At 72.7% G+C, this 57,671-nt stretch carries 47 protein-coding genes (1 of these 47 running past the window's edge); 24 read left to right on the top strand and 23 right to left on the bottom strand.

Annotated features, from left to right (window positions below):
* Positions 1-638: the 5' portion of an oligopeptide:H+ symporter gene (locus ACIPRD_RS21915; RefSeq protein WP_356406104.1), read on the bottom strand. Its footprint begins 868 nt before the window's first position; 638 of the gene's 1,506 nt are visible here — the first part of the coding sequence; it begins with the start codon at positions 636-638; the stop codon falls past the left edge of the window.
* A gap of 487 nt (positions 639-1,125) precedes the next feature.
* Between ACIPRD_RS21915 and ACIPRD_RS21910 the strand changes: the two genes are divergently transcribed.
* Both ACIPRD_RS21910 and ACIPRD_RS21905 read left to right on the top strand, forming a co-directional pair.
* Positions 1,126-1,803, top strand: coding sequence for a response regulator transcription factor (locus ACIPRD_RS21910; RefSeq protein WP_020940464.1), 678 nt, complete (start codon positions 1,126-1,128; stop codon positions 1,801-1,803).
* Positions 1,804-1,919: 116 nt separating this feature from the next.
* Positions 1,920-3,191 (top strand): ATP-binding protein, encoded by a 1,272-nt coding sequence (locus ACIPRD_RS21905; RefSeq protein WP_356406101.1) that lies wholly within the window; start codon positions 1,920-1,922, stop codon positions 3,189-3,191.
* Positions 3,192-3,422: 231 nt separating this feature from the next.
* Here the strand turns inward: ACIPRD_RS21905 and ACIPRD_RS21900 are convergent, their stop codons facing one another.
* Positions 3,423-3,959 (bottom strand): GtrA family protein, encoded by a 537-nt coding sequence (locus ACIPRD_RS21900; protein WP_356406099.1) that lies wholly within the window; start codon positions 3,957-3,959, stop codon positions 3,423-3,425.
* Between the two features lie 206 nt (positions 3,960-4,165).
* Between ACIPRD_RS21900 and ACIPRD_RS21895 the strand changes: the two genes are divergently transcribed.
* The 4 genes from ACIPRD_RS21895 (at position 4,166) to ACIPRD_RS21880 (ending at position 8,350) form a co-directional block, all read left to right on the top strand.
* Positions 4,166-5,305: a 5-(carboxyamino)imidazole ribonucleotide synthase gene (locus tag ACIPRD_RS21895; RefSeq protein ID WP_356406097.1), complete on the top strand. Its 1,140-nt coding sequence runs from the start codon at positions 4,166-4,168 to the stop codon at positions 5,303-5,305.
* Positions 5,302-5,823, top strand: coding sequence for a 5-(carboxyamino)imidazole ribonucleotide mutase (gene purE / locus ACIPRD_RS21890; RefSeq protein WP_356406095.1), 522 nt, complete (start codon positions 5,302-5,304; stop codon positions 5,821-5,823). The genes ACIPRD_RS21895 and purE overlap by 4 nt, the downstream gene beginning before the upstream one ends.
* A gap of 5 nt (positions 5,824-5,828) precedes the next feature.
* Positions 5,829-7,007 carry a dipeptidase gene (locus tag ACIPRD_RS21885; protein ID WP_401565244.1) on the top strand — a complete coding sequence of 393 codons (1,179 nt, stop codon included), beginning with the start codon at positions 5,829-5,831 and terminating at the stop codon, positions 7,005-7,007.
* A gap of 194 nt (positions 7,008-7,201) precedes the next feature.
* On the top strand, positions 7,202-8,350 hold the full coding sequence (locus tag ACIPRD_RS21880; protein WP_401565241.1) for a dipeptidase: 1,149 nt from the start codon (positions 7,202-7,204) through the stop codon (positions 8,348-8,350).
* Positions 8,351-8,468: 118 nt separating this feature from the next.
* On the opposite strand, the gene ACIPRD_RS21875 is transcribed toward ACIPRD_RS21880, so the two are convergent.
* From ACIPRD_RS21875 to ACIPRD_RS21860, 4 genes are all read right to left on the bottom strand, one after another.
* Positions 8,469-9,422, bottom strand: coding sequence for a hypothetical protein (locus ACIPRD_RS21875; RefSeq protein WP_401565238.1), 954 nt, complete (start codon positions 9,420-9,422; stop codon positions 8,469-8,471).
* 104 nt (positions 9,423-9,526) lie between these two features.
* Positions 9,527-9,952 (bottom strand): hypothetical protein, encoded by a 426-nt coding sequence (locus ACIPRD_RS21870; RefSeq protein WP_356406087.1) that lies wholly within the window; start codon positions 9,950-9,952, stop codon positions 9,527-9,529.
* A gap of 230 nt (positions 9,953-10,182) precedes the next feature.
* Entirely contained in the window at positions 10,183-10,542 is a 360-nt protein-coding gene (locus ACIPRD_RS21865) for a VOC family protein (RefSeq protein WP_401565237.1), read from the bottom strand.
* 312 nt (positions 10,543-10,854) lie between these two features.
* A complete protein-coding gene (locus ACIPRD_RS21860; protein WP_356406083.1) occupies positions 10,855-12,198 on the bottom strand; it encodes a UDP-glucose/GDP-mannose dehydrogenase family protein in 1,344 nt (447 codons plus the stop codon).
* Positions 12,199-12,376: 178 nt separating this feature from the next.
* On the opposite strand from ACIPRD_RS21860, the gene ACIPRD_RS21855 reads away from it, so the two are divergent.
* Positions 12,377-13,534, top strand: a complete 1,158-nt coding sequence (locus ACIPRD_RS21855; RefSeq protein WP_356406081.1) for an acyl-CoA dehydrogenase — start codon at positions 12,377-12,379, stop codon at positions 13,532-13,534.
* 73 nt (positions 13,535-13,607) lie between these two features.
* Here the strand turns inward: ACIPRD_RS21855 and ACIPRD_RS21850 are convergent, their stop codons facing one another.
* The 6 genes from ACIPRD_RS21850 to ACIPRD_RS21825 all read right to left on the bottom strand — a co-directional run bounded on the left by ACIPRD_RS21850 (position 13,608) and on the right by ACIPRD_RS21825 (position 20,172).
* Positions 13,608-14,789: an ABC transporter permease gene (locus ACIPRD_RS21850; RefSeq protein WP_401565234.1), complete on the bottom strand. Its 1,182-nt coding sequence runs from the start codon at positions 14,787-14,789 to the stop codon at positions 13,608-13,610.
* Positions 14,790-14,890: 101 nt separating this feature from the next.
* On the bottom strand, positions 14,891-15,601 hold the full coding sequence (locus tag ACIPRD_RS21845) for an ABC transporter ATP-binding protein (protein WP_356406077.1): 711 nt from the start codon (positions 15,599-15,601) through the stop codon (positions 14,891-14,893).
* Positions 15,598-17,076 carry a peptidoglycan-binding protein gene (locus tag ACIPRD_RS21840; protein ID WP_401565231.1) on the bottom strand — a complete coding sequence of 493 codons (1,479 nt, stop codon included), beginning with the start codon at positions 17,074-17,076 and terminating at the stop codon, positions 15,598-15,600. The genes ACIPRD_RS21845 and ACIPRD_RS21840 overlap by 4 nt, the downstream gene beginning before the upstream one ends.
* 22 nt (positions 17,077-17,098) lie before the next feature.
* Complete coding sequence (locus tag ACIPRD_RS21835; RefSeq protein WP_356406073.1) at positions 17,099-18,058, bottom strand: hypothetical protein; 960 nt, start codon at positions 18,056-18,058, stop codon at positions 17,099-17,101.
* An 88-nt stretch (positions 18,059-18,146) separates the two neighbouring features.
* On the bottom strand, positions 18,147-18,593 hold the full coding sequence (locus tag ACIPRD_RS21830; RefSeq protein ID WP_356406071.1) for a hypothetical protein: 447 nt from the start codon (positions 18,591-18,593) through the stop codon (positions 18,147-18,149).
* 271 nt (positions 18,594-18,864) lie between these two features.
* The gene (locus ACIPRD_RS21825; RefSeq protein ID WP_356406069.1) at positions 18,865-20,172 is read right to left on the bottom strand and encodes an LCP family protein; all 1,308 of its coding nucleotides are present in this window, start codon (positions 20,170-20,172) and stop codon (positions 18,865-18,867) included.
* A gap of 119 nt (positions 20,173-20,291) precedes the next feature.
* On the opposite strand from ACIPRD_RS21825, the gene ACIPRD_RS21820 reads away from it, so the two are divergent.
* Positions 20,292-20,840, top strand: a complete 549-nt coding sequence (locus tag ACIPRD_RS21820) for an acyl-CoA thioesterase (protein WP_356406067.1) — start codon at positions 20,292-20,294, stop codon at positions 20,838-20,840.
* A 223-nt stretch (positions 20,841-21,063) separates the two neighbouring features.
* Positions 21,064-22,050: a LytR C-terminal domain-containing protein gene (locus ACIPRD_RS21815; RefSeq protein WP_401565229.1), complete on the top strand. Its 987-nt coding sequence runs from the start codon at positions 21,064-21,066 to the stop codon at positions 22,048-22,050.
* Between the two features lie 184 nt (positions 22,051-22,234).
* Here ACIPRD_RS21815 and ACIPRD_RS21810 read toward each other — a convergent pair whose 3' ends face one another.
* Positions 22,235-23,623, bottom strand: a complete 1,389-nt coding sequence (locus tag ACIPRD_RS21810; protein ID WP_356406063.1) for an LCP family protein — start codon at positions 23,621-23,623, stop codon at positions 22,235-22,237.
* Positions 23,624-23,939: 316 nt separating this feature from the next.
* Here ACIPRD_RS21810 and ACIPRD_RS21805 point away from each other — a divergent pair, with 316 nt between their 5' ends.
* Positions 23,940-24,971, top strand: coding sequence for a glycosyltransferase family 2 protein (locus ACIPRD_RS21805; RefSeq protein ID WP_401565227.1), 1,032 nt, complete (start codon positions 23,940-23,942; stop codon positions 24,969-24,971).
* 115 nt (positions 24,972-25,086) lie between these two features.
* On the opposite strand, the gene ACIPRD_RS21800 is transcribed toward ACIPRD_RS21805, so the two are convergent.
* The 4 genes from ACIPRD_RS21800 to ACIPRD_RS21785 form a co-directional block, all read right to left on the bottom strand.
* Complete coding sequence (locus tag ACIPRD_RS21800) at positions 25,087-26,727, bottom strand: LCP family protein (RefSeq protein WP_401565782.1); 1,641 nt, start codon at positions 26,725-26,727, stop codon at positions 25,087-25,089.
* A 345-nt stretch (positions 26,728-27,072) separates the two neighbouring features.
* Positions 27,073-28,758, bottom strand: coding sequence for an LCP family protein (locus ACIPRD_RS21795; protein ID WP_401565224.1), 1,686 nt, complete (start codon positions 28,756-28,758; stop codon positions 27,073-27,075).
* Positions 28,759-29,000: 242 nt separating this feature from the next.
* Positions 29,001-30,203, bottom strand: coding sequence for an LCP family protein (locus ACIPRD_RS21790; RefSeq protein ID WP_401565222.1), 1,203 nt, complete (start codon positions 30,201-30,203; stop codon positions 29,001-29,003).
* Between the two features lie 494 nt (positions 30,204-30,697).
* Entirely contained in the window at positions 30,698-31,453 is a 756-nt protein-coding gene (locus ACIPRD_RS21785; protein WP_356411804.1) for a TIGR03089 family protein, read from the bottom strand.
* Positions 31,454-31,582: 129 nt separating this feature from the next.
* On the opposite strand from ACIPRD_RS21785, the gene ACIPRD_RS21780 reads away from it, so the two are divergent.
* Complete coding sequence (locus tag ACIPRD_RS21780; protein WP_401565220.1) at positions 31,583-32,965, top strand: peptidoglycan recognition protein; 1,383 nt, start codon at positions 31,583-31,585, stop codon at positions 32,963-32,965.
* 248 nt (positions 32,966-33,213) lie between these two features.
* On the top strand, positions 33,214-34,296 hold the full coding sequence (locus ACIPRD_RS21775) for an NDP-sugar synthase (protein ID WP_356411802.1): 1,083 nt from the start codon (positions 33,214-33,216) through the stop codon (positions 34,294-34,296).
* 609 nt (positions 34,297-34,905) lie between these two features.
* Here the strand turns inward: ACIPRD_RS21775 and ACIPRD_RS21770 are convergent.
* The 4 genes from ACIPRD_RS21770 to ACIPRD_RS21755 form a co-directional block, all read right to left on the bottom strand.
* Positions 34,906-35,925 carry a DNA-3-methyladenine glycosylase family protein gene (locus ACIPRD_RS21770; protein WP_401565218.1) on the bottom strand — a complete coding sequence of 340 codons (1,020 nt, stop codon included), beginning with the start codon at positions 35,923-35,925 and terminating at the stop codon, positions 34,906-34,908.
* An 89-nt stretch (positions 35,926-36,014) separates the two neighbouring features.
* A complete protein-coding gene (locus ACIPRD_RS21765; RefSeq protein ID WP_401565780.1) occupies positions 36,015-37,388 on the bottom strand; it encodes a coenzyme F420-0:L-glutamate ligase in 1,374 nt (457 codons plus the stop codon).
* Between the two features lie 104 nt (positions 37,389-37,492).
* The gene (cofD, locus tag ACIPRD_RS21760) at positions 37,493-38,476 is read right to left on the bottom strand and encodes a 2-phospho-L-lactate transferase (protein WP_401565216.1); all 984 of its coding nucleotides are present in this window, start codon (positions 38,474-38,476) and stop codon (positions 37,493-37,495) included.
* Positions 38,477-38,567: 91 nt separating this feature from the next.
* Positions 38,568-39,074, bottom strand: coding sequence for a cysteine dioxygenase (locus ACIPRD_RS21755; protein WP_401565214.1), 507 nt, complete (start codon positions 39,072-39,074; stop codon positions 38,568-38,570).
* A 679-nt stretch (positions 39,075-39,753) separates the two neighbouring features.
* Here ACIPRD_RS21755 and ACIPRD_RS21750 point away from each other — a divergent pair.
* The 3 genes from ACIPRD_RS21750 (at position 39,754) to ACIPRD_RS21740 (ending at position 45,438) form a co-directional block, all read left to right on the top strand.
* Positions 39,754-40,017: a WhiB family transcriptional regulator gene (locus tag ACIPRD_RS21750; RefSeq protein WP_003975777.1), complete on the top strand. Its 264-nt coding sequence runs from the start codon at positions 39,754-39,756 to the stop codon at positions 40,015-40,017.
* A gap of 223 nt (positions 40,018-40,240) precedes the next feature.
* Positions 40,241-43,918, top strand: coding sequence for a glycosyltransferase (locus ACIPRD_RS21745; protein ID WP_401565211.1), 3,678 nt, complete (start codon positions 40,241-40,243; stop codon positions 43,916-43,918).
* A complete protein-coding gene (locus ACIPRD_RS21740; protein WP_401565208.1) occupies positions 43,915-45,438 on the top strand; it encodes a DUF5719 family protein in 1,524 nt (507 codons plus the stop codon). Before ACIPRD_RS21745 ends, ACIPRD_RS21740 begins: the two co-directional genes overlap by 4 nt.
* A 127-nt stretch (positions 45,439-45,565) precedes the next feature.
* Here the strand turns inward: ACIPRD_RS21740 and ACIPRD_RS21735 are convergent, their stop codons facing one another.
* Positions 45,566-46,021: a metallopeptidase family protein gene (locus ACIPRD_RS21735; RefSeq protein ID WP_401565206.1), complete on the bottom strand. Its 456-nt coding sequence runs from the start codon at positions 46,019-46,021 to the stop codon at positions 45,566-45,568.
* A gap of 346 nt (positions 46,022-46,367) precedes the next feature.
* Here ACIPRD_RS21735 and ACIPRD_RS21730 point away from each other — a divergent pair, with 346 nt between their 5' ends.
* The 8 genes from ACIPRD_RS21730 (at position 46,368) to ACIPRD_RS21695 (ending at position 55,005) form a co-directional block, all read left to right on the top strand.
* Entirely contained in the window at positions 46,368-46,742 is a 375-nt protein-coding gene (locus ACIPRD_RS21730; RefSeq protein ID WP_356411784.1) for a DUF3499 domain-containing protein, read from the top strand.
* A 150-nt stretch (positions 46,743-46,892) separates the two neighbouring features.
* Positions 46,893-48,257, top strand: a complete 1,365-nt coding sequence (locus tag ACIPRD_RS21725; protein ID WP_401565205.1) for a phosphomannomutase/phosphoglucomutase — start codon at positions 46,893-46,895, stop codon at positions 48,255-48,257.
* A gap of 266 nt (positions 48,258-48,523) precedes the next feature.
* Positions 48,524-48,694 (top strand): Trm112 family protein, encoded by a 171-nt coding sequence (locus tag ACIPRD_RS21720; protein ID WP_351812221.1) that lies wholly within the window; start codon positions 48,524-48,526, stop codon positions 48,692-48,694.
* Between the two features lie 89 nt (positions 48,695-48,783).
* Positions 48,784-49,911 carry an SIS domain-containing protein gene (locus ACIPRD_RS21715; protein WP_356411776.1) on the top strand — a complete coding sequence of 376 codons (1,128 nt, stop codon included), beginning with the start codon at positions 48,784-48,786 and terminating at the stop codon, positions 49,909-49,911.
* 139 nt (positions 49,912-50,050) lie between these two features.
* Complete coding sequence (gene manA / locus ACIPRD_RS21710) at positions 50,051-51,202, top strand: mannose-6-phosphate isomerase, class I (RefSeq protein ID WP_356411774.1); 1,152 nt, start codon at positions 50,051-50,053, stop codon at positions 51,200-51,202.
* A 131-nt stretch (positions 51,203-51,333) separates the two neighbouring features.
* The gene (locus ACIPRD_RS21705) at positions 51,334-52,314 is read left to right on the top strand and encodes a cation diffusion facilitator family transporter (protein WP_356411771.1); all 981 of its coding nucleotides are present in this window, start codon (positions 51,334-51,336) and stop codon (positions 52,312-52,314) included.
* 418 nt (positions 52,315-52,732) lie between these two features.
* Positions 52,733-54,190, top strand: coding sequence for an adenosylhomocysteinase (gene ahcY, locus ACIPRD_RS21700; protein WP_356411768.1), 1,458 nt, complete (start codon positions 52,733-52,735; stop codon positions 54,188-54,190).
* Positions 54,191-54,390: 200 nt separating this feature from the next.
* Positions 54,391-55,005: a hypothetical protein gene (locus ACIPRD_RS21695; RefSeq protein ID WP_401565200.1), complete on the top strand. Its 615-nt coding sequence runs from the start codon at positions 54,391-54,393 to the stop codon at positions 55,003-55,005.
* Between the two features lie 65 nt (positions 55,006-55,070).
* Here ACIPRD_RS21695 and ACIPRD_RS21690 read toward each other — a convergent pair whose 3' ends face one another.
* Complete coding sequence (locus ACIPRD_RS21690; RefSeq protein ID WP_401565197.1) at positions 55,071-56,126, bottom strand: RDD family protein; 1,056 nt, start codon at positions 56,124-56,126, stop codon at positions 55,071-55,073.
* Positions 56,127-56,269: 143 nt separating this feature from the next.
* Here ACIPRD_RS21690 and ACIPRD_RS21685 point away from each other — a divergent pair, with 143 nt between their 5' ends.
* Positions 56,270-57,277, top strand: coding sequence for a stage II sporulation protein M (locus tag ACIPRD_RS21685; RefSeq protein WP_401565194.1), 1,008 nt, complete (start codon positions 56,270-56,272; stop codon positions 57,275-57,277).
* The last annotated feature ends 394 nt before the right edge of the window (positions 57,278-57,671 follow it).

Below are 57,671 nucleotides of genomic sequence, written 5' to 3'. Positions count from 1 at the left end.
TTCTCGCTCAGGTGGTGACCGCCGAGCAGGAACTGACCCAGGCCCAGTGCCATGCCGACCGCGGCGAGCGCGAAGCCGAGGTGCCAGTTGACGTTCTCGCCGACGGTGCCGATGACCAGCGGAGCGGCGAAGGCGCCCACGTTGATGCCGACGTAGAAGAGGGTGAAGCCACCGTCACGGCGCGGGTCGTCCGCGCCCTTGTACAGGTGGCCGACCATCGTCGAGATGTTGGCCTTCAGCAGACCCGAACCGATGGCGACGAGGATCAGGCCCACGTAGAAGCTGGCGGAGAACGGAACCGCCAGGCACAGGTGGCCGATCATGATGATCGCGCCGGCGACGGCCACGGTCTTGCGGGGACCGAGGAAGCGGTCCGCGATCCAGCCGCCGGGCATGGCGAGCAGGTAGACGAGCGACACGTACACCGAGTAGATCGCGGTGGCCGTGCCCGCGTTCAGGTGCAGGCCACCGGGGGCGACCAGGTACAGCGGGAGCAGAGCCCGCATGCCGTAGTAGGAGAAGCGCTCCCACATCTCGGTCAAGAAGAGAGTGGCCAGGCCGCGGGGGTGGCCGAAGAAGGTCTTCTCGGGACCGGGGGTGCCCGGTCGGACCGAGTCCTTAGTCAGGCTGGACGCCATGGTCGTTCCTTGCTGGTCTGGACGCGCGATGGAGCGCTGCGCGCCCGATGGGGGCCGGCACCGGCAGGGTCGGTCGTCCACCCCCACGCCCAGGGGGAGCCCGCACCGGCGACCGGGGCGGAGGACAGCGACCACCGGGATCCACGCCCCGGACGCTTCACTGCGTCCGGAGCCCGGCCAGAGGTCATTCCTTTCAAGGCTGACCTTCGTCAGCCCACACACGGGAGAAAGACCTTCAGCGTCACTGCCAGCCGAAGGTCTCCGGTGTGCTACAGGCGTTCAGATCACCATACGGCAGTACACCGCCGGATATGGAAGGACTTGAGACGCGGATCACAGGCATTCGGGGAACCGCAGCGACTGTTTCGGAGGCATCTCCTACGATCGCATCCCCAAGGCAATGGTTCGTACCAGCGGCACGCCAAGGTAAGAATCCGCGGAACCGGTCACACCCCTGGACCACGCGCGGGCGGTCTACCATCACCTCATGACTCGTGTACTGCTCGCCGAGGACGACGCGTCCATCTCGGAACCGCTGGCTCGCGCCCTGCGCCGGGAGGGTTACGAGGTCGAGGTACGCGAGGACGGACCCACCGCGCTCGACGCCGGCATGCAGGGCGGTGTCGACCTGGTCGTGCTGGACCTCGGCCTGCCGGGCATGGACGGCCTGGAGGTCGCCCGCCGGCTGCGTGCCGACGGTCACACCGTGCCGATCCTCATCCTGACCGCGCGCGCCGACGAGGTGGACACCGTCGTCGGCCTGGACGCCGGCGCCGACGACTACGTCACCAAGCCCTTCCGGCTCGCCGAGCTGCTCGCCCGGGTGCGGGCCCTGCTGCGCCGCGGTGCCGCCGAGCCGCAGCAGCCGCCCGCCACGCACGGCGTGCGGATCGACGTCGAGTCGCACCGGGCCTGGATGGGGGACGAGGAACTCCAGCTCACCGCGAAGGAGTTCGACCTGCTGCGCGTGCTCGTGCGCGACGCCGGCCGCGTGGTGACCCGGGACCAGCTCATGCGGGAGGTCTGGGACACGACCTGGTGGTCGTCGACCAAGACGCTCGACATGCACATCTCCTGGCTGCGCAAGAAGCTCGGCGACGACGCGGCCAACCCCCGCTACATCGCCACCGTGCGCGGCGTGGGCTTCCGGTTCGAGAAGAGCTGAACCACCGGGGCACGTCCTCCCGGGGCCCGCGCCCGCGCCCGCTTCGGGGCGGGCGTGCCCCGCATCCCCGCGGGGTTGCCACACTGGTGTCGTAGAGCCACCCCCGGAGGGCACCCGTGCGTCGTCGTCTCATCCAGTCCACCCTTGCCGTCGTCCTCGTGGTGATCGCCGTCTTCGGCGTGTCGCTGGTGATCGTCGAGACGCGGACGATCAGCAACAGCGCCCAGGAGCGGGTGGAGTCCGAGGCGATCCGGCTCGCCAGCATCGTGGACAGCCGGATCCTCGCGGCGGAGAACGTCAACGCCGACGTGCTGCGCAATCCGGTCAGCAAGGAGCAGTACGCGGTGATCCGCGTCCCCGGCCGCCCGCCGATCGAGATCGGCACCCGGCCGGAGGGGGACGTGATCCACTCCACGCAGCACGGCGAGGAGGGCGAGACGGTCACCGTGCAGGAGCCGCGCTCCGCCGTGACCCGCGAGGTCGGCCGCACCCTGCTGATCATCGGCCTGGTCGCGCTGCTCGCCGTGATCGCCGCCGTGCTGCTCGCCGTGCGCCAGGCCAACCGGCTGGCCTCCCCGCTGACCGACCTCGCCGAGACCGCGGAGCGCCTCGGGTCGGGCGACCCGCGCCCGCGGCACAAGCGCTACGGCGTCCCCGAGCTGGACCGGGTCGCCGACGTGCTGGACTCCTCCGCCGAGCGCATCGGCCGGATGCTGACCGCCGAACGGCGCCTCGCCGCCGACGCCTCCCACCAGCTGCGCACCCCGCTGACCGCGCTGTCCATGCGGCTGGAGGAGATCACCCTCACCGACGACCCGGACACGGTGAAGGAGGAGGCGACCATCGCTCTGACCCAGGTGGAGCGCCTGACCGACGTGGTGGAACGGCTGCTGACGAACTCGCGCGACCCGCGCACCGGCTCCGCCGTCACCTTCGACCTCGACGAGGTCATCCAGCAGCAGCTCGCCGAGTGGCGTCCCGCCTATCGCAGCGTCGGCCGGGCCATCGTCAGCTCCGGCAAGCGGCATCTGCGGGCGGTCGGCACGCCGGGCGCGGTCGCGCAGGTGCTCGCCGCGCTGATCGAGAACTCGCTCATGCACGGAGGCGGCACCGTCGCGCTGCGCACCCGCGTCACCGGCAACCAGGCCGTCATCGAGGTCACCGACGAGGGGCCCGGGGTCCCGGCCGACCTGGGCGCGCGGATCTTCGAGCGGACCATCAGCGGGCGGAACTCCACGGGCATCGGCCTCGCCGTGGCCCGGGACCTCGCGGAGGCGGACGGCGGCCGGCTGGAACTGCTCCAGACGCAGCCGGCGGTCTTCGGACTGTTCCTGTCCCGCACCGCACCCGCCCGTAAGCAGGACGGCGAGCACCCGACCGTCCGCTGAGGAACCCTCCGCGCCCCCGTGAGCGCCCGCGGGGCCTGCGGCTCTCCGCCGGGCCTGCGAGGCCTGTGGGGCGTACGAGCCTCCGCGGGGCCTGTGAGGCCTGTGAGGTCTGTGGGGCGTACGAGGCCGGTGGGGCGCCGACTGGACCCCGTGCGGCTTGCGAGAGGGTCGCTGGACCCTGTGGGACGCGCGAGGGGCCGGTGAAGGGGGCCGTGCCGCCCCGCCGGGGCGTCAGACGCGCTGGCGGGCCTTGGAGCGCTTCTGCTGACGGGCGACCGAGTGGCGCCCGCCGGCCGGGGCCGGCCCGGTGGTCACCTCGGTGGCACCGGCCACGGCGTCCCCGGCGGGCATCGCCTTGAAGACCCAGCTGCGGTACGACCAGAAGCGGAACAGGGTCGCCACGCCGATGCCGACGAACTTGAAGACGTTGCTCTGCAGCGGCGTGTCCCAGCCGAGGCCGTAGGTCGCGAGGAACAGCACGCCGTTCTCGATGACCAGGCCGATCGCGCTGAACACCAGGAACAGCACGAGCTCGCGCGTGCGGCCGTTCTTGTCACGGTCCCGGTACGTCCAGTAGCGGAACCCGACGTAGTTGAAGACGATGGCGACGACGGTCGCGATGATGCTGGCGCGCACCACCGGCAGGTCGGAGACGTGCCGGACCAGGTTGAACACGCCGAGGTTGACCAGGACACCGGCACCGCCGACGGCACCGAACTTGGCCAACTCGCGTACGAGCCGTTGCAGCCCCGAGGAACGAGGTTCCATGGCTGTGCAGCTCCCGTCGGTAGGTTTCGTCGGCCAAGCCATGTTAGCCAGGTGATCCCGTTCACGCCTGCGGACCCCGCCACAGCGTGGAAACAGGTCGGAAAGAGCCGGGAAAGCACGGGGAAAGCACCGGCAGGGCACCGGGCGCGAGGAGGCGGCCGGGGACGGGCTCCGGACCTGGTGCGCGCGGCCGATACGCTAGGGGGGTGACGTTCCCGGTAGTCGGCATGGTCGGCGGGGGGCAGCTCGCGCGTATGACGCACGAGGCGGGCATCCCGTTGGGCATCAGGTTCAAGCTCCTCAGTGACACTCCCCAGGATTCCGCGGCGCAGGTCGTGAGCGATGTCGTCATCGGCGACTACCGCGACCTCGACACGCTGCGCGAGTTCGCGCGCGGGTGCGACGTGATCACCTTCGATCACGAGCACGTACCCACCGAGCACCTCCGGGCCCTGGAGGCGGACGGCATTCCCGTCCGCCCGGGGCCCGACGCGTTGGTGCACGCCCAGGACAAGGGCGTCATGCGTGCGAGACTCACCGAGATCGGGGTGCCCTGTCCGCGCCACCGCATCGTGGCGGATCCCCAGGACGTGGTCCGCTTCGCGGCCGAGGGCGACGGCTTCCCCGTCGTCCTGAAGACCGTCCGCGGCGGCTACGACGGCAAGGGGGTGTGGGTCGTGGAATCCCCGGAGGAGGCCGCCGAGCCCTTCCGCGCCGGAGTCCCCGTCCTCGCCGAGGAGAAGGTCGACTACGTCCGCGAGCTGGCCGCCAACGTCGTGCGCTCCCCGCACGGGCAGGCCGTCGCCTACCCGGTCGTCGAGTCGCGGCAGGTGAAGGGCGTCTGCGACACCGTGATCGCCCCCGCGCCCGGCCTCGACGAGTCCCTCGCGCTCGCGGCCGAGGAGATGGCCCTGACCATCGCCAAGGAGCTCGGCGTCGTCGGCCACCTCGCCGTCGAGCTGTTCGAGACCCGCGACGGACGCATCCTCGTCAACGAACTGGCCATGCGCCCGCACAACTCGGGCCACTGGACCCAGGACGGCGCGATCACCTCGCAGTTCGCCAACCACGTCCGCGCCGTCCTCGACCTCCCCCTCGGCGACCCGCGCCCGCGCGCCCGCTGGACGGTCATGGCCAACGTGCTCGGCGGCGACTTCCCGGACATGTACTCCGCCTACTTGCACTGCATGGCCCGCGACCCCAAGCTCAAGATCCACATGTACGGCAAGGACGTGAAGCCGGGTCGCAAGGTCGGGCACGTCAACACCTACGGCGACGACCTGGACGACGTGCTGGAGCGCGCCCGTCACGCAGCCGGATACCTGAAGGGCACGATCACCGAATGACCCCTGTTGTAGGCATCGTCATGGGGTCGGACTCCGACTGGCCCGTCATGGAGGCCGCCGCCCAGGCCCTCGACGAGTTCGAGATCCCCTACGAGGTGGACGTCGTCTCCGCGCACCGCATGCCGCGCGAGATGATCGCGTACGGCGAGCAGGCCGACGGACGCGGCCTGAAGGTGATCATCGCCGGGGCGGGCGGCGCCGCCCACCTGCCCGGCATGCTCGCCTCCGTCACCCCGCTCCCGGTCATCGGCGTGCCCGTCCCGCTGAAGTACCTGGACGGCATGGACTCCCTGCTGTCCATCGTGCAGATGCCGGCCGGCGTGCCGGTCGCCACCGTCTCCGTCGCCGGCGCCCGCAACGCCGGTCTGCTCGCGGCCCGCATGCTCGCCGCCCACGACGAGGAGCTGCTCCAGAAGATGCGCGAGTTCCAGCAGGACCTGAACGACCAGGCCACCGAGAAGGGCAAGCGTCTGCGTGCCAAGGTCGAGGGCTCCAGCGCCTTCGGCTTCGGGAAGTGACGCCCGTGAGCTCCCTCGAAGAAGCCCGCGCCCTGCTGCGCGAGTTCCCCGTCGTCGACGGCCACAACGACCTGCCCTGGGCCCTGCGCGAACAGGTCGCCTACGACCTCGACGCCCGCCCCATCGACGCCGACCAGAGCGCCTACCTGCACACCGACCTGGCCCGGCTGCGCGCCGGCGGCGTCGGCGCGCAGTACTGGTCCGTGTACGTCCCCTCCGACGAGCCCGGCGCCGCCACCGCGACGCTGGAGCAGATCGACTGCGTACGGCAGCTCATCGCCCGCCACCCGGCCGAGCTGCGCGGCGCGCTGACGGCCGCCGACATGGAGGCCGCGCGGGCCGAGGGCCGTATCGCCTCGCTCATGGGCGCCGAGGGCGGCCACTCCATCGACGACTCCCTCGCCGTCCTCAGGGCCCTGTACGCCCTGGGCGTCCGCTACATGACGCTCACCCACAACGACAACAACGCGTGGGCGGACTCGGCCACCGACGAGCCGAAGGTCGGCGGTCTGTCCGCCTTCGGCCGTGAGGTCGTCCGGGAGATGAACCGCGAGGGCATGCTCGTCGACCTCTCCCACGTGGCCGCGACCACCATGCACGCCGCGCTGGACACCACGGCCGCACCGGTGATCTTCTCCCACTCCTCCGCGCGCGCCGTCTGCGACCACCCGCGGAACATCCCCGACGACGTGCTGGAGCGGCTGCCCGCCAACGGGGGAGTGGCGATGGTGACGTTCGTGCCGAAGTTCGTCCTCCAGGCGGCCGTCGACTGGACGGCGGCGGCCGGCGCCAACCTGCGCGCCCACGGCTTCCACCCCCTCGACACCACGCCCGAGGCGATGAAGCTGCACCAGGCCTTCGAGGAGAGCACCCCCCGCCCGATCGCCACGGTGTCGACCGTCGCCGACCACCTCGACCACATGCGCGAGGTCGCCGGCATCGACCACCTGGGCATCGGCGGCGACTACGACGGCACCGCGTTCACGCCCGACGGCCTGAACGACGTCTCCGGCTATCCCAACCTGATCGCCGAACTCCTCGACCGCGGCTGGTCGAAGACCGACCTGGCCAAGCTGACCTGGCAGAACTCGGTCCGCGTGCTCGGCGCGGCGGAGGACGTGGCCCGGGGCCTCCAGGCCACCCGCGGCCCGTCGAACGCCACGATCGGCTCGCTGGACGGCTGATTCACCCGTGCGGCGGTACCCGGGAGCGGTGCCCGCTCGGCACCGTTCCGGTACCGCCGCAGCAGCCCGGAGGCCGCGGGCGCCGTACCCCCGAACGCCCCGTCCGCCAGGAAATACCCTTCCGCTCCGTGCGACCGTGACCCTACGCCCGCCACAAGCACGACGTGGCTCACGACGACGCACGGAGCCCGCGCATGGCCGACCTCCACGACGACGCGCCCACCACGACCGAGGTCGCCGAGCTCCCTGACGACCCCTTCCCCGCCGAGCCCGGCGCCCGCGGGGCCGGGGACGGCGCAGAAGGCCTGGACGGCCGGGACGACGGGGACGAGGAACTGGGCCACGCCCGTGCCCTGCTCGCACGGCACCCCGTAGCCGACGGCTACAGCGGGCTGCCGTGGGCGCTGCGCCACCTGGACCGCTACGACCTGGAAGCGGGCGAGACGGCCGTCGACACGGACGTGCCCCGGCTGCGCGAGGGCCGGGTCGGCGCCCTTTTCTGGTCGCTGCACCAGCCCGAGGGCCCGGCCGCCGGCCGCGCGGTGGCCACCGTCCTGGACCAGCTCGACCTGGCACGCGCCGTCATCGGGTCCCACCCCGACGGCCTGCGCCCGGGAACCACCGCCGGGCAGATCATCGACGCCCGCAACTGCGGCCGCGTCGCCGTCGTCCTCGGCCCCGCGCCGGCCGCCGCGCTCGACGGCTCCCTGGGCGTCCTGCGCTGTCTGCGCGCCCTCGGCCTGCGCGTCCTCACCCTGACCGGCGCCGCCTGGGCGGACGGCCCCGGGCTGAGCCGGTTCGGCGAGGAGGTCGTACGGGAGATGAACCGGCTCGGCGTCGTCGCCGACCTCTCCGGCGCCGGGGAGGCCACCGTCCTGCAGACCCTGGCGGTCTCCAGGACCCCCGTCCTCTGCACCCGCTCGGGGGCCGCCGCGCTGCGCCCGCACCCCGCCAACCTGTCCGACGCCCTGCTCGCCGGGCTGGGCGAGGCCAGGGGGCTGTGCATGGTGCCGCTGACCGCCGAGCAGACCGGCCCGGCCGTCGCGGACGTTGCCGACCACCTCGGTCACGTCCGTTCGGTGGCCGGCCCCGAGTGCGTCGGCCTGTCCGGCACCTACGACTCCGGGGTCACCCATCCCCGCGGTCTCGCCGACGCCTCCCGCTACCCGCACCTCGTCGCCGAACTCCTCCGCCGTGGCTGGTCCGACTCCGAGCTGTCCCTGCTGACCTGGGGAAACGTCCAGCGGGTGCTGCGCAGCGCCGACTTCGCCGCCAAAGCGGCCCAGGACCGCCGGGAGCCGTCGACGGCCCGGACGACGGAGTTCGACGCCCGGTCCCGGTAGGAACCGCCGCCCGCGCCGGGCCGGCGTGCGTGCCCGGCCGGGCCCGGCGCGCAGGCCCGTCACTTCCCGGATGCTCCCGTCGCTCCCGGCCGTTCCTGTCGCTTCCGGGCGGCTCCCGTCACTTCCCGGCGGCCTCCGTCGCGGCGGCGTTCTTCAGCGTCACGTCGATGCTGCGCCGGACGCGCGCCATCCGCCCGGCCCCGGCCTGGATCTCACGCTTCTCGTAGGCCGACTCGACGGCGAACCACGTCCCCACGACATTGGTCTTCCGCTTGCACCGGGCGTCCGCGGCGGCCGTGTCCCGCTCACGCTTCGACGGCGCGGGGGAGCGCCACGCGGGATCCTTCACGGCGGCCTCGGGGTTCGGGTAGCCGAAGCCCTCGGCCTTCATGCACGCCGACCACTCGGCGAAGACGGACTTCAGCCGGGCATCGGCCATGGACCGCACATAGCCGTCGAAGTTGATGTCGACCGCCGCCTGGGCGTCCTGGATCGTCCCGCCGCCCGCCGTCAGCTTCGCCTCGGCCTCGCCCACGCAGCCGCCCTTCGGGACCGTGATGCCGTGGTACTCGGCACCGGGCGGCAGAGCGCCCGCGCCGGGCAGCGACGGCGCGTTCCTGCCGTGCCCCAGCACCCTCTCCATGTCCGGGGACAGCGGCTTGCGCGACGGACGCGCCGCGCCCCGCGCCTGCTCCTGGGCTCCGTGATAGCCGGTCACCGCGGCGACGGCGGGGTCGGTGGGGTCGTACCGGTGGGAGGTCTGGTTCTGCTTCTTCCCGAGGTTGGGGTTCTCCGCGTCGAAGTCGAAGCCGAACCGCTTCATGCACGACGTCATGAGCGCCGACCTGGCGCGCTCGATCCGGACGTTCTCCTCCGGGCTGATCAGATACTTCTCGATGGGAAGCCGCTGGTCACGAGTGCTGTCGAGCTTCGGCGCGGCGCCCACCCGGGGCGGCGACGGCGCCCGCTGCGGCAGGGTGTCGGTCGTCGCCGGCGCGCAGCCGGTCGACATGCAGCTCAGCGCGGCGAGAACGGCGAGGACCGCGAGCGCGGTCGGACGTGCCGAGGCCATGTGTGGCGTCCTTCGGGGATGGTGCTCTGACGACGTACGCGGTGCAGGGGCACCCCGTCCTGACGAGATGCCCCTGCGCCCGATGCTGGTCCTGCGGCGAGGCCTTACGGGCACACGGCGTAGAAGTCGAAGCACTGCGACGCGTTGTTGTTCTTCAGCGTGGAGTTCAGGTTGGCCCCGGTCTGGCGCTTGATGTACTGGCTCGGGCCGCTCATGTTCGAGTTGTAGTAGATCGTCACGCTGTAGGAGCTGTCGTAGTTGTAGACGGACGCGGCGTTGTTCTTGACGTAGATGCCGGAACCGTTGCCGCCCGAGAAGGTGTACCAGTTGGGCTCGCCGTAGTTGTCGGCCCCGTGGCTGGTGCCGTCGGGGTCCCAGAACGTGGCGCCCTGGAAGTTCGAGTTGTAGAAGATGCAGGCTCCGACACTGCTGTTGCAGCCGGCCGCCTCCGCGGCGGGAGCCGCGACGAGAGCGACACCGAGTGCTGCCGCGGCCACCGCGCCGGCGGCGACCTTGTTGCGCATGCCCATGGAATTCCCCTTGATCAAAAAGCAGTAGACAAAAAAACTGGGGCGACCACGGAGATGACGGAACATCATCTCTGTGCTCGCCCAGTCCTCTTGAGAGGTGCTGACATCAACTGCACTCATGTGCTGCACAGTTGACGTTGCAGAGTATTGAAGACGGAGTTGATCACGTCAAGCAGACGGACAGGGCCCAGGAACCCCGCGGGAGATCCGCCCCGCCCGGCCCGCCGCGCTCAGCCCGTGCACAGGCAGAAGGGGTGGCCCGCCGGGTCGGCGTAGACCCGCCAGGTGCGTGACCGGTCGGCGGTGTCCAGCGGCCGGGCGCCCAGCTCCAGCACCGCCTTCTCGGCGGTGTCCAGGTCCGCCACCGTCAGGTCCAGATGGAACTGCTGGGAGCCGTCCTGCGCCGGCCACCGCGGCGGGACGTAGCCGGAGGACTCCTGGAAGGCCAGCGTCCGGCCGTCGGGCAGCAACAGGTCGACCCAGTCCTTCTCCTCCACCGGCGTGCCGCCCAGCAGCCCGGCGTAGAAGCCGGCCAGTGCGCGGGGGTCGGGACAGTCCAGGACGACGGCGCCGAGCTCGGCGAGGGCCATGGGTTCCTCCTCGGGTGTCGGAATGCTTCCGACACCCGGCTACCCATGCGGACGGCCGCTCAGTACGGACGGCCGCTCAGTACGGACAGCCGGTCGGTACGGACAGCCGCTCGGTACGGACGGCCGGTCGGTGCGGCCGGCCGGAGGAAAGGCAAGCGCTGTACCAAGGAGCGGTAAGGCGGGGGGAGTTCCGCGGCCGCCGGGCCGCCGCGTGGTGCAGAATGCGGGAAGACGCCGGTTCGGCCGACTGAGCCTCGGCCGAACCGGCGTCCCCGGTGAAGTGTGCTGGTCCCGCGCCCGGCGCGGGGGCGGCTACGCGGTCGGGCGGCCCATCGCCCGGTACGTCCAGCCGGCCTTCCGCCACAGGGCGGGGTCGAGGGCGTTGCGCCCGTCCAGGAGCACCCGGGCCGTCACGGCCTCGCCCAGCGCCTCCGGGTCCAGCTCGCGGAACTCCTGCCACTCGGTCAGGTGCAGGACGACATCGGCGCCCCGGACCGCCTCCAGCGCCGAGTCGGCGTAACCGAGCGTCGGGAAGAGCCTGCGGGCGTTGTCCATGCCCTTCGGGTCGTAGACGGTCACCTGACCGCCCTGCAGGTGTATCTGGCCGGCCACGTTCAGCGCGGGCGAGTCACGCACGTCGTCCGAGTCGGGCTTGAAGGTGGCGCCCAGCACCGCGACCCGCTTGCCCAGGAACGAGCCGCCCCCGAGCGCCTCGCGGGCCATCTCGACCATCTGGCCCCGCCGGCGCATGTTGATGGAGTCGATCTCGCGCAGGAAGGTCAGCGCCTGGTCGGCGCCCAGCTCACCGGCGCGGGCCATGAACGCCCGGATGTCCTTGGGCAGGCAGCCGCCGCCGAAGCCGATGCCGGCGCGCAGGAACTTCCGCCCGATCCGGTCGTCGTGCCCGATGGCCTCCGCCAGCTTCGCCACGTCACCGCCGCCGGCCTCGCAGACCTCCGCCATCGCGTTGATGAAGGAGATCTTGGTGGCGAGGAAGGAGTTCGCGGCCGTCTTCACCAGCTCGGCGGTCGGGAAGTCGGTCACCACGAACGGCGTGCCCTCGGCCACCGGCGTCGCGTACACCTCGCGCAGCAGCTTCTCGGCCCGCTCGCCGCGCACACCGACCACGATCCGGTCCGGGTGCAGCGTGTCCTGGACGGCGAAGCCCTCGCGCAGGAACTCCGGGTTCCAGGCCAGCTCGGCGTCCGCGCCGGCCGGCGCGTGCTCGGCCAGGTAGGCGGCCAGCCGTTCGGCCGAGCCGACCGGCACCGTCGACTTGCCGACGACCAGCGCCGGGCCGCGCAGGTGCGGGGCGAGCGAGGCGATCGCGGAGTCGACGTAGCTCATGTCGCAGGCGTACTCGCCGTGCTTCTGCGGGGTGTTCACGCAGACGAAGTGCACATCGCCGAACTCGGCGACCTCGGCCCAGTCGGTGGTGAAGCGCAGCCGCCCGGAGGAGCCCTCGATGCCCGCCACGTGCCGGCGCAGCAGCTCGTCGAGCCCCGGCTCGTACATCGGCGTCTCGCCGCGTTCCAGCATCGCGATCTTCTCGGGCACGACGTCCAGGCCCAGGACCTCGAAACCGAGCTCGGCCATGGCCGCGGCGTGGGTGGCTCCGAGATAGCCGGTGCCGATCACGGTGATCTTCAGGCTCATGGATGCTCCAGCAGGTGGACGTCGGTGGTGCGGTGCCCGAGCATAGTCGGGGTGGGAGCCGGGGATTTTCCGGCTGTCGCCTACCTCACGTAGGCGTGCGCCGCGCCGACCTCTAAAATTGAAGTTACTTAACGGTAATTAGCGTCATTATCACTGCGTCCTTGGAGCGTGAGAGACCTTGGCCGGATCGGCTGACTTCGACCTGTACCGCCCGTCCGAAGAGCACGGCATGCTCCGTGACGCCGTCCGCTCGCTGGCCGAGGCGAAGATCGCGCCCTTCGCCGCCGCGGTGGACGAGGAGGCCCGCTTCCCGCAGGAGGCCCTGGACGCGCTGGTCGCGGGCGACCTGCACGCCGTGCACGTCCCCGAGGAGTACGGCGGCGCCGGCGCCGACGCGCTCGCCACGGTCATCGTGATCGAGGAGGTGGCCCGCGCCTGCGTCTCCTCCTCCCTGATCCCCGCGGTGAACAAGCTGGGCTCCCTGCCGGTGATCCTCTCCGGCTCCGAGGAGCTGAAGAAGAAGTACCTGGGCCCGCTCGCCAAGGGCGACGCGATGTTCTCCTACTGCCTCTCCGAGCCGGAGGCGGGCTCGGACGCGGCCGGCATGAAGACCAAGGCCGTCCGCGACGGCGACCACTGGATCCTCAACGGCGTCAAGCGCTGGATCACCAACGCCGGTGTCTCCGAGTACTACACGGTGATGGCCGTCACCGACCCGGAGAAGCGTTCCAAGGGCATCTCCGCCTTCGTCGTCGAGAAGTCCGACCCGGGCGTCTCCTTCGGTGCCCCGGAGAAGAAGCTCGGCATCAAGGGCTCGCCCACCCGCGAGGTCTACTTCGACAACGTCCGCATCCCCGCCGACCGCATGATCGGCGCGGAGGGCACCGGCTTCGCGACCGCCATGAAGACCCTGGACCACACCCGCATCACCATCGCCGCCCAGGCGCTCGGTGTCGCGCAGGGCGCCTTCGACTACGCGAAGAACTACGTCCAGGAGCGCAAGCAGTTCGGCAAGCCGATCGCCGACTTCCAGGGCATCCAGTTCATGCTCGCCGACATGGCCATGAAGATCGAGGCCGCCCGCGCCCTGACCTACCAGGCCGCGGCCAAGTCCGAGCGCGGCGACAGCGACCTGACCTTCCAGGGCGCCGCCGCCAAGTGCTTCGCCTCGGACGTCGCCATGGAGGTCACCACCGACGCCGTCCAGCTCCTCGGCGGCTACGGCTACACCCGCGACTACCCGGTCGAGCGCATGATGCGCGACGCCAAGATCACGCAGATCTACGAGGGAACGAACCAGGTCCAGCGGATCGTCATGGCCCGCAACCTGCCGTAGTCCTGACTCCCGGTCCCCGGGAGAAGCGGAAGGCGCCTCTTCGGAGGCGCCTTCCGTCGTTCCGGGAGCGCGGTCACTGGCGCAGGGCTTCCAGCGGTTCGATGCGGGCGGCGCGGAGCGCGGGGTAGAGGCCGGCGAGGAGCCCGACGACGGAACCCACCAGCGGAGCCGGCAGGACCGTCAGCGGGTCGACGATCGCGGTCCAGTCCTGGACCACCGCGACCACCACGACCGTGCACACGCCGATCGCGGTACCGACCAGACCGCCGAGCGTCCCCAGGGTGGTGGACTCGGTGAGGAACTGCGCCGCGATGTGCCGGGGCCGCGCCCCCAGCGAGCGGCGCAGGCCGATCTCGCCCGTGCGCTCCAGGATCGCCACCAGCGTGGTGTTCGCGATGCCGAGCGCGCCGATCACCAGGCAGATCGCGGCCAGCAGCAGGAACAGACCCGACAGCGAGGTGTTCACGGCGTCCCGCAGGGCGTGCGGGTCGGGCGGCGGGGAGGCGTGCAGCAGCCGGGGGTGTTCGGGCAGCAGCGCGAGGGGTGCCTGACGGGCGACCAGGTGGGCCGCGCCGACCCGGGTGTGGACGATCATCTCGGCGGGCTCGTCGGCCGGTGCCCCGTACGCCCTCAGCGCCGTCGTGGTCGGCAGCATGGCGCCCATCAGCGCCTCGGGCCTGCGCTGCGCGTCGGAGATGATGCCGAGGACGGTGTAGGCGCTGTTGTTGATGAAGACGACGGGCTGGTTGTCCAGCCGGGAGATGCCGAGCGCCCGGGCCGCGCCGCTGCCGAGCACACACACCGGTTCGCCGCGCCGCTGATGGAACGCGTTGTAGAGGGTGCCCGCCTGCAGCGTCGGCTGGATCGCGCGCAGGGCGCCGGGAGACGCCGCGAACACCGACACACCGGTGCCGGGGTCGTCGCCCGGCGGCAGCGGCTGGGTGCCGATCTTCGGGTTGCGCAGGGGCACCGACCACCACACCCCGGCCGCCACCACGCCGTTGAGCCGCTCGACGCGCTGGTCGGAGTCGGCGGGGAAGTGCATCGCGGGCGCCTCACCGGACTTGGGCGCGGCGTCCTCGACCGTCACCGTCGTGGCCCGCAGGACGTTGAACGAGGCGCTGATCTGGCCGGCGGCCGTCGAGGTGAGGCCCAGCACGGCCACGAACGCGCCCACTCCGAGCACCGTGCCCAGCATGGTGAGCACCGAGCGGCCCGGCCGCTGCACCAGGCCCGCCACGGACTCCGCCAGCATGTCCCGGATGAGCAGCCCGGAGGGCGGCACCAGGTCTGGGCGCCTCTCGCGCCTGCCGCGCCACCGCGGGATCCGGGCGGGACGTCCGGTCGGGGGTACGGTCACGCGGCGGCCCGCCGATCGGTGTCGGAGAGGATGCGGCCGTCCCGGATGGTCAGGACGCGCCGGGCGCGTTCGGCCACGGCGTGGTCGTGGGTGATGACGACGACGGTGAGTCCGGCCGCGTGCAGTTCTTCGAGCAGTCTCATCACGTGCGCCGATGTCGCGGAGTCCAGGTTGCCGGTGGGCTCGTCGCAGAGGACCAGTTCGGGGCGGTTGACCAGCGCGCGGGCGATGGCGACGCGCTGGCGTTCCCCGCCGGACATGGTGGGGGGCAGCGCGTCGAGCCGGTGGCCGAGGCCCACGGTCCGCAGTGCCCGTACCGCCTCGTCGGTGCGCGCGCCGCGGTCCGTGGTCACGTACAGCTGGGCGAGGGCGACGTTCTCCGTGGCCGTGCGGTGCGACAGGAGGTGGAAGGACTGGAAGACGAACCCGACCTTCCGTCCGCGCAGCGCCGTGCGCTCCCGCTCCTTCAGGGCGGACACGTCCGCGCCGGCGAACTCGTACGTGCCCGACGAGGGGCGGTCCAGCATGCCGATCAGGTTGAGCAGGGTGGACTTCCCCGACCCCGACGGGCCGACCACGGCGACGAAGTCCCCGCGCTCCACGTCGAGATCGGTGGGCTGGAGGGCGTGCACGGCCACGGCGCCCGGGTAGGTCCTGGCGGCGCCCCGCAGCCGGATCACCGGAGCGGACGTGCTCAGCCCGCTCACTGGCCGACCACCACACGGTCGCCCGCGCGCAGCCGGGCCGTGCCCTCCGGGGTGACCTGCACCCGGCCGTCGGCCGCCACCCCCACCGTGACGGGCACCCTGTGCTGGGACCCGTCGGAGCCCAGCACGGTGACGCTGGTGCGGGCGTTCGCGCCGGCGTTGATCGCCGCCTCGGGAACGGTGAGGACCGCCCCGCTGGTGGCCGCGGCGGTGAGGGTGATGCGCACGTTCTGGCCGTCGAGCCGGTTGTCCCACTTGCCGGTCCGGGCGATCTGCATCGGCAGGTACGGGATGCCGCCGTTGGCGAGTCCTCCCGCGCCCTGGTCCGGGGCCGCGCCGTCGGAGGACCGGTCGCCCGACTTGTCGCCGGGGGTGACCAGCGCGCCCACCGAGGCCACCGTGCCGGAGGCGGTCAGGCCGAGGGACTCCGAGGTGATCCGTACCTTCAGGCCCTCCTTGACCAGGTCGTGGTAGGAGGGGTCGAGATAGCCGGTGAGCTTCAGACCGCCGGTGGCCAGGGTGACGGCCGGACCGGTCACCTTGTCGCCGACGGACGCGGGCAGCGAGACGACCCGCACCGGCACCGAGGAGACGAACGCCATCTCGGAGGCCGGTACGAAGGGACCGCCGGCGGCGCCGTTCCCGCCGCCCGTGCCCGCCGTCCCGGCCGGGTCGGCGGCCTGGCCGGTGCCGTCGCCGCCCCTGGTGACCGGCACCGGGTAACCCATGCGGTGGTACAGCGCGGTGACGGCTTTCCCGGTCGCCGCGCCGAAGGAGCCGCGCTCGTCGCCCCCGGCGTACAGACCGAGCCCGGCCAGCGCGTTCTGGAGCTGGGCGACGTCCTGGCCGGACTCGCCGGGGAGGATGTCACGGTAGACCGGGATCCGGCCGGGCAGGACGTAGACCGGACGCCCGGAGAACTCGGCCATGGGCCGGGCGGCGGCGACCGTGTCGCCGACGTGCGCCAGCTTCCGGGTGAGCACGGGCGGCATGCCGCCGGGGTTGGTCCCGCCGCCCAGCGCACGGGTGTCCGCCACCGAGGTGGGCGTGATGGACAGGGTCGAGCCGCTGGTCACGTCACCGCGCAGGACGGCGGTGCGGGCCAGGCGCTCGGAGTTCACGGTCGCGCTGATGACACTGGCCTCGGGGGCGCGGGTGTCCGCGGCCGCCTGGGCGGGCGACTTCACCAGCAGCGCGCCGCCGAGCCCGCCGACGGACAGCAGCGTGGCCGTGGCGGCCACCGCGAGCACCGCGCGGCGCCGGCGCGCGAGCGCGGACCTGCGGGTGAGGGGCGCCGGGGCACCGGGTCCGGCGGGCTCCCGCTCGGGGGTGCTGTGTTCCGCGGCAGGTGCGATGGGGTCCGTCCCGGGGGTGCCGGGGTCCGCCGCGTGTGCGGCGGGGTCCGTCCCGGGGGCACCGGGGTCCGGTGCCGGTGCGACCGCTTCGGCGACCGCGCTCTTCGTCAGGTCTGCCATCAGTTCTCTTTCCCCGCCCCGGTCAGGAACCGGACGGCTTGCCGCCGGACAGCACGGCCGTCACCCGCTTCACCTGGTTCCGCAAGCCCTCCCGGGCCTGCTGCAGTTCCTCGGCGTGCGCCTCGATCTGGGTGTTCTGGTAGGCGCTCTCCACCGCGAACCAGGTGCCCACGAGGTTGACGCGCTTGGCGCACTGCCAGTCCGCGACCGCCACGGTGATCTCCTGGGACGTCGCGGCCGGTGTGCTCCAGCGGTCGTCGCCCGCGGCGTCGAAGGTCTTCTTGTAGTTCGTGTAGCCCTGGGCGCCCATGCACTTCTTCCAGGCGCCCTGCGCCGCGATGACGCGCGGGTCCAGCTGCGAGTACTCGAAGGAGTGCGCCCGGATCTCCTCGGCCAGCGGGGAGTGTCCCGCCCGCTGCACCTCGTCGCCGCCCGTGATGGCCCGGTCCGCCTCGCTGACGCACCCGCCCTTGGGCAGCTTCTCGCCGTGGTACGAGGTGACGAGTCCCTGCGGGGACGTGGCCGTCAGGACCGTACGCACCTCCTGCGAAGGAGGTGTCCCCAGGTGTGCGGGCAGGCTCCGGGGGTCGTTCTTCGTCATGTGGAAGCCGAAGCCGCGCGCGACGTCGAGGGACTCCGGGACGCCGTAACGGCGGCCGTTCTTCGTGAAGTTCGGCAGGCGCGCCTCGGTGGGGACGTACCTGAGCCCGAAACGGCTGACGCAGCGCTGCTCCAGCGTCGTCATGGCCTCGGTCGTCAGCAGCAGGTCGTGTCCCGCCGGCATGTACGAGTCGACGGGCAGGTCCATGTGCGCGGTGTCGGTGAGCGACGGGATCGCGGTGACGCCGGGAATCCTGGAGACCACCGGCTTCGGGGGCTTCCCGACGGCGGGCGAGGCGTTCTGCGAGCAGCCCGCGAGCAGGCTGATGCCGGCGACCGCGCAGATCAGTGCGGCGCCCGCGCGACCAGAGGTGATCGTCATATGGGTTCTCAGTCAAAAGGCCTCGCTGCCGGTCCGCGGACCGGCAGCGAGGGAGTGGTGATCCGGCAACCTCCTACGGTCGCGCGGGTCAGCCGACGCCGATACCGACCTCGGTGGCGGCGTCGTTGTTCCACGTGTAGTTGAGCGGGCCGCCCTTGCCGTCGTAGGCCCAGTCGTAGTTGCCGTTGTAACCACTGTTGAACCAGACGGTGCCACCGCGGTTCTCGTAGTACTCGGACTCCATGGCGGTGGCGTTGTTCTTCACGGCCTGACCGGCACCCTGGCCGCTGCCGCTCTTGAAGGTGTAGCCGGAGAGGTTGGAGACGCTGCCGTCCTGGCCCCAGATGGCGCCGGAACCGTCGTGCACGTAGAAGAGGCAGAGCGGCTGGTAGTTGCCGCCGCCCAGAACCGAGTTGCCGCAGCGCCCGGTGGCATTGCCGGAAACCTGGCTGCTGGCCGCCTGCGCGGGCATGGCGAGACCGAGCACCGCGACGCCGGCGGCGGCAGCGGTGAAGAGCTTGGCCTGGATACGCACAAGGACTCCCTTGATGTGTGTCATGTGAAAGGCGGCAACCCGAGTTGACGACGGAAGTGGACCATGGTGTCTGATCTTCCGTCAATCCTCTTTTCATGACTGAAGATTGCGTTCCAGGTGAAGGAAATTTGCGGGTGCCATGACTACGGCAGCGGCTGTGGACCGCCCCTCACGGGAGCGGCCCGGCGGGCGGGCGGTGTCGTCACGCCTCCCGCCGGGCCGCCCCGGCACGCCTCGCCGGGCGGTCCCGGCACGCCCCGCAGGGCGGCTGCTAGTTGCCGGAGACGGTGACCGGCTCGTCGTTGTTCAGCTCGGTCACGAGCGTCTTGACCTTCGCCTTGTCCCAGACGAGGTTGCCGCCGACGGAGCCGGAGATCGGCATGTTCAGCGACTTGCCGTCGCCGCCGCTGACGCCCTTCATCGCCCAGAACATGGAGCCCAGGTCCCACAGGCCCATGTCCTTGTCGACGGTCAGCGAGTCCAGGCCCGCGCCCATGGTCGGGTAGAACGTGAACGGGTTCAGCACGGTCGAGGGAGTGGCCACCTGGTGGGCCAGCGCGGACAGGAACTTCTGCTGGTTCTTGGTGCGCTGGAGGTCCTGCGCCGCGAACGCGTGCCGGGTGCGGACGAAGGCGAGCGCCTCCTCGCCGTTCAGCGTCTGCTTGCCCGACTTGAAGTCGGCGCCCGAGTCCTTGTCCTTGAAGCCCTTGTCGATGGTGATCTCGACACCGCCGACCGCGTCCACGATCTTCGCGAAGCCGCCGAAGCCGATCTCGACGTAGTGGTCGATGTGCAGGCCGGTGTTGAACTCGATGGTGCGCACCAGCAGCGTCGGGCCGTCCTCCGCGTAGGCCGCGTTCAGCTTCGTGTGCCGGCCCGTGCCCGGGTAGACCTTGCCGGAGCCCGAGCCCTGGTAGGACGGGATCTCCACGTCCGAGTCGCGGGGCAGCGATATGAGCGTGTCGCCGTTGTCACCGACGTGCAGGATCATCATCGAGTCGGTGCGCTGGCCCTCGGCGGAGCCGGTGTGCAGCTTCTTCTTGTCCTCGGCCGTCATGCCCTTGCGGCTGTCGGATCCGACGATCAGGTAGTTGGTGCCGTCGCCGGCCGCGGGCCGGTCGATGACCTTGGAGAGGTCGACGTCCCGGTGGAGCTTGGAGTCGGCCCAGAAGTACGTGGCGACCGAGGTGACGATCAGCACACTCGCCAGCGTGATCGCCGTCCACTTGATCCGCTTGCGCCAGTTCGGCGCGGGACGGGACGCGGGGGCGTACCGCTCGCCCGGCCCGCCGGGGCCTCCGGAGCCGCCGCCGTAGACCTGGCCCGTGTTGTAGCCGCTGTCGTAGCCGTCGTCGTACCCGCGGCCGTCGGTGTACGACGGCTGCTGCGGGACTCCGGCGCCGTACGGAGGCGCGGACGGCCCCTGGTCGCCGTACGACGGGCCCCGGCCGGGCGGCACCGTCGGGCCGCGCCGCACCTGGCGCATCGAGCGGGCACCCTCCGGCTGCGCGCCGGCGCTACCGCGTCCGTAGCGCGGGCCGCGGTTGTCGTCGGACCATCCTTCGGGCCAGTTATTCATGCGCCCCAGTGTGCAGTGACCGGCGGTGTTCCTCACAAGGCCTGGGGACAAATCACAGCGGCCCTGTTGCCGAGCTGTCACAAATTCCGTGATTGTCACTTCGGCATAAGGTGGAGGCCATGACAGACCAGGCCCCTGACGTGGAACCGGACATCCCGGGTAAGCCCACGTCCGCTTCCCGCACCACGCTCAGCCACATCATGACCCACAACGACACCAACCTTCTGGGCACGGTGCACGGTGGAGTGATCATGAAGCTCGTCGACGACGCGGCGGGCGCGGTGGCGGGCCGGCACTCCGGCGGCCCCGCCGTCACCGCGTCCATGGACGAGATGGCCTTCCTGGAGCCGGTCCGCGTGGGCGACCTGGTGCATGTGAAGGCGCAGGTGAACTGGACCGGCCGGACCTCGATGGAGGTCGGCGTCCGCGTCCTGGCCGAGCGCTGGAACGAGTCGAACCCGCCCACCCAGGTGGGCTCGGCGTACCTGGTCTTCACGGCCGTGGACGCCGACGGCAAGCCGCGCCTGGTGCCCCCGGTGCTGCCCGAGACCGAGCGGGACCGCCGCCGCCACCAGGAGGCCCAGATCCGCCGCACCCACCGCCTGGCCCGGCGCCGTGCCATCCGCGAGCTGCGCGAGAGGCGTGTCGCCGAAGGCTTCACGGACTGAGGTCCGCTCCCACGTCCGCTCGGCGGACGTCGGTGAACGTTGGCAACTCGCCTTCGTTTCAGATGAGTTGTGTGAATGTGGGAAGTGTCACCGCGTGTCGCCCGCGGGCGGGCGGGGTGGATAGTCTGGGCGGTCCGGTGCGCCGGCCCGCGAGGCCGCTCACCGTTTCACGGACCGGGAGATTTCCGGGGCGCCGCCGGTGCGCCCCGACCAGGGTGGAGACATGGACACGGAAGGCCGTGGCCGGGGCGAGGACATCGACCCCTCGGACCAGTGGGTGCTGAACCCGCGGACGGGTGAGTACGAGCTGCGGCTGCACACGGCCCCGGCGTACCGGCCGGAGCCCGCGCCCGCACCACCCTTCACGGCGGAGCCCGCCGTGCCCCCGGCGCCCGTTCCCCGGTCCGCCGGCCGGGCGGCCCGGCAGGCCCCCGCCACGTCCCAGGCTCCCCCCGCCTCCTCCGCGCAGCCGTCCGCGCCCGCGTCCTCCGGCCGCCGTGCCGCCCGCTCCGGGAGCGGGGCTCCGCAGGCGCCGTCGCGCCGGCGCGGCCGTGAGCCCGCCCCCGCCGCCGCCCCGGCGGGCCGGCGCCGGTCCCAGGGCCGCGGCAGGAGGAAGGCCGGCCGGGTGGCCCCGCTGTGGACGGCCGGCGTCCTGGCGTCCCTGATGGCCGTCGGCGGGACCGGCGGCTACCTCTATCTCCGGTCCGCGTCCGCCGCCCCGGCCTGCGAGGCGCGTCCCTCCGGTGACGCCGGGACGCGGCTGGCCCTGACCGCGGGCGGCGAGGACACGAAGGGCAAGGCCGAGGAGGAGGCCCGGCTGAAGGGCAGCCGTTCGGCACCGGCCGAGGTCCGGGTCGACATCTACAACGCCGGGGCGCCCGACGGCTCCGGCCAGAGCGTGCTCACCTGGCTGCAGAACGAGAAGGGCGTGCTCAAGTCCAGCCAGCTCGGCAGCCGCGGCGCGCCGCGGCCCCTGACGACCCTGGAGTACGCGCCGGACCAGGCCGCCCAGGCGCGCGAGCTCGCTGCCCTCATGCGGCTGCCGGGGTCGGCCCTCAAGCCGGGCACGAGCGAGAAGAACGCGCAGGGCCTGCCGGCGATCGTGCTGACCCTCGGCCAGGACTTCGTCTCCCCGGGCAGCCCCCTGGCCGCCCCGAAGCCCCCGCCGGCCCGGACCCCCGCCCCCACCGACCACCGCTGCACCTCCTGACCCAGGGCACCCCCGGCCCGTACCCGGCCGCCCCGGCCGCAACGTCCGGCCCGCCCTGCCGCGCCCCGGGCCTCGGCCTCGGCCCGGCCCCGTACCCCGCCCGCCCCGGCCTCAGCGTCCGGCCCGCCCTGCCCGCGCCCGGGCCCCGGGCCCGGCGTCCGGGCGCGGCCCGGGCGGTTCGGTGTCACGCGCCGCCCGCGCACACCACCTCGTTGCCGCGCACCACGTTCTGCTCGTCGGGGGTGCCGGGGTCCTCCGGCCGTACCTTGCGGACCTTGCCCGTGTCCTGGAAGTCGGAGCCGGCGGTGACCTTCAGCAGCTGCCCCTGGCCCGGTACGGCCCGCAGCTCGCTGCCGGGCAGCGCGGCGGCCAGGGAGCGGGCGGAGCGGTCCCAGCGGGGGTCGTAGGAGATCACCGTGCGCCGGACGTCATGGGCGGCCGCGCTCACCGGCCGGTGGTCGGCGGCGAAGCCGGCCGCGGTGAGGGCGGCGTCCAGGCGCCTGGCCAGCCCGGCCGAGGCGGTGCCGTTCGCCACCTGGAGCCGGATCTGCGACGGAGCCACCTCGACGTGCGCGGGGGCCGGGCCGCGGCTCGGCCGGTCCACGGCGAGCGGCTTGTCGTCGCGCAGGGAGGTGAACAGCCGGGCGGCCTTGGCGGGGTCCCACTTCAGCGTCGAGCCGATGCCCTTGACCGGGAAGTTCATCTGGCCGATGGGCACGGTGGTGAACTCGGAGGACGAGGGGGAGAAGTTCCGCATCGCCCGGCCCAGGTCGAGCAGCTCGTCCGTGCCGAAGCCCTCGTCGGCCCGCACCGAGCCGAGCACCGCCCGCGTCACGTCCCGGAACCGCATCGGGTTGAACAGCACCCCCGAGGAGGTGGCCCGCGCGATGAGCGCCGCCAGGAACCGCTGCTGCCGCTTCATCCGGCCGAGGTCGCTCGCCCCGTCCACGTGCCGGGCCCGTACGTACTGCAGCGCCTGCCCGCCCGACAGGGTGTGCGTGCCGGGCGCGAGGTCGAGACCGGTGTACGAGTCCTTCAGCGGGGTCGCCGTGCAGACGCGGACGCCGCCGAGCACGTCCACGGTCTTCATGAAGCTGGTGAAGTCGACCTCCATGTAGTGGTCGATCTTCACGTGCGTCATGTCCTCGACCGTCCGCACGGTCAGCTGCGGCCCGCCCTCGGCGTAGGCCGCGTTCAGCTTGATGGGGTGCGGTCCGTGCCGCTGCCCGGTGTTCTGGTCGACGTGCGCGGGCACCTCGGCGTAGGAGTCCCGGGGCAGGCTGACCACGCTGGCCCGCTCCCGGTCCTCCGAGATGTGCACGATCATGACCGTGTCGGTGCAGTGGCAGGGCGCCCCGCCCAGCCGGTACGCCCGCTTCTCCGCGTCACTGATCCTGTCGCGGCCGTCGGTGCCGACCAGCAGGACGTTCATGCCGTGGCCCGCGCGGGGCCGGTTCTTCATGTCCTTGAAGGCGTCGACCCGGGCGATGCCCGCGTCCAGGCTGCTGACCACCGCGTGGCCGATCCCCGCCGCGGCGAGCACCACCACCGACAGCGTGGTCACCGCGCGCATGGCCCAGCGCGGCCGCCCGGGCCGCCGCCCGGGCCGCCCCGGGCGGCCGGCCGGACGTGGCCCGCGGCGCTGCGCCTGCGGCTGCGGGCGCGGCTGCGGCCTGCGCTGCGGCTGGGGGCGGCGCCGTGGCCCGGGCGCACCTCCCGTGCCGTCGGCGGCGGACGAAGGGGACCGGGGCGGGGTGGGCAAGGAACACCTCCGGGCTGCGGCCGTACGTGGGATTTGTGAGAACCGTAGGCCGATAGGATCTCCAGCCCGCGTCGCAGCCCCCGCGGCGCGCACCCGTGTCCCCCGTTCGCGGTAACGTGAGGCTCCTATGAACGCCAAGTCCGACGTGCGGCTCCCCGCCGTTTCTGTGATCATGCCCGTCCTCAACGAGGAGCGGCATCTGCGCGGGGCCGTCCAGGCGATCCTCGCGCAGGAGTACGCCGGCGAGATGGAGGTCGTGATCGCCCTCGGTCCCTCCGCGGACCGTACGGACGAGATCGCCGCCGAGCTGGTCCGTGAGGATCCGCGCGTGCACACCGTCCCGAACCCGACCGGCCGCACCCCCGCCGCGCTGAACGCGGCGATCAAGGCGTCCCGGCACCCGGTCGTGGTCCGTGTCGACGGTCACGGGATCCTCTCGCCGAACTACATAGCGACCGCCGTACGGCTCCTGGAGGAGACCGGCGCGCAGAACGTCGGCGGCATCATGCACGCCGAGGGCGAGAACGACTGGGAGCACGCGGTCGCCGCCGCGATGACCTCGAAGATCGGTGTCGGTAACGCGGCCTTCCACACCGGCGGCCAGGCGGCCGCCGCCGAGACCGTCTACCTCGGCGTCTTCCGCCGTGAGGCGCTGGAGGCGCAGGGCGGTTACAACGAGGAGTTCATCCGCGCCCAGGACTGGGAGCTGAACTTCCGTATCCGCGAGGCGGGCGGTCTGATCTGGTTCTCCCCGGAGCTGAAGGTCTCCTACCGGCCGCGCCCGAGCGTCAGGGCCCTCGCCAAGCAGTACAAGGACTACGGACGCTGGCGGCACGTGGTCGCCCGCTACCACGAGGGCTCCATCAACCTGCGGTACCTCGCGCCGCCGACCGCGGTCTGCGCGATCGCGGCGGGCGTCGTCGTGGGCGCGCTGGTGACCCCGGTGGGCTTCGTGATCCCCGGCGGGTACCTCGCGGCGATCGCCCTCGGGTCCGTCCCCGCGGGCAAGGGGCTGCCGCTGAAGGCCCGCCTCCAGATCCCGGTCGCCCTCGCCACCATGCACATGTCGTGGGGCTGGGGCTTCCTGACCAGCCCGAAGTCGCTGGCGAGGAAGGTCATCGCCTCGCGCCGTCCGGCGGTCGTGCGCGAAAGCCACTGACCGCGGGCTTACCCCTGCGCGGACCGCTCACGGGCGGCCGCCGCCGTACGGAGGAGGGGCTCACCGTCCTGGACGGTGAGCCCCTCGGTCCGTTCCCGCGGCAGCGGTCAGCCGGTCACCACCGGTACGGCTTGTACACGGGCATGCACTGGCTCTCGTCCGCGCCGTTGATGGCATCGGAGTTGCTGGGCACGTCGCCTTCCTTCGGCTTCTGCGGGTAGCTGGAGCCGGTGCGCCAGTCCGCGCCCACGACGACGGTCACGCCGGACACGGCGGTGGACTGCTTCACCGCGCTCGCCGGGATGCCGAGCGACTTGGCGAGCGCCTGGGCGTCGCCCTGGAGGTCGGCGCTGGGGTACCGCACCACGGTGCTGTCCGCGGACAGTCCGGTGGCGGAGGCGTCCTTCGAGGCTCTGACGTAACCCTGCTGGGCGAGGGCGTCGGCGACCGCCTGCGCCCGCCCCGGCACGGCCGCGTTCGCGGAGTCGGCCGTCGCGTTCTGCACGAGCACGCCGAGCTGCCCGGGAGACTGCGAGGGCGTCTTGGGTGCCGCAGGCTCCTTCTTCTTCGCGGGTGTGCCGTTCTTGTCGAACGGCACGTCGTCCCGGAGCATCTGCCAGACCTTCGGCGCGTTCACGGGGTCCGGCAGCAGGTGCGCGTTCGGGGCCTCCGGGTCCGCGATGCGCGGCATGGTCAGCGAGGTGATGCGCTTCGGCGGCACCGACTTGAGCTGCATGCCCAGGTCGTACAGCTTCTTCACCGAGCCGAGCTCCTCGGAGACCTGGAGCGACTTGGTGGCCGCCTCCGCCAGGTCCATGAACCGGCCGCTGTCGGTGAAGACGTTCTGCTTCTTCAGCGTGCGCATCATCGAGTTCAGGTACATGTGCTGGGCCTTGGCACGCTCCGGGTCACTGCCCCAGGCGTCGCGGGTCCGCAGCCACTGCAGGGCCTGCTCGTGCTTGAGCTTGTTCACGCCGGCCTTCAGCTTGAGGCCGGAACCGCCGCGGATGCCGCCCGGCAGGTGATGGTCCCAGACGTTGTCCTGCACGCAGACGTCGACACCGCCGATGGCGTCCGCCATGTTCACCACACCGGTGAAGTCGATCATCATCCAGTGGTCGATGTAGAGCTTGGTGAGCTGCCGCCACGTGGCCATCGTGCAGCCGGGGCCGCCACGGGCCAGCGACGAGTTGATGAGGTCGTTGGTCGCCGGGTACACGTGCCCGGTCTTCGGGTCCGTGCACTGGGGTATGTCGACCCGGGTGTCACGCGGAACGCTGACGAACGCGGCGCTCTTGCGGTCCGCGGCGACGTGGATGAGCATCTGCACGTCGGCGCGCGGCGGGGCGCCCTTGTTCTCCTTGGCGCCGCCCAGCTTGATGTCCTCCGCGGAGTCGCGGATGTCGGACCCGAGCAGCAGGATGTTGATCGGTGTCTGGCCGGCCGCGTTCGGCTTGGGCTTCGCCACGTCGTCCCCGCCGCTGACGAGCTCACCCTTGCGGATGTTGCCGTTGAGGTGCTGGATGTACAGGTAACCGGCGCCGGCCGTGCCGAGTATGACCACGCCGAGCACGCTCGCGGACCACCGCAGCGCACGTCGTCTGCGTTGCCGCCGTTCGGCCTTGGCGTCCCCTCTGCGGCGCCCGCCGCCTCCGCCGCGGCGTCCGGACTTCTCCGCCGTGTCCGAGGCACGCCGCCTGCGCGGAACCGTTTCCCCGTCCGAAGGAGCCTTGCCTCGCAGCTCGCTCTGCGCCAACTCCCAGCCCTCCCCACCCTGTCCAGTGCGCAACGAGTCGGTCCCGTCCTGGGTTAGACGCACGACCGACCCATTGGGTTACCTCGGGAACGCACTTGACCTTGTCTTCTGTGAAAGATCCGGATGTGGAGCGATTGTCCGGCGAGCCGAAGCCGCACGACCCGGATGTCTGTCCGGTCATTATCCAGTCGGCGGGTAAGAGCCGCCCGCGGGGTGAACTCCACTGCCGGAAGCCGGAATGGCACCGGCGACGGAAACACGGACATGCGACAGGCCGCCCATACAGGGCAGTTGGCTCCTTTGCCGACGAACTGCCCTTTTCCGGAAGGTCTTTGTGTCAGGAAATCAGCTGGCGCACTCCACCTTGTCGGCCGTGGACTTGTCGACCGACGGCGGCTTCTTCGGGCCGGAGAAGGAGACTCCCGCGCCCTTGAAGTCCTTGCCCAGGGTCAGCGTCATCGCGGGCAGCCCCTGGGAGCCGGTGGCGCTCGCGCCCGGCTTCAGGGCGGACCCGGGCAGACCCATGAGGGACGCCAGCTCCCGCGCCTGGGAGGCCTGACCGGGCGCGTACTCCAGCGTGGTCCTCGCCAGTTCCGCCGGAGCGTTGCCCGCGTTCTCCGACTTCAGGACGCCCTTGTCGTTCTGCAGCCACGTCAGGGTGTCCTGCGCGCTGCCGCCCTCGGCGCCGCCGTTGAAGATCCGTACGCGCACGTCGGCGGCCGCGGACCTGCTGCCCTTGAGCCGGGCGGCCGCGGTGTCCTTGGCGGCCTTCTCCTTCTCCTTCACCGCGGTGAAGGAGACGTCGTTCCTGATGGCGTCGAAGACCGGAGGGGCCAGGTACGGATCGACGACGACCGTCTTGTGCACGGCGCCGTCGGCCGGGTTGTCCTTCACGGGCACCGTCACGAAGGAGATGTTCTTCGGCGGCACCTTCTTGAGCTCCAGCGCGACGTCCTTGAGCGTGCTCACCTTGCCGATGCCCTTGTCGACGGTGAGCGCCTTGGTGGCGGCGTCGGCCAGATGGAACAGCTTGCCGGGATCGGTGAGGGTGTCGCTGGAGGACATCTTGCGCATCAGGGAGGCCATGAACTTCTGCTGCGCCTTGATGCGGTCCAGGTCGCCCCGGTTGCCCCAGCTGTGCCGGGTGCGGACGAACGCCAGTGCCTGCTCGCCCTGGATCCTGGACGGGCCCGCGGGAAGCCGGAGATGCGAGTCGTCGTCGTTCACCGCGTGGGCCAGGCACACGTCGACGCCGCCGACCGCGGTCGTCAGCGTCTTCACGGCGTTGAAGTCGACCATCATGAAGTGGTCCGGCACGATGCCGGTGGCCGCCTTCACCGTCCGCATCGTGCAGCCCGGGTCGCGGCCCTCCTGGCCGAGGCTCGTGTTGAAGCGCTCGCCGTCGGTGGCGGGGACGACCTTCCGGGTGCCGTCGGGCTCGACCGTCGTGCACTGCGGCACGTTCACGATCAGGTCGCGCGGGATGCTCAGCGCGGTGGCGTTCGTCCGGTCCTTGGAGACGTGCAGCAGGATGTTGGTGTCGGCGTGCCCGACGCTGTTGCGGTCCCCGTATCCCTCGTTGCCGGAGCCCGTGCGCTTGTCGGTGCCGATGATCAGGATGTTGAAGGCGCCGTTCTTGCTGAAGCCGCTCTTGGCGGCACTGCCCACGTCCGCGGTGGTGACGTTGCCCTCGAGGTGCTTGATGTAGAGGTAGCCGGCGGTGCCGACGGCGACCAGCGCGACCGCCGTACCGCCGGCGGTCCACGCCAGGACCTTCCTCGCCCTCGACTTCTCCTTCGCCGGACGGCGGCCGCGCCGTCCCTGCGGCTCCTGCGGCCCGGCGCCGCGGCGCCCGCGCTGCGGCACCACCTCGGTGGCGCGGCCGCCGCGGTCCGGTCTGCGGGGGCCCGGCACCGACGACTGCGGTGCGGGATCCCCCAGTCGCAGTTCGTACTCACCAGTGTTCGGATTGATCACCCACTGGTCTGCGGGGTCGATGTTGTCCGCCCGCCCACGGCCTTGCGCGTCCACGGTTGTCCGAATCCTCCGTCGGGGCCACGCGGCGCCTTCCCCCTCAAAGGCGCTCGGGTCTCGCTGAAACGGTGCGCGTTCCCAGGACGGACCTGGGCAGACCACATGGCCCGGTGCACCGGATCGCTCACACTATCCGCCCGGTTCGGCGCCGAGTGACGCCCGTGACAAATTCCACCTGCCGGCGACCGGGCGGTCCTGCTCATGGTTGTGGACGCGAGTTCGCCGAGCCGGTGTGCGTATCACTCACAGGTGTGCTCGGCCGCGGTGTTCCCCTCGAACGTCGGAGCGGGGGACGCGCTCTCCCCACCCGTGCGCGGCGGGGCCGTGGTGGCGTTCCCCGACGGTGAATCCGGGGCGTCGGGGACATCCCTGGCCACCGTCACCGGCCGGTCCGCCCGCAGCAGCGCGAACAGTTTCTGTGCCTCCGGCTCCACGAGTTGGTCGCGGTTGGCGTTGTAGACGTACGACTCCCTCGGCACTGTCAGGAACTGCACATGTTCGGTGGGGATGTCGCGCAGACCCCGGACCAACTGGTACAAGCCGCGCAAGCTGGCCAGCTCCGGATCCGTGGTGAGCGAGGAGGTCGCCGCGTCCAGGACCGGATACAGCTTCGCCGGGTTCAGCAGGACGTCGTTGCTCTGCATCTTGTCGACCAGCGCGCCGAGGAAGCGCTGCTGCCGTTCCATCCGCTCGGTGTCGCTGCCGTTGCCGAGCGACTTGCGGGCCCGTACGTACCCGAGCGCCTGCTCCCCGTCGAGGGTCACCCTGCCCGCGGCCAGCTTCAGCTTGGCCGCCTTGTCGTCCACGGGCTCCTTCAGGCACACCTGCACCCCGTCGACGGCGTCCACCATGTCCTTGAACCCGCTGAAGTCGAGCACCACGTGGTGGTCGACGCGGACGCCCGTCAGCTTCTCGACCGTCCGGATCGTGCACGCGGAGCCGCCGACCTGGAAGGCGTGGTTGAACATCGCGAACGACGGGTCGCTGCGGCTGCCGTCCGGCCGCAGACAGTCGGGCATGTCCACCATCAGGTCCCGGGGCAGCGAGACGGCGGTGGCGCTGCGCCGGTCGGCCGCCAGGTGCAGCAGGATCGTCGTGTCGGACCGCTCGCTGCCCTCGTCCCGGCCGTACTGCGCGTTGCCGCTGCCGGCCCGGGTGTCGGAGCCGATCAGCAGGATGTTCTGCGCGTCCCGCACCAGCGCGGTGGGCCGCTCCCGCTCGTAGCGGGCGAGTTCCCGGGCGGCGGCCTCGTCGGGGGTGATGTTGCCGCTGAGCTTGGCGTACACCGCCCAGCCGCTTCCGGCGCCCGCCACGAGCAGTGCGGCGAGGCCGAGCGCGGCCCGCCGGGCCAGGCGCCGCCGGTGCCGCCGCACCAGGCCGTCCCCGCTCGCGGAGGAACCGAGGCCGGGACCGAGGGGTCTGCGACCGGCTGTGTCGGTCACGTGCGGCCCCCCTCACGGTCGTACGAGCGTCGGTCCAGTGCCCTTACGACGATGCCGGGGAGGGGGGTCCGGGGCCCCCTGTATTACTCCGAACGAGGGACGGCGGCCGCCGCGCGGCAGGCACGCGGACGCACTCTCGGCAGGACCCCGAGTGCCGCACTGACCAGCGAGAACACCCCTCGCGCCCTGGCCCCTCCCGCACCTCGCGGAGCCGTTCCGGGGCCCCGGGGTTCCCGGGCGTCCACGCCCCGCCGGGCACGGCCTCCGGGGAAGCGGGCCCGCCGGCACGCGCCGGGCCGCCCGGGTGCGCGCGGGGCCGCTCCGATACGCGCCGTGCCGCTCCCGTGCGCGCCGCTCCGGTGCGCACCGTGCCGCCCGGGCGCGGTGCCTAGCCGCTCCGGTACGTGCCGGGCCGCCCGGGGCACGCGTCACGCCGCCCGGGTGCGCGCCGGGCCGCTCCGGTACGCGTCAGGCCGCCCCGGAGTGTGCCGGGGTCAGCGGCGGACGGCGGTCACCCGCTCGCTCTCGATCCGCTTGGCGAGCCCCTCCTCGTCCAGCCGGTCCGCGTTCCGGCACAGCACCACGGAGCCGCCGGCCGCCAGCGGCGCGAAGAGCCCGGCGCTCAGCCCCTCCCAGGTGTCGTACGACAGCCCCGACAGCAGCCGGGACCCGGGACCCGTCAGGTCCAGCGCGGGCGCGTCCGCCAGCGCCCGCTCGACCACCTCGGCCGCGCTGAACTCCGCCCCGGCGACGATCAGCGCCGGCTCTTCGGGGTCCACCGGCACGAACGGCGCGAAGCGGTCCCCCTGGCCCGGCACCTCCACCGCGTAGTCGGCGAAGCCCTGCGGGGTCTGCGGGAACCGTCCGCCCAGCGGACGGAGCGCCAGCGCCACCCGCTCCCCGGAACAGGCCCGCGCGGCGTCCAGCGAGTCCGGCCCGCTGACGACCACGTCCGCGGCCGCCGGGTCCCCGCCGACGTCCGCCACCGCGCCCACCGACGCGCACGCCAGCAGCCACACCGCCGTCTGCCAGTGCGCGGGCAGCAGCAGCGCGACCCGGTCGCCGGGGCCCACCGACAGGTCGCCCTGGAGGAGATTGGCGGTCTTGGCCACCCAATTGGCGAAGGTGGCCACGGACAGTTCGACGCGTTCGCCCGTGGCGTCGTCGTAGAAGGTCACCAGGGGGCGGCCGGGATCCGCGGCGAGCGCGGAACGCAGCAGGTCGGCAGGGGTGCGATCGGTGGCATTCACCCGCGCAAGGGTACGCCGGGCCGGTGGCGCGCACCGCGCGGCCGGGCCACCGGTTCGGCGGAAGCGTTCCCGACAGTCCGTCAGTTCACCGATGGACAGATTTATATGGCTCTGTCCAGGATCGGTGGCATGCGTGGATTCCTCTCTACTTCGTCAGGTCTGTCATCGATCGGTGTGGTGTGTGCGGCCGCGCTCGCGCTCCCGCCCGCCCTGCCGGCGTACGCCGCCGTGCCTGCCGCGGGCCCCGCCGCCGCGGGCCCGGGCGGCGCCGTCCCGGGCAGCACCCAGTCGCTGCCCCTCGCCCCGACCTCCCGCGACCGCGTGCTCGGCGGAGCCCCGGAGCAGGGTCTGTACCGCGCGCACGTACGCGACTTCGCGCTGGTCGGTGTCGTATGGGACGACCCGGACACCGAACTGCACGGCCGGGTCCAGGTCCGCAGCCGGTCCGCCGCCACCGGGCGGTGGTCCGCCTGGCAGGACGTCGAGACCCACGGCGACGAGCACGGGGCCGACCCCGGCACGGCGGAGCGCGCCTCGGGACGGGTCCGCGGCGCGACCGCCCCGCTCTGGGTGGGTGATTCCGACGGCGTGGACGTACGGGTGCGGGCGGAGGCCGGCGGAACCGGCGGCCGGGACGCGGAACCGTACTGGCCGTTGCCCTCCGGCATGCGCCTGGAACTCGTCGACCCCGGCAAGGCCGCCCCGCCCGGGGACGGCGGCGCCCGCGGGTCCCGCGCGGGCACCGGCGAGGACGCCGCCGACAGCATGGACGCCGCGTACGCCGACACCTACGCGGCCAACGCCGCCCTCGCCCCCTTCGGCGCCACCGAGATCCCCGCGCTGGACCGGGCGGACACCGAGCGGGAACTGGTCGCCCTCACCGAACAGGCGCCGAGCGGCAAGCCGTACATCGGTCCGCGCCCGCGGATCGTGACGCGGCGCGGCTGGGGCGCGGACGAGTCGCTGCGCGAGCGCGGGTTCGTCTACACCAAGAAGGTCAAGGCGGCCTTCGTGCACCACACGGCCTCGGGCAACAAGTACACCTGCGCGCAGGCCCCTTCCGTCATCCGCGGCATCTACCGCTACCACGTCAAGAGCATGGGCTGGCGGGACATCGGCTACAACTTCCTCGTCGACAAGTGCGGAACCGTCTACGAGGGCCGCGCCGGGGGAGTCACCAAGGCGGTCCTCGGCGCCCACACGCTCGGCTTCAACACCGACAGCATGGGCATCGCCGTGATCGGGGCCTACGGCTCGACGAAGCCGTCCGCCGCCGCCGTGACCGGCATCGCCAAGCTGACGGCCTGGAAGCTCGGCCTCTTCGGGGCCGATCCGCGCGGAAAGACATATCTGAAGTCGGGCGGTGGCAACCTCTATCCGAAGGGGAAGAGCGTACGACTGAACGTGATCTCCGGCCATCGGGACGGGTACGCCACCGACTGCCCGGGCAAGCGGCTCTACGGCAAGCTCGGCACCGCCCGTTCCAGCGCGGCCAGGTACCAGGGCCGTTGAGGGGCCGCCCCGCCGGGCCGCCCGTGCACCGGGCCGCCGCGTGCCGGGCGGGCCCGGGTCCGGACCGCGTTCACCGCCGTCGGAGGGCGGGTGTGCGGAGGCGGACCGGGGGTGCGGCCGGCCGGTGGACGGACACCCGGATCGGGCCGGCACCGCGTGGCCGCCGAAGGCACCGTCGCACGGTCTGCATACACTGGCCGGCCGGAATGTGTAGTTCGGCCGGTCCCGGCAGGAAGCAGAGACGACAGGTGACAGAAGCGATCCTCCTGGTCGGCGGCAAAGGAACCCGGCTGCGGCCGCTCACGGTGAACACGCCCAAGCCCATGGTCAGGGCGGCGGGCGTGCCGTTCCTCACCCATCAGCTGGCGCGGGCGCGGGCCGCGGGCGTGGAGCACATCGTCCTCGCGACGAGTTATCTCGCCGAGGTCTTCGAGCCGTACTTCGGCGACGGCTCCTCCCTCGGCCTGCACCTCGAGTACGTCACCGAGGACGAGCCCCTCGGCACGGGCGGCGCCATCCGCAACGTGGCCTCACGTCTGCGCTCCGGCCCCGACGACCCGGTCCTGATCTTCAACGGCGACATCCTCACCGGCCTGGACATCAGGGCGCTGGTGGCCACCCACGAGTCCACGGGCGCGGACGTCTCCCTGCACCTGACGCAGGTGACGGACCCGAGGGCGTACGGCCTCGTGCCCACCGACGGCACCGGCCGCGTGCTGGCGTTCCTGGAGAAGCCGCAGACGCCCGAGGAGATCGTCACCGACCAGATCAACGCGGGGGCCTACGTCTTCCGCCGCTCGGTCATCGACACGATCCCGGCGGGCCGGCCCGTCTCCGTGGAACGCGAGACCTTCCCCGAGCTGCTGGCCGCCGGGGCCCACCTCCAGGGCATGGTCGACTCCACGTACTGGCTCGACCTCGGCACCCCCGCGGCCTTCGTCCGCGGCTCGGCCGACCTGGTCCTCGGACGGGCCCCGTCCCCGGCGGTCCCCGGCCGCTGCGGCGACCGGCTGATCCTGCCGACGGCCACGGTGGCGCCGGACGCGAAGCTGGCGGGCGGGACCGTGGTCGGCGAGGGCGCCTCCGTCGCCGAGGGCGCCCGGATCCACGGCTCCACCATCCTCCCCGGCGCGGTCATCGAACCCGGTGCCGTCATCACCGACTCCCTCATCGGCACCGGGGCCCGCGTCGGCGAACGCTCCGTCCTCACGGGCGCGGTGATCGGCGACGGCGCGGTCATCGGCGCCGACAACGAACTGACCGACGGCGCCCGAGTCTGGTGCGACGCCCGGATCCCCCCCAAATCCCTCCGCTTCTCCCCCGACCAATAACCCCCACAACGCACCACCCCACCCCCCGAACCCCGACCGCCCAGGGCCGGCCCCCCCAGGGGCGTGAGGAACTGCGCGCCCAGCCCCAACGGTGCCGCACCCGAACCCCCCAGGGGCGCGAGGAACTGCGCGCCCAGCCACCACCGTGCCGCACCCAAACCCCAACCGCCCGGGGTCCGGAGCCTCCCAGCCAACGGCCCCCCAACCCCCTAGGGGCGCGGGGAACTGCGCGCCCAGCCCCAACCGTGCCGCACCCGAACCCCGACCGCCCGGGGTCCGGCGCCTCCCAGCCAACGGCCCCCCAACCCCCTAGGGGCGCGGGGAACTGCGCGCCCAGCCCCAACCGTGCCGCACCCGAACCCCGACCGCCCGGGGCCGGCGCCCCCCAGCCAACGGCCCCCCAACCCCCCAGGGGCGCGGGGAACTGCGCGCCCAGCCACGACTCCGCCGCACCCGAAACGGGACCCGGCCGCAGCCCCGAGACAGCGCCCCACCGAGAAACAGGGAGAGGGCACCCAGCCCGAACGGTGCCCGCGGCACCACGTGAGCCGACCCACAGCCCCCCGCCCCCCTCAGGGCAATCACCACGCCGCCCCTGGCCCCCGCGCCCTACAACAGCCCGATGTCCACGCGCCGCATCTTCGGCGCCCGCCGAGCCGGCGCATGCCCACTCAGCAGGATCAGCCGAGCCGCCCTGTGCCGCTGCCCCGCATACACCTCCAGCAACCGCAGCATCTCCGCGTCGTCGGCGTCACGGTTCCCCGCCAGCACCCACCCCACGATCCCCGGCAGATGCAGATCCCCGACGGTGACCGCGTCCGCCGCCCCATGACTGCGCTGCACGGTCTCCGCCGACGTCCACGGCCCGATCCCCGGCACGACCTCCAGCCGCGCCCGCGCCTCCTCGGGCGGCATCCCCACCGCCTGCTCCAGCCGCGCCGCGACCCGCACGGACCGCAGGATCGTCGAGGCCCGCTTGTCGTCGACCCCGGCCCGGTGCCACTCCCAGGAGGGAATCAGGGCCCAGGTCCGCGCCGACGGCATCACCCACATCGGCCGCTCACCGGTGCCCGCGGGCCCCGGCGCCGGTTCCCCGAACCGCCGCACCAGCAGCCGCCACGCCCGGTACGCCTCGTCGACCGTGACCTTCTGCTCCAGCACCGACGGGATCAACGACTCCAGCACCAGCCCGGTCCGCGTCAGCCGCAGCCCCGGCCGCCGGTGCCGGGCCAGCGCCACCACCCGGTGCCGCGGCACGAACGCGTCCGGTTCGTCGGCCGCGCCCAGCAGCCCCGGCAACTGCTCCAGCATCCAGTCCGCCCCGGGCCCCCACGCCTCGCCGGCCACCCCACCGTCGTACCGCCGTACCCGCAGGGTGCCGGGCCCGGCGGGCGTCCGGGCGGTCCGCCACACGGAGCCGTCCGGCGCCGCCCGGAAGGTCGGGTCGCCGGCCCCGCGCCGCAGCGGACCGAGCACCAGCCCCAGATCCAGCGGCCCGTCCGGCACCCACCTGCGCACACGCGCCGGGGCCGCCGCCTGCCGGGGCAGCCCGGCGGCCGCGCCGGATACGGCGACCTCCCCGCCGCGCACGGTCGTGCGCGTGGGCCGCGGAGCGAAACGTCCTGCCACGAATGAGGTCCTAGGGGTGCTGCCGGTGCTGCCGGGGGATGGTGTCGTCCTACGAGACTAAGCGGGACCGCCCCCTTCCCGGAGGACCTTCAGCGCACCTCGACGAACGCCTCCGCGTCCCGCCCGGTCCGCGCGCCCGGCTCCTGCGCCGGATGCCCGATCGCCACGGCGCCCATCGGATCCCAGCCGGCCGGCAGCCCCAGCACCTCGCGGACCACGTCCCGGCAGAACATCGTCGACGACACCCAGGCCGAGCCCAGCCGCTCCCCGGCCAGCGCGACCAGGAAGTTCTGCACGCCCGCGCCCATCGCGACGACGAACATCTCCCGCTCCGCGCCGTCGCGCCGCGCGTCGCCGTAGGTGTGCGAGCCGTCCATGACGAGGCAGGGCACGGCCAGATACGGCGCGTTGCGCAGGACGTCCCCACGGCGCACCCGCTTGGCGATCGACTCCTCGCTCTTGCCGTCCCGGCGCAGATCGGCGATCCAGGCGTCGCGCATCGCGTCGAGCAGCGCGGTCCGGGACGCGGGCGACTCCAGCAGCACGAACCGCCACGGCGTCGTGTGGTGCGGCGCGGGCGCCGTCACCGCCGCGGCCACCGCGCGGCGCACCGCGCCGGGGTCGACGGGTTCGCCGGTGAAGGCCCGTACCGTGCGCCGCTGCGCCACCGCCTCCCGGACGGCCTCGGAGGTGCCGAGCCGGAACATGTCGTCGCGCGCGGAGCGCACCAGCGCCCGCGCCCCCTCGTCCGTACCGGAGTCCCCGCTGTCCGCGGCGTCCCCGTTCCCGGCGCCGTCGCGCACACCGGTCACCGTGTGGGACAGCCCGCGCACGACGGCCACCGGCCGCCCCGCCGCCTTGCCCTTGACGAGGTCGCCCGCGGCGGCCAGTTCGTCGGCCGTGGCGACGACGGTGGCGCTGAGCGGATTGCCGTACGCGTCCGTGCCCCCGCGCAGGTCGTCCAGCACACGGACCCCGGCGGCGCCGATCGCGACGTCCGTGAGCCCGGCGCGCCAGGGCCGCCCGAAGGTGTCCGTGACGACGACTCCGACGGTGACGCCGAGGGTGTCCCGCAGCCCCTCGCGGATCGCGCGCGCGGACGCGTCGGGATCCTCGGGCAGCAGCAGGACCGTACCGGCGGGCGTGTTGGAGGCGTCCACACCGGCGGCCGCCATGACCAGGCCCTGCCGGTTCTCGACGATCCGCAGCGCGCCGCGCCGGGCCACGACCCGGACGGTCTCGGCGTCGATCGCCGCCTCCCGGTCGGCCGCCTCGACGATCCGGCCCTCGGCCTTGGACACGATCTTGGAGGTGACGAGCAGCACGTCACCGTCGGCCAGCGCGGACCCGGACGCGGCGATCAGCTTGGCCAGGTCGTCCCCCGGCCGCACCTCGGGGATCCCGGGCAGCGCCCAGACCCGGTACGCGGCGCTCCCGGTGCTGTCCGCGCTGTCGGGGCTCACGGCGCTCTCCGTGCCGTCGGAGATCCCGGCGCTCTCCGTGCCGTCGGGGTTCCCGGCGTCCTCGTGCCGCGCCTCGGCGACGCCGTCCGCGTCCGTCCGTCCGCTCAAGAGCCCCGCACCTCCTCGGCCAGCGCCAGCGCCTCCCGCGCCATCCGCGCGGTCGCGTCCACGTCGGTCATCATCAGCGGTACGGCCCTGCAGCGGATGCCGGCCGCCTCGACCCGTCCGACGGCGTCCGCGTCCACGGTGTCGACCAGCCAGCCGTCCAGCAGCCCCGAACCGTAGTGGGCGGCGACCGCGGCGGCCGTGGACTCCACGCCGACCGCGGCGAGCACCTTGTCGGCCATCCCGCGCACGGGCGCGTCCCCGACGATGGGGGACAGGCCCACCACCGGCACACCGGCCTCGGCGACGGCCTCCCGGATGCCCGGCACGGCGAGGATCGTGCCGACGGACACGACGGGGTTGGAGGGCGGGAAGAGGATGACGTCGGCCTCGGCGATGGCCTCCAGGACACCGGGCGCCGGCTTGGACTGCTCGGCCCCGACGGGCACGATCGCCTCGGCGGGGACCGACGCGCGCAGCCGCACCCAGTACTCCTGGAAGTGGACGACCCGGCGCTCGGTCCCGCCCGCGGACCCGTCGCCCGCGGGCAGCGTGACGGCCACGTGCGTCTCGACCCGGTCGTCGGTCATCGGCAGCAGCCGTACGCCGGGCTTCCACCGGTCGCACAGCGCCTCCGTGACCGCGCTCAGCGGAAAACCGGCGCCCAGCATCTGCGTGCGCACGATGTGCGTGGCGAAGTCCCGGTCGCCCAGCCCGAACCACTCCGGGCCGACGCCGTAGGCCGCCAGCTCCTCCTTCACGCGGAAGGTCTCGTCCTTCCGCCCCCAGCCCTGCTCCTCGTCGATGCCGCCGCCGAGCGTGTACATCACCGTGTCGAGATCCGGGCAGACCTTCAGCCCGAAGAGGTGGATGTCGTCGCCGGTGTTGCCGATGACCGTGATCTCCGCGTCCGGCGCGGCCTGCTTCAGACCGCGCAGGAAACGGGCACCGCCGATGCCGCCTGCCAGAACCACAATGCGCATGCGGACAAGTCTGGCAGGCCCGTACGACAGAGCGTCAGGCGGCCGACGCGGCGCCGCGCCGTCAGGACGCCGTCGCGCGCGGGGCGTGCCGTCAGGCCGTCAGGGCGCGCGGCCCGGTGCGTGCCTCGTAGTGGGGCGAGGTGTGCATCGGCATCTCGGTCAGGCCCGGGTAGTAGACGTGCAGGCTCACGGCCGGCTCCAGCGCGTCGTTCACGACCTCGTGCACGTACCCCGGCGCGAACACGTGCTGCGCGTCCGCCGTCAGCGTGCGCGTGCCGCGCGCGGTGCGCTCGGTGAGGCTGCCCTCCAGGACGGTGAGGACGCCGGAGGAGTGGCCGTGTCCGTGCAGGCCGCTGCCCTGGCCCGGTACCCACGACAGCAGCCAGACCTCGTAGCCCGGGCCCGTGCGCAGCCGGTGGTACCAGCGGGTGGTGGCGTCGTAGCGGACCAGGCCGGCCCACTGGGAGCGGTCGGCGGCGATGGCGCGGGCGAGGCCCGCGAACTCGGCGACGGTGGCCGGGTGCTCGCGCGGCGGCTGGAGCAGGTGCGGGACTTCGAGGATGTCGCCGGCGATCTGGAGATCGTTGTCGCTGTTCATCGGGATGCGGTGTTCCTCGGCGGAAGAGGGGCTGGGTGTCGCTCGGCCGGGTGCCCCGGGTCACGGGGCGTGCGGGTGTCCTGGGAGAGGGTTCAGGACAGGGGAGAGGCGGCCGGGCCGGGGTGGGCCCGGAAGTCAGCTGGAGCGCGTTGGGCTCAACAGCTGGAACAGCAACAACAGCAACAGCGCGCACGGGCGGCACCGAGGGACCCGACGGTGCGGGTCGAGGTGGTTGCCGGGTGCGCGAGCATGCCCTCTAGGACAACGGTTCACACTCGCGATGTCAACTCGGGACCCGGTTCGCAGGCATGGTTCACCCCATCCGGTGCATCTGTCAGGTGAAAGGTTTGTTCACGTGCCGACCGGGACACATCGCGCACATCCGGGTGCTCGGTCCTCGCGGAACGCGTTCGAACGTGGGGGCGTCTTCCTTCGTACAGACCCCTGTACGAGGCCCCCATGGAGAAGGACGCCCCTCGGGACCTCGCCCGCGTGTCAAGGTTTATGGCGATTTGAACACTTTCCGCACGGCCTTGGTTCCGCAGAGTGAATAACGGGCTCAATAGCAGATCCCGGCTTGACTCGCCCGGAGCAGCACACTTGTAATTTCACTCGTGTCGTTCAGCCGAAATCGGTAACGGCCGGGCACGGGGACGTGAAAGACAGACGAGGGGCGCACATGACCGAGCTGGTGCAGCAACTGCTGGTCGACGACGCGGACGAGGAACTCGGCTGGCAGGAGCGCGCGCTGTGCGCCCAGACCGATCCCGAGTCCTTCTTCCCCGAGAAGGGCGGCTCGACCAGAGAGGCGAAGAAGGTCTGTCTCGCCTGCGAGGTCCGCTCCGAGTGCCTCGAGTACGCCCTCGCCAACGACGAACGCTTCGGCATCTGGGGCGGTCTGTCCGAGCGGGAGCGCCGCCGGCTGAAGAAGGCCGCCGTCTGACCGAGTTGCGATCGTTTCCGATCGCGTATTGACCGTCGTCTTACCGAGCGGCGGGAAATCCTCCGTACAAATGTTGCGAACGGCCCGTCGCGGGTGGGTTATCCACAGGCGGCGGGCCGTCGTCATGACCAGCAGATAGTGTGGGCGCTCGTCCGAGACGCCACGCTCCCCGTCGGGGCACCCGGCGTCCACCGCAGTCCAACGAACCGGGGCCCGTACCTCGATGTCCGTGCACAGCCATTCGGCAGCCCAACACGAAGCCGCCAACGCGGCGTTCGACTCGGCCCGCCCACCGGAGTTCCCGCGCCACGTGGTGACGGCAGTCCTCGTTTCCCATGACGGCGCCCGCTGGCTGCCCGACGCGCTCACCGGGCTGTTCGCCCAGGAGCGCCCGGTGCAGCACGCGGTGGCGGCCGACACCGGAAGCGCGGACCAGTCGGCCGAGCTGGTCACCGAGGCGCTCGGGGACGGCAACGTCCTGCACCTCGCCCGGCGCACCGGCTTCGGCCAGGCCGTCGAGGAGGCGAGCCGCAACGCACCCTGGCTCACCCCGGACGAACTGCCGTACCTCAAGCGGCCCAGCGGCTGGGACCCCGTCACGCGCAGCTGGCGCGACGACGCCTACGACCTGCCCGACCTGCCGCACGGCGAACCCGTCCACTGGCTCTGGCTGCTGCACGACGACTGCGCCCCCGAACCCGAGGCCCTCGCCGAGCTGCTCCGCGTCGTCGACAACGAACTCGAGCTCGGACGCGACGACGTGGCGATCGTCGGACCCAAGCTCCGCGGCTGGTACGACCGCAGGCAGCTGCTGGAGGTCGGCGTCTCCATCGCCAACTCCGGCCGCCGCTGGACCGGCCTGGACCGCCGCGAGCAGGACCAGGGCCAGCACGACCACGTCCGCACGGTGCTGTCCGTCTCCACCGCGGGCATGCTCGTCCGCCGCGACGTCTTCGAACAGCTCGGCGGGTTCGACCGCCGGCTGCCCCTGATGCGCGACGACGTCGACCTGTGCTGGCGCGCCCACGCCGCCGGCCACCGCGTCCTCATCGCCCCCGAAGCCGTCGTACGGCACGCCGAGGCCGCCTCGCGCGAGCGCCGCGCCGTCGACTGCGCGGGCCGCACCACCGCCTCGCCGCACAAGGTCGACAAGGCGGGCGCCATCTACACCCTCCTCGTCAACACCCGCACGGCGGCGCTGCCCTGGGTACTGCTGCGGCTCGTCCTCGGCACCCTCCTGCGGACCCTCGCCTACCTCGTGGGCAAGGTCCCCGGCCAGGCCGTCGACGAGATCCGCGGCCTCCTGGGCACCCTGCTGCGCCCCGAGCGGATCCTCGCCGGCCGGCGCAGCCGCGGCCCCTCGCAGATCGACAAGGGTGAACTCCGCCAGCTCTTCCCGCCACCCGGCGCGACCGTCCGCGCCACCGTCGAACAGGTCGCGGGCAACTTCGCCGGCCGCTCCGACAGCGAGACCTCCTCGGCGGGCCGGCACGGCGGCGGCCTCGTCGAGCCCGGGGCCGACGACGCCGACTTCCTCCAGGTCGAGCGGTACGCCCGGCTCAAGCGCATCGCGCGCAACCCGGGCCCGGTGCTCTTCCTCACCCTGCTGCTGATCGCCCTCGTCGCCTGCCGCGCCCTGCTCGGCGGCGGAGCGCTCGCGGGCGGCGCCCTGCTGCCCGTTCCCGACGGCGCCGCCGACCTCTGGTCGCGCTATCTCGACGCCTGGCACCCGGTGGGCGCCGGCGGCACCCCCTCGGCGCCGCCCTACCTCGCCGTCCTGGCGGCCTTCGCGTCGCTCCTCCTCGGCTCCACCGGCCTCGCCGTCACCGTCCTGCTCGTCGGCTCGGTGCCCCTGGCCGGCTTCGCCGCCTACTTCGCCGCCCGCCCCCTGGTCGACTCCCGGCTGCTGCGCGCCTGGGCGGCCATCGCCTACGCCTTCCTGCCCGCCGTCACCGGCGCCCTGGCCGGCGGCCACATCGGCACCTCCGTGCTCGCCGTACTGCTCCCGCTGATGGCCCGCGCCGGCATCGCCGCGAGCGGCCTCGCGAGCCGCTCCGGCGCACGCGGAAGCTGGCGCGCGACCTGGGCGTACGCGCTGCTGCTGACCCTCACCACCGCGTTCACCCCGATCGTCTGGCCCATCGCGCTGGTCCTCGGCCTCGGCGTCCTCGCCGTGCGCCGCTCCGACCTCGTCGCCCACCTCCTGCGCTTCCTCGCCCAGCTCGGCACCCCGCTGCTGGTCCTCGCGCCCTGGTCGCTGACCCTGCTCCCGTCCGGCTTCTTCCAGGAAGCGGGCCTGGAGTACGGGCCCTCCGCCGCCTCCGCGCTCGACCTGCTCGGCGCCACCCCCGGCGGCCCCGGCACCGTCGACGGCCTGATGCTCATCGGCATCGTGCTGGCCGCCCTGGCCGCGCTGCTGCGCTCCGAGCGGCAGGCCGGCATCCGGACCGCCTGGGCGGCCGCCCTGGTGGCCCTCGTCTTCGCCGTCCTGTCCAACCGCTCCGCCTGGGCCGGACCGGCCACCCTCGTCTACGGCATCGCCCTGCTGGCCGCCGCGGCACTCGGCGCCGACGGCGCCCGCGCCCGCGTCGCCGAGCAGAGCTTCGGCTGGCGCCAGCCCGTCGCCGCCCTGATCGCCTTCGCCTCGGCCGCGGGCCCGCTGCTCGTCGCCGCCGGCTGGATGATCCGCGGCGCCGACGGCCCGCTGGAACGCCGCGACCCCACGCAGGTACCCGCGTTCGTCGCCGAGGACGCCACCACCCGCGACCAGGCCCGCACCCTGGTGCTCGACAGCGACTCCACCGCACGCGTGCGCTACACGCTGGTCCGCGGCTCCGGCGCGCGCACGGGCGACGCCGAACTCGCCGCCTCCGACGGCGAGAACGCGCGCCTGGACAAGGTCGTCGCCAACCTCGTCGCCGGTTCCGGCGCCGACCAGTCCGGCCAGCTCGGCGGCTTCGCCGTCCGCTACGTCCTCGTCCACAAGGGCGCGCCCCGCGAGATCTCCCGGGTCCTGGACGCCACGCCGGGCCTGAGCCGGCTCAGCGAGCAGAACGGCAGCGCCCTGTGGCGCGTCGACGAGCAGGTCTCCCGCGCCACCATCGTGCCCTCCGGCGGCTCCGGCACCGCCCGGTCCGTCGCCGCCGGACCGGTAGAGGTCCACACCACCGTCCCGGCGGGCACGGGCAGCCGCGTCCTGCGCCTGGCCGACGCCGCCGCCGAAGGCTGGACGGCCACCCTGGACGGCAAGCCCCTCACCCGCACCACCCTCGACGGCTGGGCCCAGGGCTTCCAGCTCCCCGCCGCCGGCGGCAGGCTCGACGTCACCTACGACGCCCCGTTCACCCGGACCGCCTGGCTGTGGGCGCAGGGCGCGCTCGCCGTCGTCCTCGTCGTCCTCGCCCTGCCCGGCCGTCGCCGCGACATCGACGACGACCTGCCCGAGGAGGAGCCGACGCCCGCCGAGGCGACAGGCGACGGCCGCCGCGCCCGCCGCCTGCGCGCCCAGGCCGAGGAACAGGCCGCCCTCGACGCGGCCGCCGCCGAGGCCGCCGGCGGCGGCGACCAGGGCGCCGACGGCACGCCGCCCTCCGCCGAGGAGGCCCCGGCCGCCGCCGTCCCGCACCAGCAGCAGTACGACGAGTGGGACCCCGCCTCCTACACGGGCGCCGGCTACCCGGACTACGGGACGGACCAGTACCAGGACCCGTACCAGGCGGCCGGCTACGACCAGCAGGCGTACCACCCCGACCCCTACCAGGCCGGCGCGTACGACCCCTACGCCTACGGAGGCACCGGAGAGCAGCCGCCGTACGACCCCGCGGCCTACCCGCAGGGCTACGACCCGGCTCAGCACCCCTACGGCAACGGCAGCGAGCGCCCCGACGGGAGCCAGCAGTGAACCGCACCACCCTGTCCCTGTTCGCCGGCACGGCCGCGCTGGCCGCCGTCACCGCGTTCGCCGCGTTCGACCCGCCCGCGGCGTCCGGAGCGGACTCCTCCGCGAAGGCCGCCGCCGAGCTGCCCGTGGAACGCACCAGCCTGCTCTGCCCGGCACCGAGCGACTCCGAGATCGCCGACACCGCGTACACGTCGTTCACCCCCGTCACCCAGGGCACGGACGGCGGCGGCAAGGCCGGACTCCAGGCCGCCACCGAGCAGTCGGCCGGCGACACCGCGGACCCCACGGGCGGTGCCGCGAAGGGCAAGAGCGGCAAGAAGACCGCGGACAAGCCGGTCCTGACGCCGAAGGAACCCGGAACCCCGGCCACCGGTGACACCTCCGGCTCCGAGGAGCCCGCCCTCATCGGCACCGCGGACGGGAAGTTCGCGCCCGGCTGGACCGTCCAGGAGACCACCGAGGTCGCCGCCGGCACCGGGCGCGGTCTGCTCGGCGTCAACTGCACCCCCGCCGACACCGAGTTCTGGTTCCCGGGCGCGAGCACCTCCGCCGACCGCACCGACTACGTGCACCTCACCAACCCCGACGACTCCGCCGCGGTCGTCGACATCGGGCTGTACGGCAAGGACGGCGCCATCAAGTCCACGGTGCCGGACGGGTTCACGATCCCGCCGCACGCGAGCCGGCCGATCCTGCTGTCCACGCTCACCGAGCAGCGGCAGGACGACCTGACCGTGCGCGTCAGCGTGCGCAGCGGCCGGGTCGGCGCGGCCGTGCAGGCGCTCGACGACAAGGCGGGCGGCGACTGGCTGGCCGCCTCCGCCGACCCGTCCGGCAGCCTGGTGCTGCCCGGCATCCCCAAGGACGCCACCGACGTCCGCCTGATCGCCTTCACCCCGGGCGACGCCGACGCCGACCTGAAGGTGCGGCTGGCCTCGTCCGGCGGCGCGATCACCCCGGCCGGTCACGAGACCCTGCACGTCAAGGCCGGTATGACCACCGCGACCGACCTCGGCGCCGTCACCCGCGGCGAGGCGGGCTCCCTGCTCCTCACCCCCTCCGACCGGTCGGTGCCGGTGGTGGCCGCGCTGCGCGTCGTACGCGGCAAGGGATCCGGCCAGGAGACGGCCTACATCCCCGCCACCGCACCCGTCGGCCGCCGCGCGACCGCGGCCGACAACAGCGGCAAGGGCACCACCCTCTCCCTGACCGCGCCCACGGCCACCGCCCAGGTCAAGGTCACCGCCTCGGCGGGCAGCGGGGGAGGCAGCCCCGTGACGAAGACTTACACGGTCAGGCAGGGCACCACCCAGGACATCACCGGCCTCGCCGGGCAGGGCGTCCAGGGCACCTACGCCCTCACGGTCGAGACCGTCTCCGGCGGCCCCGTCTACGCCGCCCGCACCCTCACCGCCACCGAGTCCGGCGTCCAGGGCTTCACCGTCCAGACCCTCCCCAACGACCGCGGCCTGGTGGCGGTCCCGGAGGCGGACGAGGACCTGTCGGTCCTCCAGAAGTAGCGGCCGGAGCTCTCCCCGGCGGCACGGCGGCCGGGGTACGGAAGACGGGTGTCACCCCTCAGCGGGTGGCACCCGTCGTGCGGTTCGCGCCCTCGCGGGCCGCCGGGCGTTCTCGCCGGAGGCCGGCCTATTCCTCCCCGTACCGGGGATCCACGGTCTCCGGGGTGAGCCCCAGCAGCTCGGCCACCTGCTCCACGACCACCTCGTGCACCAACGCCGCCCGCTCGTCGCGCCCCTTGGTCCGGATCTCCACGGGCCGCCGGTACACCACGACACGCGCCTGACGTCCCTCGCGCGCGGGAACCACCCCGCCCAGCGGTACGGCCTCGTCGCTCCAGCCCTCCGAGTCGGGCCCGTCCAGCCGGGGCACCTCCACCACGAGGAAGTCGACGTCCGCCAGCTGCGGCCACCGCCGCTCCAGACGGTCCACGGAGTCCTGCACCAGGTCCGCGAACACATCCGCCCTGCTGGCCGCCAGCGGGACCTGGGGCGGCGCGATCGGCCCCCGCATGCCTCGTCCGTGCCGGTCACGACGTCGGGGCCCGGGTCCGGCGGCACCGGGCGGTACACGGTTGTCTATCACCGCTGAAGCCTATTCCCCGCGCGCTCCGCCCGCCCGGCTCCACGCGGTAACCGGGGTGCCCGCCCCGGAAAGCCGGCGCCCGGACCACTGTCGTCCGATGACCGTTCCGGCCAGGATCGGGCTCGTTTCCGTAACCTTCCCAGACCGGTGATCTCATGGCAATTGACGGTGTTTGTGCCGACTCATGACTGGGCGAAGCGTCGCCGAACCCCCGTCAGAAGCCGTCCACGCAGGTCAACGAGGCATGTTCGAGAGGGTGTGTGGGAGGCCTCACAGCGCGACACGGTGGAGTGACCTGGGGGAGAGTCGTCGCGGCCCGCTCAAGAGTGCGGTACCGTCCAACGTCGTGAGCCTTGTACGTCGCTGTTCGCGCACCGCCTGCGGCCGACCCGCCGTCGCGACGCTGACGTACGTCTACGCCGACTCGACCGCGGTCCTCGGGCCCCTCGCCACCTACGCCGAGCCCCACTGCTACGACCTGTGCGCCGAGCACTCCGAGCGCCTCACCGCCCCCCGGGGCTGGGAGGTCGTCCGCCTCCTCGACGGCTCCGCCCCCGCGCGGCCCAGCGGGGACGACCTGGAAGCGCTCGCCAACGCCGTGCGCGAAGCGGCCCGTCCCCAGGAACGGGCGGCCGACGCGGGCGGCGCGTCACGCGGCGCGGACCCCATGGAGGTCGCCCGCCGCGGGCACCTGAGAGTCCTGCGCTCCCCGGACAACTGAGCCTGCGGAGCCCGCCCCCGCGGGGCGCCGGCCCGTCGGGGCCGGGTGCCCACCGGGCACCCACGCGGTGTCCGCGCGTCCGCCCTTCACCCCTGACGGGTAGTTTGTGGGGACCCATCGGACTTCAGTAGGACTTCAGGAGGGTCGGCCGTGGCTGCTGATCTGTCGCAGATCGTGAAGGCGTACGACGTGCGCGGTGTGGTCCCGGACCAGTGGGACGCCTCACTGGCCGGACTCTTCGGCGCCGCCTTCGCCGAGGTGACGGACGCCGCGGCGATCGTCGTCGGCCACGACATGCGCCCCTCGTCCCCCGGCCTGTCCCGGGCCTTCGCCCTCGGCGCGGCCGCCCGCGGCGTGGACGTCACCGAGATCGGGCTGTGCTCCACGGACCAGCTGTACTACGCCTCCGGCGCGATGGACGTCCCGGGCGCCATGTTCACGGCCTCCCACAACCCCGCGCAGTACAACGGCATCAAGATGTGCCGCGCGGGCGCCGCCCCGGTCGGCCAGGACACCGGCCTCGCGCAGATCCGCGGACTGGTCGAAGGGTGGCTGGAGTCGGGCGCCCCCGAGCCGGCCGCCGAGCCGGGGAAGCTGACCACGCGCGACACGCTGGAGGGATACGCGGAGCACCTGCGCTCCCTCGTCGACCTGAGCGCCGTGCGCCCCCTGAAGGTCGTCGTCGACGCGGGCAACGGCATGGGCGGCCACACGGTCCCCACCGTCTTCGACGGCCTGCCCCTGACCGTCGTGCCGATGTACTTCGAACTGGACGGCACCTTCCCCAACCACGAGGCCAACCCGCTCGACCCGGCCAACATCGTCGACCTCCAGAAGCGGGTCCCCGCGGAGGGCGCCGACCTCGGCATCGCCTTCGACGGCGACGCCGACCGCTGCTTCGTCGTCGACGAGAAGGGCGACCCGGTCTCCCCGTCGGCGATCACCGCCCTGGTGGCCGCGCGCGAACTGGCCCGCAACGGCGGCCGCGGCACGGTCATCCACAACCTGATCACGTCCCGCGCCGTCGCGGAGGTGGTGACGGAGAACGGCGGCACCCCCGTGCGCACCCGCGTCGGCCACTCCTTCATCAAGGCCGAGATGGCCCGCGCGGGCGCGATCTTCGGCGGGGAGCACTCCGCCCACTACTACTTCAAGGACTTCTGGAACGCCGACACGGGCATGCTGGCCGCCCTGCACGTCCTCGCCGCCCTCGGCGGACAGACCGGCCCGCTGTCCGCGCTCGTCGCCCAGTACGACCGTTACGCGGGCTCCGGCGAGATCAACTCGACGGTGGCCGACCAGGCAGGCCGCCTCGCCGCGATCCGCGCCGCCTACGAGGGCCGTGCCGACGTCACCCTCGACGAGCTCGACGGCCTCACCGTCTCCGCCGCCGACTGGTGGTTCAACGTCCGCCCGTCCAACACCGAGCCCCTGCTGCGCCTGAACGCCGAGGCCAGGGACGAGGCGACCATGGCCAGGATCCGCGACGAGGTCCTGGCCGTCATCCGCGCCTGACCTCCGGCGGGACAGCCGCCGCGCGGCCGTACGGGAGAGGCCCCGGGAAAGCCGGGGGAAGCCCCGGGAAAGCCGGGGGACGCCTGACGGAAGCGCGGCGGAAGCCCGGAGGAAGCGCGGCGGACGCGCCGGAGGAAGCCCGGCCGCAAGCCCCGGGAGGCCGGGGCGGCCGCGGGCACACCCGCCGGTCCCTCCGCGCGGCCGCCGCAGCGGTACGCTGACCAGCACATCCGTAAACGCCGTATCCCCGCCCGAAGGGACACCCCATGCCGCTCGAAGCCGGCCTCCTGGAGATCCTCGCCTGCCCGGCCTGCCACGCCCCCCTCAAGGAGCAGGACGCCGAGCTGATCTGCACCGGCCAGGACTGCGGTCTGGCCTACCCGGTCCGCGACGGCATCCCGGTCCTGCTCGTGGACGAGGCCCGCCGCCCGCAGTAGGGCAACCCCGCGGGCCAGGGGCTGCCGCAGCGACGACGCGCACCCCGCCCGACCCCCGACAGGACCCCGGCGACCGGAGGCTTGCGCCCATGCTCGACGAATCGCTCCTCGACACCCCGGAGGGCCTCGCCGAGGCCGACCGCCGAGGTCTCCTCCGCGGCGCCGCCGAAGCCGGCGCCCGCGTCCGTACGGCGGCCCGGCACGCCGTCGAGACGGGTGTCGGGAACCTCGAGCCCGACGGGCGCCCCCGCGCCGTCCTCATCGCCGGCCCCGGAACCGCCGCCACCCACACCGCCGACCTCATCGGCTCCCTGGCTGGCCCCGGCAGCCCCGTGATCCGCCTCGCCCCCACCGGCGTCGCCCCCGCGGCCGGCGCCCTGCGCTGGGAACTGCCCGGCTGGACCGGCTCCGTGGACCTGCTGCTGATCGCCACCCCGGACGGCACCGAACCCAGCCTCTCCCTGCTCGCCGAGCAGGCCTACCGGCGCGGCTGCACGGTGGTCGCCGTGGCCCCGGCCGGCACCCCGCTCGCCGAGGCGGTCGCGGGCGCGCACGGTCTCTTCGTACCGATGGCCACGTCACCGTACGACCAGGACGAACCCGTCGCCGCGTCCTCCCCGGGCGTCTTCTGGGCCCTGCTCACCCCGCTGCTGGCCCTGCTCGACCGCGTCGGCCTGGTCAACGCCGGGCCGGACGCCCTGGAGAAGATCGCCGACCGCCTGGACGCCGTCGCCGAACGCTGCGGGCCCGCCATCGCCACCTACGGCAACCCCGCCAAGACGCTCGCCGCCGAACTCGCCGACGCGCTCCCCGTCGTCTGGACCGAGGGCACCTCGGCCGGCCCCGCGGGCCGCCGCTTCGCCGACGCCCTGGCCGACCTGGCGGGCCGCCCCGCCCTGGTCTCCGAGCTGCCCGAGGCGCTCGCGGCCCACCGGGCCCTGCTCGCCGGCCGGCTGGCCGCCAGCGCCGACCCCGACGACTTCTTCCGCGACCGGGTGGAGGAGACGCCCGCGCTCCACGCGCGCGTGGTGCTGCTCCGCGACCGCCCGAGCGGGGGTATCAGCGCCGCCCCCGCCGCCCGTGAGCTGGCCCTCAGCCGCGACACCCCGGTCAGCGAACTCGAACCGGAGGAGGGCGGCGAACTGGAGACCCTCGCGGAACTGATCGCCGTCACCGATTTCGCCGCCGTTTACCTGGCGCTCGCCTCCACGGCCTGATCTTGTCCTTGGTCGCCGCGACCCGGGACGCCCCGGGCCGGCCGACCGTGCCCACCGCCGGCCCGACCGGCACCGCGCCGGGCCGAGCAGCGCACACGCGTGCCGCCGGGCGGTGCGCCCACGGAGACTGAGAAGAGACATGGACCGCCTCGACAACACCGTCCGCCCCTACGCCTGGGGTTCCGCCACCGCCATACCGCGCCTCCTCGGTGTCGAGCCGACCGGCGAACCCCAGGCGGAGATGTGGATGGGCGCGCACCCGGGCGCGCCCTCGCGCACCGGGCGCGGGACGCTCGCCGAGGTCATCGACGCCGCCCCGGAGCGCGAGCTGGGCGCCGCGGCCGTGGCGAGGTTCGGCCCGCGCCTGCCGTTCCTGCTCAAGGTGCTGGCCGCCGGCGCCCCCCTCTCCCTCCAGGTCCACCCCGACCTGGAGCAGGCAAGGGAGGGCTACGCGGAGGAGGAGCGCCGGGGCGTCCCGCTGGACGCCCCGCACCGCAACTACAAGGACGCCAACCACAAGCCCGAGCTGATCTGCGCGCTCACCGAGTTCGACGGCCTGTGCGGCTTCCGCGACCCGGTCCAGGCGGCCGACCTGCTCGCCGGCCTTGGCGTCGACTCCCTGAAGCCCTACGTCGACCTGCTGCACGCCCACCCCGAGGAGGCGGCCCTGCGCGAGGTGCTGACCGCGATCCTCGGCGCCGACCGCCAGGAGATGGCCCGCACGGTTGCCGAGGCCACCGCCGCCTGCACCCGCCTCGGCGGCGACTACGCCCCCTACGCGGGCATCGCCCACCACTACCCGGGCGACCCCGGCGTCATCGCGGCCATGCTGCTCAACCACGTGCGCCTCCAGCCCGGCGAGGCCCTGTTCCTCGGCGCGGGCATCCCGCACGCCTACCTCGACGGCCTCGGCGTCGAGATCATGGCCAACTCGGACAACGTCCTGCGCTGCGGGCTCACCCCCAAGCACGTGGACGTCCCCGAGCTGCTGCGCGTCGTCCGCTTCGAGGCCGGGGACCCGGGCGTCCTGCGCCCCGAGGCGTCCCCGGACGGCGAGGAGGTCTACGAGACCCCGATCGACGAGTTCCGGCTCTCCCGGTACGTCCTGCCCGAGGGCGGCGCCGTCCACGACCTCACCCGGGACACCCCGCAGATCCTGCTCTGCACCGCCGGCGCGGTCCGGACGGGAGAGCACCTGCTCGCCCCCGGCCAGTCGGTCTTCGTCCCGGCCGGCGAGAAGGCCGAGGCCTCCGGCGCGGGCACGATCTTCCGGGCCACTGTGATCGTATGACCGCGACTGTGGACAGCTGACGGGCCACAGGCCGTCCGGGCTGCAACAATGGCGCACCGGCAAAGCACGGGCAAAGCCGGTCGGGCGCCTGGACGGCGTCGACATACGAGGGTGAAGGGACACGCGGACAGATGAGCGCGTCAGGCGGTACCAGGGCGATCGTGGCGGCACTCGGTGCCAACCTCGCGATCGCGGCATCGAAGTTCGTGGCGTTCGCGTTCAGCGGCTCCTCGTCGATGCTCGCCGAGGGCGTCCACTCGGTCGCCGACTCCGGCAACCAGTTCCTGCTGCTGATCGGCGGCAAGCGGGCCCAGCGCGAGGCCACCCCGCAGCATCCCTTCGGCTACGGCCGCGAGCGCTACATCTACGCCTTCCTCGTCTCGATCATCCTGTTCTCCGTCGGTGGCATGTTCGCCATCTACGAGGGCTACGAGAAGATCAGCCACCCGCACCCCGTGGAGCACTGGTACTGGCCGATCGGCGTCCTGGTCTTCGCGATCATTGCCGAGGGTTTCTCCTTCCGCACGGCCATCAAGGAGTCCAACGAGCTGCGCGGCTCGCTGTCCTGGGCCCAGTTCATCCGCCGGGCCAAGGCGCCCGAGCTGCCGGTCGTCCTCCTGGAGGACTTCGGCGCGCTCATCGGTCTGGTCCTCGCCCTCGGCGGCGTCGGCATCTCCCTGCTCACCGGTGACGGCGTCTGGGACGGCATCGGCACGGTCTGCATCGGTGTCCTGCTCGTGCTGATCGCCCTCGTCCTGGCCGCCGAGACCAAGTCGCTCCTGCTCGGCGAGGCCGCGGGCGCCGAGGAGGTCAAGAAGATCGAGGCCGCGATCGTGGACGGTGACACGGTCACCGGCGTCATCCACATGCGCACCCTGCACCTCGGCCCCGAGGAGCTCCTCGTCGCCGCCAAGATCGCCGTCGAGCACGACGACACGGCCGCCGAGGTCGCCAAGGCCATCGACGCCGCCGAGGCCCGCATCCGCGCCGCCGTCCCCATCGCCCGCGTCATCTACCTGGAACCGGACATCTACAGCGAGACCGCGGCCGCCCAGGGCCCCGACCCGGCCGCCACGCCGGGCGGCCCGACGCCGCCCGCCGCGGAGCACTGAGCTTCCGCCGGGGTACGGACCTCCGTACCCCGGCGCCGCACCGGATTCCGTCATGACCGCGGGGCCCGCCGGACACTCCGGCGGGCCCCGCGGTCCGTCGTCCCGGGCCCCTCCGGACCCGCGGCGCGGGCCCCCGCGGACGGGTCCCGGGAACGGCCGGATCCCCCGTTCGGGCGCGAAGCGCGCGCAGGCGGACTGGGGGCGACCGGGTCCCCCGGTGTAGCTTGGGACGGAGCCAGACGTCGCTGCTGATGGCGGTCGGGCGGTCCCTGAACGGACCGTCCGAGGGAGAGAGGGCCTCCGACGGACTGCGCTGCGCGTACGCGGGCATCCCCGTGTCCTCTTTACGGACACCGGTGGCCGCCGCCGCGCAGAACAGCCCTACCCACCTCGCCCCGATTCCGAGGAGCAGCTCGCAATGACGACTGTCGACAGCCGACAGGACTTCAAGGTCGCCGACCTCTCCCTGGCCGAGTTCGGCCGCAAGGAGATCACCCTCGCCGAGCACGAGATGCCCGGCCTGATGGCGATCCGCAAGGAGTACGCCGAGGCCCAGCCCCTCGCCGGCGCCCGTGTCACCGGCTCGCTGCACATGACCGTGCAGACCGCCGTCCTCATCGAGACCCTGGTCGCCCTCGGCGCCAAGGTCCGCTGGGCCTCCTGCAACATCTTCTCCACCCAGGACCACGCGGCCGCCGCCATCGCCGTCGGCCCGAACGGCACGCCGGACAACCCGCAGGGCGTTCCGGTCTTCGCCTGGAAGGGCGAGACCCTGGACGAGTACTGGTGGTGCACCGAGCAGGCGCTGACCTGGCCGGACAGCCCCACCGGCGGCCCGAACATGATCCTCGACGACGGTGGCGACGCCACCCTCCTCGTCCACAAGGGCGTCGAGTACGAGAAGGACGGCAAGGTCCCCGGCCTGGAGACCGCCGAGTCGGACGAGCACCGCGTCATCCTCGAGCTGCTCCACCGCACCATCACCGACGGCTCCCAGAAGTGGACCCAGCTGGCTTCCGAGATCCGCGGTGTCACCGAGGAGACCACGACCGGCGTCCACCGCCTGTACGAGATGCAGCGCGACGGCGTGCTCCTCTTCCCGGCGATCAACGTCAACGACGCCGTCACCAAGTCGAAGTTCGACAACAAGTACGGCTGCCGCCACTCCCTGATCGACGGCATCAACCGCGCCACCGACGTCCTGATCGGCGGCAAGACCGTCGTCGTCTGCGGCTACGGCGACGTCGGCAAGGGCTGCGCCGAGTCCCTGCGCGGCCAGGGCGCCCGTGTCATCGTCACGGAGATCGACCCGATCTGCGCCCTGCAGGCCGCGATGGACGGCTTCCAGGTCACGACCCTCGACGAGGTCGTCGACAAGGCCGACATCTTCGTCACCACGACCGGCAACAAGGACATCATCATGGCCGCCGACATGGCCAAGATGAAGCACCAGGCCATCGTGGGCAACATCGGCCACTTCGACAACGAGATCGACATGGCCGGCCTCGCGAAGATCCCCGGCATCGTCAAGGACGAGGTCAAGCCGCAGGTCCACACCTGGACCTTCCCCGACGGCAAGAAGATCATCGTGCTGTCCGAGGGCCGCCTGCTGAACCTGGGCAACGCCACCGGCCACCCGTCGTTCGTGATGTCCAACTCCTTCGCGGACCAGACCCTGGCCCAGATCGAGCTGTTCACCAAGCCCGACGAGTACCCGACCGACGTCTACGTGCTCCCCAAGCACCTCGACGAGAAGGTCGCCCGCCTCCACCTGGACTCGCTCGGCGTCAAGCTCACCCAGCTGCGCCCCGAGCAGGCCGCGTACATCGGTGTCGAGGTCGACGGCCCCTTCAAGCCGGACCACTACCGCTACTGAGCCGCTGACGCCGTAGCCCGCCACCGGGAAGCGCTCCGCGCGCTTCCCGGCAGCCGGTCCACAGCTCCTCCGAGGCAGGCCCCCGCACCCCCGTGCCGGGGGCCTGCCCCTTTGGCCGACCCGGCCGGACGACCGGCCGGATCCCGCCGGACCCACGCGGCCGAAGCCGCACCGCCGGCCCGTCAGACCCCAGGACGCCCATGCCCCGCGGCCGTTATTCGCTCTTCGATCCGCACGATCACACCCCCCTCGCGGAAGAACACTTCCACTGCGCCCCCGGCCCCTCCGGCTGGCGTTACGTCTCCCGGCTGACCACCCCCGCCGGCGCCGACCACGGCTCGGTCGACCTCGCCCTCGACGACCTCGGCCGTCCCATCCGGCTCGAACTCCACGCCGGTGGCTGGCAGGTGCGCGGCGCCGCCCTCGACGGCGTCACCTGGGTCCGCACGGACCCCACGGGAGCCCAGGCCACCGAAGGCAATGTGCGCGCCCACGCCTTCACCGGCACGTCCCCCGCGTTCCTCGTCGCCACCGCCCGGCTGCTGCGCCTCACCCCCTCCGCCGACGCGACCCGCGTACGCCTCGTGGCCTTCACGGACCCGGTCCTCGCACCCCGCACCGTGGACCAGTCCTGGGCTCTGGTGGACAGCGAAACACACACCACTGACAACGGCCCCCTGACGGTGGACGCCTACCAGGTCACAGCGCTGGACACCGGCGAGAGGCACACCGTGCACCTCGCCGGCGACGTGGTCCTGGACGCCCCCGGCATCCAACTGGAGGATCTCCAGACCCCGCCGTCCAGGCTGACCTGAGGCACGGGCGTGGGCGTCGGCCCAGGCGAGGTCGCAGGCCTGGGCCCGGCCGACCGGCGCGTGGCTTAGGCGGGCGGCGCGAATCGCGTGGTGCCGCTACGGGGGGTGCCGCTACGGGGGGTGGCGGGAGGTGCGGGAGTGCCGGTGGAGGCTGGGGACGAGCCGGCCGCCGCGCCGGTTCCGCTGCCGGAGCCGGAGCCGGAGCCGGAGTCCGGGCTCGGACCGGTGGCCGTGTGGCCCGGCTGTGTCGCGTGCGGTTGTTGCTGCGGCTGCGGATTCGTCGGCGAGGTCCAGGTGCCAGGAGCACGAGGCACCGGCGGCGGCAGGTGTCCGCCCGCCTCCGCACCGGTGGGCACCCCGGCGCCCGGCCCGGCGCTCCCGAACGTCTGCCGTGCGTCACGTGTCTGCCGTTCGTGGACCACGGCCGCCAGGAAGGCGGCCGGGTCCACACCCGCCGGAACACCGGTCCCCGTGCGCGCCGCGAGCTCGGCCGCGAGCCGCTGCGCCATGCCGAAGGCGACCTGGGGATCGAGCTGGTGCATCCGCGTCAGGCACTGCCGCACGGCGAGCCAGAGCCCGTCCGGGACCCCCGACAGATCCAGTTCGGCGAAGCGGCCCACGAGCCACGGCGGCGGAGCCGGGGCGAAACCGGTGTGGCCCTGCGGAATCCGCTCGCGCACGACCAGCGTGCCCGCGAACACGTCGCCGAGCCGCCGCCCGCGCGCCGACGCCAGGGACGCGATGCAGGCGATCACGCCCAGCGTCATGAGGATCTCCACCACCCCCATGGCGCCGCGCACCAGCGCGTGCCGGAACCGGATCGGTCCGCCGTCGTCGCGGACCACACGCAGCCCGAACGCCGCCTTCCCCAGCGAACGCCCGTGACTGAGCGTCTCCACCGCGATGGGCACACCGACCAGCACCAGAATGAAGGCGGCGATCGACAGCGCGAGCTGGGCCGCGTCGTCCAGCGAGGAGGTCGCGGCGACCAGCGCGACGGTGACGAGGACGTACAGGACGAAGACCACCAGCAGATCGAGCAGCACGGCCAGCGCCCTGCTCGGCAGCTTGGCGGGCCGCAGCTCCAGAGCCACCGCCTCGCCGGTCACCAGCTCACTCACGCCGGCCGTCCTTCCCCTGATCCGCCTGGTGGACCTCAAGTCTGCCAAGCTGAGGGCGCATCGCGCCGCAATACGACAAGCTGACAGCAACAACAGCGCCCGCGACGTGCGGCAGCCGACCCGCCGAGGAGCAGGCAGACCCGATGGACCTGGACGTCTTCGTCGCCGCACACCGAGCCGAGTGGGACCGCCTGGACGACCTGCTCCGCAGGCAGCGCCGCCTCAAGGGCGCCGAGGCCGACGAACTCGTCGCCCTCTACCAGCGCACCGCCACCCATCTCTCGCTCGTGCAGTCCAGCGCGCCGGACCCGCAGCTGACCGGCCGGCTGAGCCGGCTCGTCGCCCGCGCGCGCAGTATGGTCACGGGAACGCGCAGAGCCTCATGGCGCGACGTCTCACGGTTCCTGGGCCAGGGCTTCCCCGCCGCCGTCTACCGGGCCCGTCACTGGTGGGTGCCCACCGCGATCGTCTCCACGGTCGTCGGGATCCTCCTCGGGTGGTGGATCGGGACGCATCCCGAGGTGCAGGCCTCGATCGCGGCACCGGGTCAGCTCCGCGAGCTGACCCGTCCCGGTGGTGAGTACGAGACGTACTACTCGAGCCACCCGGCGAGCGCCTTCGCCGCCCAGGTCTGGACGAACAACGCCCGCGCCGCCGCGATGTGCCTGGTCCTGGGCGTCTTCCTGGGCCTGCCCGTCCTCTGGATCCTCTTCGAGAACATGCTCAACCTGGGCGTCGGCATCGGACTGATGTCCTCGGCCGGCCGCCTCGACACCTTCCTCGGCCTGATCCTGCCGCACGGTCTGCTCGAACTGACCGCGGTCTTCGTGGCCGCCGGCACCGGCCTCCGCCTCGGCTGGACCCTCATCGACCCCGGCCCGCGTACCCGCCGCACCGCACTCGCCGAGGAGGGGAGGGCCGCGGTGGGCATGGCCATCGGACTCGCCCTCGTCCTGTTCGTCTCCGGAGCGATCGAAGGCTTCGTGACCCCGTCCGGCCTGCCCACCTGGGCCCGCATCACCATCGGCGTCGTCGCCGAGCTGGCCTTCCTGGCGTACGTCTACGTCCTCGGTGGCCGCGCGGTGCGCGCCGGCGAGACGGGCGACGTCGACGCGGCGGAACGGAGCTCGTCCGCGCCCACGGCCGCCTGATGTGCGTGCGGGCCCTGTGAGCTGCTAGTCTCCTCATCGCCCCAGAAAACCTGTTGACACAGGTGGCCCGGGGAGGTAGATTCAATGAGTTGCCTAGAACTGGACAAGTTCGGGGCCATCCGTTAGAATCTATCTGCTTCACGAAGAAGTCGCGTCAAGCGATTCCGTGAAGCAAAACTCCGAATCACTCAGAAATGAGCGGCTGGTTCGACCGGCCAAAAACTTCTGATAAAGTCGGAACCGCCGGAAAGGGAAACGCGAGAGCGAAGACCTGGAAAGCACCGAGGAAATCGGATCGAAAAACGATCTGATAGAGTCGGAAACGCAAGACCGAAGGGAAGCGCCCGGAGGAAAGCCCGAGAGGGTGAGTACAAAGGAAGCGTCCGTTCCTTGA

Origin of the sequence: Streptomyces sp. NPDC090108, from assembly GCF_044747185.1 — a bacterium.
Classification (GTDB): domain Bacteria; phylum Actinomycetota; class Actinomycetes; order Streptomycetales; family Streptomycetaceae; genus Streptomyces.
This window is presented reverse-complemented; position numbering and strand designations above follow the sequence as displayed.

Excerpts from the sequence above, each read along its gene's own strand:
- ACIPRD_RS21815 (WP_401565229.1), top strand. The coding sequence starts at position 21,064 with ATGGACACGGAAGGCCGTGGCCGGGGCGAGGACATCGACCCCTCGGAC.
- ACIPRD_RS21755 (WP_401565214.1), bottom strand. The coding sequence starts at position 39,074 with ATGAACAGCGACAACGATCTCCAGATCGCCGGCGACATCCTCGAAGTC.
- ACIPRD_RS21870 (WP_356406087.1), bottom strand. The coding sequence starts at position 9,952 with ATGGGCATGCGCAACAAGGTCGCCGCCGGCGCGGTGGCCGCGGCAGCA.
- ACIPRD_RS21715 (WP_356411776.1), top strand. The coding sequence starts at position 48,784 with ATGCTCGACGAATCGCTCCTCGACACCCCGGAGGGCCTCGCCGAGGCC.
- ACIPRD_RS21860 (WP_356406083.1), bottom strand. The coding sequence starts at position 12,198 with ATGAGCCTGAAGATCACCGTGATCGGCACCGGCTATCTCGGAGCCACC.
- ACIPRD_RS21685 (WP_401565194.1), top strand. The coding sequence starts at position 56,270 with ATGGACCTGGACGTCTTCGTCGCCGCACACCGAGCCGAGTGGGACCGC.
- ACIPRD_RS21750 (WP_003975777.1), top strand. The coding sequence starts at position 39,754 with ATGACCGAGCTGGTGCAGCAACTGCTGGTCGACGACGCGGACGAGGAA.
- ACIPRD_RS21835 (WP_356406073.1), bottom strand. The coding sequence starts at position 18,058 with ATGACGATCACCTCTGGTCGCGCGGGCGCCGCACTGATCTGCGCGGTC.
- ACIPRD_RS21695 (WP_401565200.1), top strand. The coding sequence starts at position 54,391 with ATGCCCCGCGGCCGTTATTCGCTCTTCGATCCGCACGATCACACCCCC.
- ACIPRD_RS21720 (WP_351812221.1), top strand. The coding sequence starts at position 48,524 with ATGCCGCTCGAAGCCGGCCTCCTGGAGATCCTCGCCTGCCCGGCCTGC.
- ACIPRD_RS21840 (WP_401565231.1), bottom strand. The coding sequence starts at position 17,076 with ATGGCAGACCTGACGAAGAGCGCGGTCGCCGAAGCGGTCGCACCGGCA.
- cofD (WP_401565216.1), bottom strand. The coding sequence starts at position 38,476 with ATGCGCATTGTGGTTCTGGCAGGCGGCATCGGCGGTGCCCGTTTCCTG.
- ACIPRD_RS21820 (WP_356406067.1), top strand. The coding sequence starts at position 20,292 with ATGACAGACCAGGCCCCTGACGTGGAACCGGACATCCCGGGTAAGCCC.
- ACIPRD_RS21810 (WP_356406063.1), bottom strand. The coding sequence starts at position 23,623 with ATGCGCGCGGTGACCACGCTGTCGGTGGTGGTGCTCGCCGCGGCGGGG.
- purE (WP_356406095.1), top strand. The coding sequence starts at position 5,302 with ATGACCCCTGTTGTAGGCATCGTCATGGGGTCGGACTCCGACTGGCCC.
- ACIPRD_RS21805 (WP_401565227.1), top strand. The coding sequence starts at position 23,940 with ATGAACGCCAAGTCCGACGTGCGGCTCCCCGCCGTTTCTGTGATCATG.
- ACIPRD_RS21745 (WP_401565211.1), top strand. The coding sequence starts at position 40,241 with ATGTCCGTGCACAGCCATTCGGCAGCCCAACACGAAGCCGCCAACGCG.
- manA (WP_356411774.1), top strand. The coding sequence starts at position 50,051 with ATGGACCGCCTCGACAACACCGTCCGCCCCTACGCCTGGGGTTCCGCC.
- ACIPRD_RS21880 (WP_401565241.1), top strand. The coding sequence starts at position 7,202 with ATGGCCGACCTCCACGACGACGCGCCCACCACGACCGAGGTCGCCGAG.
- ACIPRD_RS21875 (WP_401565238.1), bottom strand. The coding sequence starts at position 9,422 with ATGGCCTCGGCACGTCCGACCGCGCTCGCGGTCCTCGCCGTTCTCGCC.
- ahcY (WP_356411768.1), top strand. The coding sequence starts at position 52,733 with ATGACGACTGTCGACAGCCGACAGGACTTCAAGGTCGCCGACCTCTCC.
- ACIPRD_RS21780 (WP_401565220.1), top strand. The coding sequence starts at position 31,583 with ATGCGTGGATTCCTCTCTACTTCGTCAGGTCTGTCATCGATCGGTGTG.
- ACIPRD_RS21910 (WP_020940464.1), top strand. The coding sequence starts at position 1,126 with ATGACTCGTGTACTGCTCGCCGAGGACGACGCGTCCATCTCGGAACCG.
- ACIPRD_RS21705 (WP_356411771.1), top strand. The coding sequence starts at position 51,334 with ATGAGCGCGTCAGGCGGTACCAGGGCGATCGTGGCGGCACTCGGTGCC.
- ACIPRD_RS21900 (WP_356406099.1), bottom strand. The coding sequence starts at position 3,959 with ATGGAACCTCGTTCCTCGGGGCTGCAACGGCTCGTACGCGAGTTGGCC.
- ACIPRD_RS21825 (WP_356406069.1), bottom strand. The coding sequence starts at position 20,172 with ATGAATAACTGGCCCGAAGGATGGTCCGACGACAACCGCGGCCCGCGC.
- ACIPRD_RS21865 (WP_401565237.1), bottom strand. The coding sequence starts at position 10,542 with ATGGCCCTCGCCGAGCTCGGCGCCGTCGTCCTGGACTGTCCCGACCCC.
- ACIPRD_RS21850 (WP_401565234.1), bottom strand. The coding sequence starts at position 14,789 with ATGCTGGCGGAGTCCGTGGCGGGCCTGGTGCAGCGGCCGGGCCGCTCG.